Consider the following 57,671-nt stretch of genomic DNA (forward strand, 5'->3'; position numbering starts at 1 on the left):
CCCAGGGGTCTGGCCCCTATAATTAATTTATTGTAGTAGCTTGTACATTTGTGAGAACACATCTATTTCTGTTAGTAAGATTTATAGTTAAAGTCCCATCGATTCTAAGATTTCTTAACTCATAGGTATTTGTATCACTAGCACCATTACCAATTGTTATATTACCTCTTATTGTACTTCCATTACCCTCTATTAAAATATGATCATTATCAAAGGAGTTACCTCTTGATATTGTTATATTTTGAGGTAAAACAATGTTTAATGCACTATCAAATTTAATATATCTAACCTCATCATCATTTATTGCATCTGCTAAAACATTTAAAACATCAGATGCTGTACTACCTCTTATTATACGATAATCACGTGTATTAGAATATGCAACCTTGATCAAATTAAGCTCCTTACTAAAGTTTGTTAATGCATAATTTAAAGTTTTGATGTCTTTCATAAGATCATATAAAGTAACTTTTTTATCTGAACGAAAACCTGATGATGTTGAACTTATATAGTCGCTTATAATAAAGTCCTTTGTCTTATCGCTTCCAATTCTAGGTACTATAGTTCTTTTGTCTACTAACTTCCCATTTGCATCATAGGCCTTAATATTTACTTTGTATGTTGTTGAAGTGTCAATATTTAAGCCAGCCTGCCCTAAAGTAAATCCCTTAAGATCACTTCTACGCTCTAAAATTCTACTTGGCATAATAATTCTATCCCTTGAATCCGTTATATCAATTATAACTTTTTTAACATCTTCAAGTGTAAGTATATCAATATTTGTAAGTTTTGGTGCAGTATTCCTTTTGGTTGAATCTGCAACTCCATTATATTTATGGATTGTTTCTATTTTAGTTATATATCTTTTAGGAATAAATATATTTACATCCCTTGGTGCATTGTATTTAAAAATATTATCATTTAGATCAGATGCACTTCGTTTTATAAAGACATCTTCAAACCCATCAGCAAATTCGCTTGATGAAAATGCAATTTTAAAGTTAGAAAGTTGTGTGTATCTATCAAATACTATAACTCCCGGTAATATAGTTATTTCATAATCAATAATATCTGGATCCAAGTCACCTACAACAATTTCAACTTCATTATTATCTATTGAAGTTACTTCAGACATTTCAACAATTCTAGGCGTTCTCATCAGCATAGCATTGTTTGCCGCTGTAATTCTCACTCTGCTTGCAATTTGATTCTGATTAATTGAATCTACATATATTCCCTCATCAAATTTAATCCTTATAATGTTACTATTGTCTTTCCTCTCTAATGTATATGTATAAGGCACTGCCGCCTTAGCTTCTGATGAAAAAAGAATAGATTGTACCATTACAAAGGATAATATTAGTACTAAATTTAATACAAATTTTCCTAATGTACCTTTATAATCTTGCTTTAACATTATTTTATCTCCCCCTTATTTTATGTTAGTTAATGGTTTTATCTTTTGTATCAAGTAAATTTTTATCATATCCATAGGCACTTATCTTAGCTACTTCTCCCTTTTTAAATGCCATGGTTGTAGTATAAATTCCGTCTCCTTCATAATCCATTTTTGCACTATTTAGATATACATTAAATACCTGTGATGATGCTTTAACCTTTACTTTGTAAATTCCCAAATATGAATGATATTCCATATTAACATCATATATATGTTTTCCGCTAGTACCTTTATCTTCATCTCTATCTCTATCGCTCTCTTCAACTTCAACTTTAACTACAGGCTTTAAATTAGAATTTTTAATTTTACCTGTAACTGTTTTTGTTCCAGTAGTACTTGTACTAACAGAACTCCATGTTACATCTGCATACCCAGTACTACCATCTGAATATACTACTTTAACTTGTTTTGGTAAATCAACCTTTTCCCCTTTGTTTACAGTTATAGTATCAATATCGTGAATTTCACGTATTTCTAAAGCTTTTTTTACATTAAAAGATTTCTTTACAGCTGATTTAATATTTTTATTTTTTGTTTTATTCTTAATTTCATTTGTAACAATTACTGTGTATTTTTCTCCAGCAATTAAATCTGCCTTTGGCTTAATAATTACAGTACTAGCATCTGGATATGAATATGTACAAGAAATCTTTTCATTAGTGCTTTGTCGTATAACATATAATGTGTTGCTATTTATTGAACTTTTATAATATTCCCCCTTAAACTTAACTGTCCATTCAGTTTTATTAGTATCTACGTTTCCTTGTGAAAATGTTTTAGATTCTCCAGCTAATACTGTGATATTTACTAAAAGTATAAAGCATATACTGAGCATTAGCGTATTAATATAACCTTTACTTTGAAATTTTCCTTTAATACCCATTTTATCACGCACCTCCCATTTAGATTATTTTACCATAATTACGAATCTTTGTACAGATTTCGACTCTTAACTAATAATTGTTATTACTTTACAAATTAATGCGACAAAATGAGCTACTTTAAATGGATAAAAAGAAACAAGGACACCTTAAGTGTCCTTGCAGAAAAGATATGTATTTAATTTTTTTCAGTTAGCGATATGCCCTAACTATTTTATGATATTTGAAATGTAAAATCCGCTCATTTATTTACATGGGAGAAGGATAACCTTCAGATTATCCCTCTCTTACTTATAATTTACTTCTCGATTCATGACCTTTAAGGTCTAACGTGGTTGATTAGAAATCTACTTTTACTGAAGTAGCAGCAACTACGTCTCCATCAGTATCAAGAACTTTGAACATTACAGTACCATCGTCTCCTGAAACTACTTTTATACCATCTTTTAAGTTAGTATATGAATTATCGAAATCACCTACTGCTGAAATTGTAAATGTTCCAATTTCAGTATCAGTTCCATCATTGTACTCTCCATTTGCATTCTTATCGATGTATAATCTTCCGTTATCTAAGTCTAGACGGATTGATTGAGAAACTGATTTGTTCATTGTGATACCACTAATTTTTGGATCAAGATCTCCTGAGTCAGTTTTATTCAATGCTGTGCTGTACTTAAGTGTTGTAGAATAAGTAGGCTTAGCTATTGATTTAAAGCTTACTGATTTAATAGAATTTCCTTCATCAACTACAGTGATTTTCTTAGTGTAAGTTAATCCAGTATCAGGATCTGTAACTTTAATTGTTGCAGTACCTGCTTTGTTTCCTTTAATAATTATCTTATCTCCATCAACTTGCACTCCGTTTGTACCAAAGTTTTTATCTAAAACGTCAGCTCTGGATTGAGCTACAGTTATTTCATCTTTTACATTAGCAGCACCTAGTAATACACCATCAGAAGTGAATTGGTTTAACTGGTAAACTACATAGTTATCATCTGATACATCAATAGTTGTATCTTCAGAGAATGCTCCCTTATCTGTTCCTGATACAATACTTGCAGCATCATCATCGCTTACAGGTTTGTATAAATCTAATGTTGATTTAGAAATGTCACCATTTTCTAATACAGTTAAAGTTAATGAAGAGCTACCTATTCTATAAGAGTAAGTATCAGAATCATAGAAGCTTAAAGTAGTAGAACCTGTGTCTTTAGGAAGACCTAATGTAAGTTCTGTTCCAGATTCACTTGCATCAGTAGCTTTTGAAGTAAGTTTAGTATCAAATATGTCTGAGTTTGAGCTCTTAACATAGATATCTGCGCTTATTGGGTCACCATATTGGTCAAGTGCTACTAATTCTACTTTTACTTCTTTGTTTTCAGCAACTTTAAGTGAGGTAATTGCTGTATCTGTATTGTGTTTTTCAACAACTACTTTCTTTAATTCACGTTCATCTTTTACTACATTAATAGAAACTGTTTTTGTAACATTTCCATAAGTAATAGTTAATGTTGCTGTACCAGGAGCCATAGCCTGTAATTCACCCTTATCAGTTGTGTATACAACAGCTGCATTTGATGACTTAACTGTGAAGTTTCCTTTGTCAATTGTTTCTTTGTTACCATCAACGCTAACTTTAATCTTCTTTATGTTAGCTTCTTCACCTGTAACTAACTTTGTACTATTTAGTTCAAAGACATCAGCTTCAGAGTAACCATCTTTATATTTCTGTTTAGTACTCTCTAGTACAACATCTGTAATAGAGCTTGCAACTACATCTAAGTTCTTAATTGTTATTTTCTGTAAACCTGAAACAATTACATCTGAACCCTTTGTTAATGTAACTTGAATGTAAGCATCTCTACTTGTTGCAGTTGCATTATTTTTAGTTATATAATCATTTAAGTTATCTTTTAATTTACCAGTAGTAGTATCTTCAAATATATCAGCAGTTACGTTTTTTCCACTAGTTTTTGCAGTTACTGCTGAGAATTCAAGATCATAACCAGCTGATTGAAGATCAGCTACAGATGTTTCATTACCATTTACTGTAACTTTAACGTATTGTTTTGATGTATCATTATCATAAGTAGCTTCTTTTACTGCAACTGTATCAGCTGATATTCCAAAAGTAACTTTATATTCTTTAGAATTTACTTTTACAGTTACTTGCTCATCAGAAGCTAATGCATCTCCTAATACAACAGTTGCTGTTGTTCCAGCTGCATTTACTGTTAATGAATCTACTTTATGATCTGATACAGTAACATCTTCAGCTTTTAATCCAGCTAAGTTTTTACCACTTATTTCGATTTTAGTACTGCCAACAGCTTTTACTGAGTCAACAGTTAACTCTTTACCATTAACTGCATCTTTTAAGTCATTAAATATAGCCTCTGAAACTGATCCTGTTCCACCAATTACAGTAACTTTAGTGTTTGCATTCTTATTATCAGCAACATATTTGTTAGCATTGCTTATAGCTGTTGTGCTAGCTCCTGCTCCAGTTAATACAACTGGTGCTGATGCTTTTGCTGCTGCTGCGGATGCAACTAATGCGTCTGCAAATTGGCTAGCTGTTGCTCCACCTGCTGCTACATATATATTATCTAATTTCAAGTCACCTTTGAAGTGATCTAATACTGCTAAGTTAGTTTCAAATCTGTTAGCACCTTCAGCTACTCTTGTAGCTTTAACTGTGCTTAAAACAGATGCTGGTAAAACGCCTGATCCACCAACTGCTACTACATCAAGTCCTGCAGCTACAGTTTTAACTGGTGCTGGAACTTCGTTTTTGTTTCCAAATAATACTGGCATTCCTTTAGCTGCTGCTATAGATGCTACTGATAAAGCATCAGCATATCCTTCAGCACTTACAAGAACTCCACCTTTAGCGCCAGTTTTAGCTAAAACTTCTTTAGCTACATTTGCGTTAGTTTCGTATCTTGAAGCTCCACCTATTCTTTCTACTGTGTAGTTAGCTTTTAAAGCTGTTTCCATAGCTGGAGTAACTGCTCCTGTTCCACCAACGATAACTACTTTTTTAGCTCCTAATGTAGCTAATGTAGCTTTTAATTCAGCTGTTGGTACATCTACTTTGTTAGTTAATAATATTGGAGCGTTTAATGCTTTAGCAAGTGGTGTTGCACTTACTGCATCTGCATATCCATATCCATTAACTAAAACTACTGTATCAGCAGTTCCAAATACCTGTTTTGCAACTTCCATTGCTGTAGTTTCTCTGTTAGCTCCTGGTACTCTTGTAACCTCAGCAGCCGCTTGTACATTTGTTGCAGTAACTGTTGAAGTTAATACTAAGCTAAGTACTGTAGCACTAGCTAGTGCTCTGTTTCTCTTTTTCATTAAAGATAACCTCCTCAAATTAAGTAAAATTGTTTATATGTTAAAATATATTTAAATATTTTACTAACTAATGTAATCAATGGAAAATTCAAAGGTTAATTATTCCAATTAACTTAAGGTTTATTATAACATAGTTTATTTTGTATTTCTATACCCATAATTCATTTTTTTTAATAAGCAATCATTTTTTTATCTTTTCATAATATATATACGTAATTTTGACTGCATTAGTTTGGGATATATTACTTTTTTATAAAACATTTCATTTTTTTCTATTATTAACCTTGGTTTCTATTATACAATAGTATTTCCTTTTTTTCTATACAATTTATTTTGTAATTTATGTTAAAATAGTCCATATATATTTCATTAAATTTACTTATAACCTATATTATTCTACATATTATTTAAAAATCCTTTTAAGTTTTTAAGAAATTTTAAATATTAAATATTTTTATACTCATAAGTCCCTATTATCAAAGCTTTAAATAATATTAAAACCATTCAATTTTAAGCTGATTTTATCCTAATATTTGTAAATATAATATAGCATTTTTACGGACTATTGAAATGCATCTAATATAAATATTGCAATTATTAATAAATGATTAATTATTTATTAAATATTAATTAATAATTCAATAATTATTGCTGAAAATTAGCAATTTAATTTTTTCTACTATCATCCCTATAAGTAATGTACCGCAAATACAAATTATAGTAGATGATATTAGAAAGAAAATACTTCCTAGTGGCATATTGGCTTCCTTCGCCCATTTCATATAATAGTAAAGTATTGAAGGATGTGCCAAATACATTACGTAGGATTTATCGGATATAGATTTGAAAAACTTAAATAGTAAATTATTCCTATAATTTAGCGAAAATATAAGTATAATAGCACTTAATGAATATGCTATTATAGAAGGTCTTAAAAAAGTTGTATAGTAATCTGTTGTTTTACCTTCTAGTAATCCATGTATGGATTCCATTATTATAAAGAAAGTACATACTACAAATAATAAGCTCATAAATATTTTATGTCTTTTAAGCTTACCTATATATGTATATAAATATTGACTTGCATATATTCCAAGCGAAAAATAAAATATCCAAAATAATATATTTCTTTTTGAATAAAAATCTAAAGTTAAATCTGGAATATTATAATAGTGACCTGTAGTTAGAATTCCTGCTGTTATTAAGAAGGAAATCAAAAGTCCTGTTTTTTTCTTCATCACTGTATAAAGTATCGGAAATAATATATAAAGCTTTACTATCATAGGAACAAAATAGAAATGATAGTATGCTCTATCTCCGCTTAATATAAGTGAAGGCCATGTGCTAAAGTTCTTATTATTACTTATTATATATAAGTAAATAAAGCACCATATTAAATATTCTGGTATTACAGATGAAAGTCTCTTAAATTCAAACTTAAAGTAATTGGTATTCTTTTTATAGCTAAGTGCCAATCCAACTCCTGATATAAATACAAATGCAGGTACAGAAAATCTAGCGAGCTGATTTATTATTAAAGTAATATAATAAAGTTCACTGCCTTTATCCTTAATTCCAGACAAAGTAAAAGCTGAGGTATGAATCACAATTACCGCTATAGCCGCAAGTGCTCTGCATACATCCATTTCTAAAATTCTCTTTTTATTACCTTTTATATTATCAGCATCTTTACTAATATATGTACTTTCTTCATATGTGTTCATCTTTTGAGTCACCGTCCCCTAATATTAAATTTTAAATATCAATTATCACAAATCATTATTAATTATCAATTATTGGCAATTGCTTGTCAACTATTTCTAACATTGGAAATCTTGGGGACGGTTAACAACTCTATTTAACTTTTGAGAAGGCTTGGCAATCATTATATAAATAATAACTTTTATTGATATATTAATTATTAATTATTTATTAACTATTTATTAAATTTCCTTATCTATGGATTACATGTAAATTATGTATATAGATATTTTAATATTTTATTGTCACAGTTTGGTTACAGCCTTAATACACTTTCACTTTAGGGAGGGTTAACAACTTTCAGCTAAAGATAACTTTTGACTATCATGTATATAATTTATATGATTAAATAGTTGTTAACCGTCCCCATTATCCTCTTTAATTATATAAAATTTGGCAATATATTCTCTTAAGTTGAAAATATATTGGTTTTTTATTATAATTAAAGCTACGTAGCTAATTTATTATAAAGGAGAAATAAAATATGGGGTTATATAGTAAGTGGAAAGATCTAGTTGTATACTTTGTTCAAACTCAGGGGGAAGATGCCTTTTGGGATGAATATGTAAATATTGAGGAAGGTATAATTAGAAAGATTCTTATTAATCATAAAAATGTTTTTAAGGGAAAAGTTGCGGATTTATCCAAAGAATTTAATACATCTCCTGCATTATTCATTGGAGTAGTTGATGGATTAAATACAGCCTTAAAAAATCCTCTGAACTTAGAAGACATAGAAGAGGATGCAGAAATATCACTTGATATAGACTTTGAAAAATTATACATAAATATATCAGAAGCTGAAGCAGAAGAATTATCAAGTCTTCCTGAGTGGAATGTAATTTTACCTAAGGAAAAGCTTGCAGAGCTTAAACTTAAGTACAGTCCATCTAAAACACTAGTTACTCCTGAAAAGGTAGGAAGAAATGAAGCTTGCCCATGTGGTAGTGGCAAAAAATATAAGAACTGCTGCGGAAAATAAAAAACCAGCCCTAGGGCTGGCCTTTTTTTACCTTTTTATAAAATAGATAGTATTCTTAATTATCTTTATATCCTTAGCTAAAATATATATCTGAAAACTCTATATTTATCTTTTCTCCCTTGTTTGTACCTGAAGATATATTCACATTTTCGTTCTCCTCCTGGGAAAGTACTTTTACAGGAAGTTTAATAAAGAATTTAGATCCATATCCCCAGTTGCTTTCAACCCATATCTTCCCTCTATGAAGCTCTACTAAGGACTTTATTAAAGATAATCCTATTCCACTGCCTTCATTGTTTCTTGATAGAGATTTATCAACTTGAACAAATCTATCAAATATTGACTCCAATTTATCCTTTGGTATACCTATGCCGTTGTCCTCTACAGATATCAGTATATTTGTATCTTGATCTTCAAAATTTACTTTTATTTCTCCACCTTTAGGAGTAAATTTTAGAGAATTGGAAAGCAAATTGAGTATTATTCTCTCAATTTTATCCTCATCACAAGCCATTATCTTTTCCTCTACATTTGTATCAAATACGAGATTTATATCTTTATTCTTTGCATATTCCGTTACGGACAATGCTATATCCTCAACAAGGCTTACTATGTTACAGTTCTTGGGGAAAACTTGGAAATATCCTGCATCAATTTTTGTTATATCTATTAAATTATTTACAAGCCTTATAAGCCTGTAAGAATTTTGCTTAATCAAATTTTTATATCTAAAAAGTTTTTGTAAGTTTTCACTTTTGTTAGTTTTACTCATATCCTCTAGTATTATATTTGCTACTTGAAGAGAAGTGAGTATTATATTTAAAGGGGTTCTCAGTTCATGAGATAAGTTTGCAAAGAAGTCTGTTCTTAGCTTTTCATATGCCATGGCTTCATTTAGCTGACGAGTTTTTTCAGCCACAGTTGTACGCAGCCTTTCCTTTGTCTTTCTGTCTGAAATATCCTGAGATACTATAAGCATTTGATCCTTTCCATTATAAGGGCACTTAGCCCCAATGCCTTCTAAATATATATATTTTTTATCCTTTGCTCTAAGAAATCTACATTGACTAAAGGGCTTTTCGTTACTTAGTATCACATCATCGTAATCTCTTTCAAATTGATACTGCTGCTGCTTTGTAAATCTTAAGAAGTCATTTACTTTGTTTCCTATTACTTGGTGAGACTCTTGTACTCCTAATAGCTTGGCTCCTGCTTGATTACAATACAAATATCTTTCTTTATCTCTTATGTACACCCCTATAGGCAATAATTCTACAAGCCTTTTGTATTGTTCTTCACTTTCTCTTAGTGCTTCTTTTACTTGTCTCATTCTCTCTTGTTCTTCTAATAGTTGATTATTATTTTGCTGAAGCTCTGCTTTACGCTCTTTTAGTTCTTCTTGAAGCTGCCTATTACAGACTTCTACCTGCTTTCTCAATTCAATCTCTTTAATCTTACTTAATCCCATTTCTGCAAATACTTTTGCAAGGCTTTTATAATAACAAATTATATCTTCAAGTCTTTCCTTTTCTACTATCGGTACACTCTTTATACTTTCTAAGTAAGCTTTTTCATCTATCCCAAATTTTTGGGCTTGAATTTCAAAGATCTCTAAATTGGGCTCTTTTATAAAAAATTGACCAATAATAAAGTTTGCGATAATCTCTCCATCTATCTCGATAGGAATAAATGCGCTCATAAGCCCATTTCTACACTGAGTAAGGGTATAGTCTTCTCCTCTTTCTACTTCTTTATTTTTTATGAACCCTTCAATGCAGTGCTGCCTAGAATCAGATATTTTCCTATGAAATTTTTCACACGCCATCTGCCATCTTGTATTTATGAGCATTTTCCCTTCTAAATTTAGCACTCCGTGGGGCAGCTTTGTAATATTATAAAATTTGTCCATTAATTTTTGAAGCTTTTGCATATCAACTAATTCTTCAAGTTTATATTTAGCCATGTTATGACCTCCAAGTGTTTTCTCATAAGTACTCTCTTTGTCAGTTTTCTGTTATTAGCTTCAGTTTTAATCTATGATTTTAAGCGTTACTTTAAATGTTTAATAATATTTTTAACTTAATACTCCAATAGTTTATCTCAATTAGGAATAATTCAATACAAACAAGTTATTATATTTAATTATTATCTATATTTATTATTTGTTCACAATAATTTAACAATTTACTTGCTATTCATATGATATATTCTACAAAAATGGAAAAAATCCTTGATTTTTAACTAAAATATTATTCTTTATTTTTACTTTTTAACCTTTTTTTCTATAACAAGTAACCTTGGTGGATAGTTTATTTGATTTGCAAATTCCAGTTGTGCCACATTATACTCCCTTTGATTTAATGTCTTTGTATATTTTTCTAAAGCTTCCTTTTCAGCTTTTCCATTTTCATGTCCATGATATATTACAAGTATCACCACTCCGTTAGGTACTAAAATTTTCAATGACTTTTTTACTGCCTCAATTGTGGTGTGTGCTTTTGTGGTAATGCTATGAGAAGAAGAAGGTAGATATCCTAAGTTAAACATAACTATTTTTACTCCACCCTCTACATATTTGTCTATATTTTCATGTCCATCTAATATTAAATTCACTTTAGCCTTAACATTATTCTTTTCCAGCTTTTCCTTTGTGGCCTGTATAGCTTCACTTTGTATATCAAAGGAATATACTTCTCCTCTTTCCCCTACAAGGCTTGCTAGAAACAAGGTATCACTGCCTTTTCCCATGGTTGCATCTACCACCTTGTCTCCCTCTTCAATCTTTATCTTACATATTTCTTTTGCTATATTCATAGAATTTGTAAAAAATTCACTCATAATGTCCTCCGCTTTTGTTTAAATAATATATAATACTTAACAATTAATAATTATTTATTATCTAATGTAATGATTTCATCTAAATTATATCCCCTTTTTCTTAAATAATCCAATTGCATATTTAACTTCTGCTCATTTTCCAAATATATATTTAATGCTTTGAAATTTCCTTTTAATTCATATTCACCTAGACATGCAGGTATAAATATCGTTTGCCCCTTAGTAAATGTTTCTTCAGTTTTATTGGTTGTTAACCCTCCATTATTTTCAAGAGTTAATGTCTTTTCACCCTGTGGAGATGACTTTCCCTGTGATTTATCGTAAATTATAGTACCTTCACCTTCAATAAAAGTATATATATGAAATTTTTCTCCTTTTGTGCTTTCTTTAAATCCACAGGATGTTTCATAAAGCTTTACACAAAAATGTTTATTTAAAGAAATGTATGTTATAGTAGTATTTTTATATCCGCTTACCTCTTGATTTGATTTGCTTTTAATGGAATTAACTGCAGACAGACTATTAATTTCATTTTCACTTAATCTTATTCCTTTGTACTTTTCTTTAAAGGTCGGCTTATTGCTTAATTTATTCCTTGTCTTACTAAAATTTATAACTTCAAGTGCCTTGTTTAAATTAAGCTCTCTTTTATTTCCGTTAATATCTCTTCTATTATAGTCGTATATTCTATAAGTTACATTTGAGCTTTGCTGAACTTCTGCAATTAGTAGTCCTTCTCCAATGGCATGTACCGTTCCTGAAGGTATATTTATTATATCCCCTTTAGTCACTTCTATATAATTTAAGCAATCCTCTACTTTTTCCTCATCACAAGCTCTCTTAAATTTTTCTTTGTCTATACCATGCTTTAATCCACATATAAGCCTTGATCTAGGCTTTGCGGCAATTATATACCATATTTCATTTTTACCTAAGGAATTATTTTCACATTTTTTTGCATATTCATCATCAGGATGGACTTGAACAGAAAGCTTGTCATTTGCATCAATAAATTTTATAAGTATAGGAAATTTATCTTTATATATTTTATATATATCCTCTCCTAGAATTTCTTTACCTTTTTCTTTTATAACTTCATATAGTGTTTTTCCGCTAAACTCTCCATTATCTATGACACTAAGGCCATTCTCATGACAAGAAGCCTCCCAGCTTTCAGAAACCTTTCCTTCAGGCAAAATTTTACCTAATAATTCTAAATTTCTCCCGCCCCAAATATAATTCTTGTAAACCTCCCTAAATTTAAAGGGGTAATACATATATTTAATCCCTCCGCTTAGTCATATCACTAAAACATATGAGGAATTCATAATGTATATTCCACCCAAGTCAGGTAAGCTGGGTAACAAAAATGGGACGATTAACCGTCCCTTGAACCTTTAACTCTTAAGCATATAGGCCTATCCCCTACGCCCTATAATTTCCTCTTCATCTCTTATTTCAATCTCTGTTCCTTCTGGAGCCTTTATTTTAAATAAATGTCCATTTTCAACTTTGTATATTTCGCTGCCATTTTTTACTTTAAAGTTATTGTAGCCTAGACTTTTTATTCTATTATATTCTTCTTCAATGTTATCTACTAAAAAGCACATGTGTACTATTCCCTCATTTAAGGAGCTCCACTTGTTTAGCTCATCTCCCTTTTTAGCAGTTTGAAGTTCAATCATGAATGAGCCAAGCCTCATCCAAGTATTGAAGTCCCTAGTATGGAAATTAGGCGTCTCTTGAATTATTTCAAAACCTAGTATTTCAGTATAAAATTTTAATGATTCCTTATAATTTTCCGTTTGAATACATACATGATGTATAGATTTTATGCTCATTTTATTTCTCCTTACTTGCTTCCCTATTTTTTATTCTAAATACTGCATAAATTATGGGGACGGTTAACAACAATGCTATCCCTGTTTTTATAAAGCTAGAGTCTTTAATTTTATTATTTTCATTTAACTGCTGCTCTTCAGGTGTAACTATGTTATTTAAAGCCTCCAATGATTTAGGATAAATTTTTATTTCTTGTCCATTTGGACGGCGAACATATGCATCATCATTAATAAAAAAGAAATCATCTTCCTTTCCTCTCGAATTAATGTACCATTCTACAGCCGCCACCTCACTTTCTCCATATGTATATCTCATTTCCTTAGTTATAAGCTTCAGTGTTTTAAAATCTCCTGAGGTTGCCTTAAACATCCCCCATACCTTTTTATATATACTGCCTTCTTTCTTAATTGACATTACAGCAAAATCTGAGATCTCAGGTTGCAGCTCCTCGCCTGTGCCCCAACCATACTGAAAATCTCTTAGAGGAATGACTTCTTCTTTTACCTTTCCACTGATGACTTTACAGACTTTTACTGTAAATATTCCATCCTCCTTACTCATTAGCTGCCCAATAATCAATGCGTCTTGATCTTGCCTAAATTCTTTTACTTCATCTGCATGTAACATCCTAGTTAGAGCATCTGCTGCTTTAACTGTTGATGGTGCAATTAATAAAGCAACTGCAAGGAAAATTAAACCTATTTTCTTCATGCTTTGATTTCTCCTTTTACATATATAATTATCCATTGCTATTATATGATTACTTAGAACTCTATTATATGTTGTTAAATAATATACTTCTATAGAACTTCCAATTCTCCTTTATTTAAAAAGATAGGAATGGTTAACAACAATTTGATTAAGGTAATTGCTGTTAACCGTCCCTATCTTTAAAGTTTCTCGTTGCTTCCCATAACTTCACCAAATTGATATTGCTCTCCCATTTTATTATCTTCCTCTGTAAATGGAAAAGGTTCACTGCCTACATCTGAACCTTGTGTTATATGTTGAGGCGTACTGTTTAAGTTATCTTCAACTTTTCTTATGGTATAAGCCTTATGGTTAGGATTATTATTCCTCATGTTTCTCACCTCTCTTAGAGAATTTATAAAACCATTATCTACTTAGTTATTATTTCGTTATCAAAAAAATTTATGTGAAAATAAAGAGACGGTTAACAGCTATTAATAATAAATAGTTGCTAACCGTCTCCTTTTTCCCACATTTCAAGTGGCAAGTTTGATTTGTCACTTGCAATGTGGGTGGCACTTTTTATGCTGATTCTTCATCTTTAGACTCGTCCATATTAAAATCTACTTCCATGATGTCAATAACCTTTGTATTGTGTTTTCTTTTATATCCAAAGAATAAGCCTAAGAATATAGGTAGTCCTATATAAGATGCAATTATACCATTCCAATCTATTTGTTCACCTTGCAAATAGGTTATACCTTGTCCCAAAATAACTATTATACATAAGGCTACTGCTATTATCGGTCCTATTGGAAATAATTTCGCCTTGTATTTTAGCTTATTTAAATCTTGACCTTGAGCAACATATGCTTTACGGAAACGATAATGACATATTGCTATACCAAGCCATGCAATGAATCCCGCAAGACCTGAAGCTGCTACTAACCATACATAAACTGTACTTTCCGCATAAAGTCCTGTTAAGAAGCACGCTGATGCTACTAAAGTTGTAAGTAACAGTGCGTTCACAGGAACTCCTCTAGAGTTAATCTTTCCAAGCCACTTAGGTGCCTTTCCTTCCTTAGCCATTGCATATAACATTCTGCTTGAAGCATACATTCCTGAGTTACCACAAGATAATACTGAAGTTAAAATAACCGCATTCATTAAGGAAGCTGCTGCTGCAATACCTGCTTTTTCAAATATCATTGTAAAAGGACTTGTCTGAACACTTGCATCTGTGTACGGAATTAATAAACCTACCACAAATATTGTTCCTAAGTAAAATATTATAATTCTCCAAAATATTGTATTTATCGCCTTTGGTATATTCTTTTCTGGATCTTCACTTTCCCCTGCTGCAATACCTACAAGCTCCGTTCCTTGAAATGAAAATCCTGCAATTAAAAATATCATAAATATAGACTTAGCTCCACCAACAAAAGGTGCATCTTTAACTATAAAATTCTTAAATCCTACCGGCTCTCCACCAAATATTCCCAAAATAGTTGCAGTACCTATAATTATAAATACAATAACTGTAAACACTTTAATTCCTGCAAACCAATACTCTGATTCTCCATAAGCCTTTGCAGATAATAAATTAAGAGATACTATTAATGTAAGAAATAATACACTCCATATAATCGCTGGTACGTCTGGAAACCAAAATTTCATTATAAGCGCACCTGCAACCATTTCTGCTGCAACAGTTATAGCCCAGTTATACCAATAGTTCCATCCTAAAGCAAAACCTAAAGCTGGATCTACAAACTTAGATGCATAAGTTTCAAATGATCCCGCTACAGGCATAAATGTAGCCATTTCTCCAAGACTTGTTATTAAAAAATAAACCATAATCCCAATTGCTCCATAAGCAATTAATGCTCCACCAGGTCCTGCTTCATGTATAGTTTCTCCTAAGGCCAAAAAAATTCCTGTTCCAATAGCCCCACCCATTGCAATCATATTCAAATGCCTTGCTTTTAAGCTTCTCTTAAGTTCTCCTGAATTGCCGCTTTGCTCTGTATTATAATTCATATTTTCCTCCTTATTAAGCTAGGTATTAAATAATTCCACATCTAATCATTTAATATGCCAATTTTGTTACTACATAAACTTTGAAAAACAAAAATACCCTAAGCTTACACTCAGGGTATTAAAATATGCATTTTAAATGCATATTGAAGTCCTCACTGAATGATAGCTCTTCACAAACAATTAGTTTGTGACAGTCTTGCACATATTTTATGCAAAACCAGCTATACAGCATTAAAGCATCTGCTGTATGCTTCGGCAAAATTTCCTTTCAAACCACTTCATTGTGCTTATCTCTGTAGTCTTACTATTAAATGTTGCTCCTCTATCCTAATTCATTTACTTATTTATTATTTTCACATTTATACATTATACGACAAAATTTTAAACTAGTAAATAGGTTTATAATGGGAAAGCTTAATGCCACCCACATGGCAAGTTAGTGTAACTTGCTATGTGGGTGGCACTTTCTCTAGCCTCCTAGAGTTACGTCCTGTTTATCGTACCACTCTAAGGCCTCTGAAAACTGATTAGGCCTAAAATCTGGCCAGTAGTCATCTATTACATAAAAGTCTGAATATACAGATTGAACTGGGAGTAATCCACTTAATCTTCTTCTTCCTCCCCAACGTATAATAAGGTCTATTCTTGATACATCATGAGACTTTATGTTATTTATGATGTTCTTTTTGGAAGCATCCGCTGTCTTTAACTCATTTAAGTCCCATTGCCAGCCATAATTTATTAAGAAATTAACCCTAATTCCTCCCTTACCAAAGGTTCTTCTAGTGGTAAAGGATTCTAATTCTTTTGGAAATGCTGGGGAATCTGTATTTCCAACAACTAATATCTCCGCATCTTCTTTAGTAATTAGGTTTACGGATTCAATACAGGCATCAGTAAAGGCCTTCTTTTGTTCACTTGGTCTTTTTGTATTATCTATGGTAAATCCATAGTATGTGATTTCCTTGATTCCAGCTTGCTGACATAATTTAAAGCTAGCCAGCCCTGGGTTAATTCCTATTTCATATCCCTTATCCTTAGTCATTCCGTTAGCAACTGCCCATCTTCTATTGCCATCAGGAATTATTCCAATATGGTTTGGTAATCTCATTTTATTGTCACCCCGAATTCTTATTGTAATTTTAACGTTTAGTATATTGCAATGTTAAATTTGTATAATATCTCTATTATATATGAAAATATTATTAACCTCCATATTTTGTATAGATTATGTGTTATTATTTATTTTAACCTATTTTCAAAAAACAAAACTGGTTAAGGCAATTTAATAACGCCTTAACCAGCTTTAATGCTCTTCTATACTAGCTTCTTATTCACAGTTTAAATAAGAAATCTTTCTTTCCTTAAATATCTTAATTAATTTTATACCTTTTATTATTCATAACTTTTCTCCTTTAAACTATCCCCTAAGGGGTGAGTTCACCTATGTGTTAATTATTACTTTTTAGGTAATACTGTATTTAATGCAATAATTATTTGAAAACAAGGAGGCTTTTAAATGAAAATTAAATTAATCTCATTAATATTATTTATGTTCTCTACGCTATCTTTTGGATGTGCTAGGCAAATTAATCCTACTCCAGTGCCGGGCACAACCAAAAGCCAAACTAACAGTCAAGCTCAAAATCAAACTCAACTTCAAACACAGCCCCAAAATAAAACCCCAAATCAAGGAAAGAAGCTAGATGTTGTAACAACCGCATCTGTAGTAGATAATGCAGCTGCTTTTGAAAAGGCAATTAGCGCCAAGGGTACCTGGATCATTGCTACAACAAAAAACTTAACTATTAATAAAGACTTAGTACTTGAGGGTGAATTTAAAAATGGTAAGAAAGATAAAGATGGTAAAGATATTATTCAACGTAAAATAGCTCTTTACACCCAGGATGAAAAGCGTAATGTAACTGATAGGTTTACTTTAACTGCCCCAAAATTAACCATCAATAGCCCAAAGGCTAGTATCCAACATGGAACTTTTAAAGGGGATCTTTATGTTTCCACTAAGGACTTCCAATTAATAGATACTACAATTGATGGAAATGTATATTTCACTAATAATGATGCTAAATCAACATTTAAAATGGATAATTTAAGCAAGATAACCGGAAAACAAGAGCTAAAGAAATAACTTAGACCACAAAAGTTATAAAGTCAAAGGGATGGTTAACAATTATTGGTATCAACTGTTGCCCATCCCCTGTTTTCTTGCCACTTGCCACGTGGGTGGCACTTTAATATATATCAGAAAACTCCATTTCCAGCTTTTCTTTATATTTTGACTCAGCAAGTTCTTCGCTTATTATATTATTTTCTAATTCTTCAGCACTTATTGTTTTCACAGGAAGAGTTATAATAAACTCACTGCCCTTACCCAGTTCACTTTTGACATGAATGCTGCCGCCCTGTATTTCAACAAGGGATTTTACAAGCGTAAGACCTATTCCACTTCCTTCTTTTTTTCTAGTTATAGACTTATCAACTTGAGCAAATCTTTTAAAAACAAAATTCAACTTATCTTCTGGAATACCTATTCCTGTATCTCTTACGGATATTTCTATAAAATCTTCTCTATCATAAATATTAACAAATATACTTCCTTCTGCATCTGTAAACTTCACTGCATTAGACAAAAGGTTTAATATAATTCTTTCAATTTTTTCTTCATCAAATGCAATTATCTTCTCCTCTATTTCTGTATCAAAGATTATATTTATCCCCTTTGATTTTACAAAATCCGCAACTGATTGAACCAGCTCCTCAACCACATATACTATATTATCATTAGCTAAATTAAGGTTTAAATATCCCCCATTTATTTTTGTGGTATCAATTATGTTATTAATTAATCTAAGAAGCCTTAATGAATTTTGACTCATTATAGTAAAATAATATTTAATTCTATCATCACCTAAGTTTTTTGATTCATCTAGAGATCTTAATAACTGTACTGTACTACTTATAACATTTAGAGGAGTTTTAAGTTCATGGGACATATTTGCAAAAAATTCCGTTTTTATCTTGTCATATTCCATGAGCTCTTCTACTTTTTTAGTGCTTTCATCATTTTTAAAATTAAGTGTTTCAATTTTCTCATTTGCTATTGTTACCTGCCTTGCAAGTATTAATGCCTCCTCCACTGAGTCCTTTAATGTTATCAAAGTGTTTACTCTCGATAACAGCTCATATTTATTAAAAGGCTTTCTAAGGTAATCATTTGCACCATTTTCAAAGGATATCACTAAATTTTCCGGTCTATTATCTGCGGTCATAATAAGTATAGGCAACTCAAAAATCGAATATTTTTCCCTAATTATACTGCATATTTCATAACCTAATAAATCAGGAATCATCATATCAATAATAACTAAATCTAAATCTTTATTTTTCTCTATAATTTCTAAGGCTTGTTTTCCCGTTGAAGCCTTTAATATATATTGACTAAGATGTGAAAGATATCCTTCTAGTACCCTTTGATTTACATACTCATCATCTACTATAAGTATTTTATAATTTTTGCTAACTTTAATACTTAAATTTCTATCTAATTTACTAGCTTCATTATTCAATATAAGATTTGAAGTATCATAATTTACTTTGAGTAATGTATGCTCCGTGTACTCATGAGTATTCTCCACTTCTCTAACTTCCTCTATAGAACTCAGTGGTAAGGTAAATGTAAACTTAGTACCTTGCTGAGTAGAAGAATCAACCCTTATATCTCCACCATGAAGCCTAACTAATTTTTTCGTTATATAAAGTCCTAATCCCGTACCTCCATACCTTTCAGAAACACCCTCACCTTGTTCATATATATTAAAAATTGTATTAATTTTTTCTTCCGGTATTCCAATTCCACTATCTTCTATGGACACTTCCATATAATTTTCTTTTACATCATAAGATACGACTATCTTTCCCTCTTGTGTAAATTTAATCGCATTACCAATTAAATTATAAAAAATCTGCTGTATTCTGTCTTGATCTCCGTTAACATAAGGAGCTTCTTTATCTACCAAATTAACTAATTCTATAGATTTGCTACTTATGGATGGTTCGCATAATTTTATTACCATTTCTATTAATTTATTAATTCTCATTGGCTTTTTGTATAGTGTTACTTCGTTATTTTTAAGTTTAGAAAATACTATAATATCGTTAACTAAGTTGGATAATCTTATTGCACTTGATTTAATTAAAAACAAATTATACCTTTCATCCTCATCCATATGAGTTTTAGCTTTAGTAGCAAGATTTTCAGACAACCCAATTATTCCATTTAGCGGCGTTTTAAGTTCATGTGAGGTTATGGCTAAAAAATCATCCTTTAAATTATTTAAGGATTTAAGCTTTTCACCCATGTCTTCAGATCTTGAAAGAGCTCTGGCTTGCCTTTCTGCCAAAACATAATAATTAGCTACTATAAATATAAACACTCCTAAGGATGCAAATGAATTGGTTATAATTATGCTATACTCATATAAAATATCATTTATTCTTGTTATAAATAGTGCAAAGAGACCTACTACAGTAATATAGTCATTTGTTTCAGCTTTAATATATACTTTAGATATTTTTATCATCATATAAAGTATCAGTGATAAAGCTAAAACTTCGAAAGGAACTATTAATTGAATATAATACTTTGTTGGAGTTATAAGTACTAGAAAAAAATACAAAAAGGCTGAGAAATTTGAAATTTGTACAACTTTTTTTGAAAGTATTCCACCATAATTCTTGTTAATAAATAATACAATGAAGGGCATATATAAATAAAAGGTCCAAACCATTATCTTTACTGCAATTATATAACTAAAGTCAGGAAATAAAGAAATAATAAATCTTTCCCCTAAAAATATAGTTCTAACAGCAATTAAAATACAAGCTATTGCAAAATATAAAGGTGCCTTATTCTTTTTCCTTTTAGAAAACACTGCTAAATTATAAATTGCAGCCATGACGCTACTTCCAAAAAGGAATAAGTCAAGTGCTTGCTTTTTTCTCTCATAACTATCTACTTTTGAAGCTTCTCCCATTAATATAGTATCAATAAACCCAAATTTGGAGTAAAAGTTACTAACTTGAAGAGTTAAATATACTTCACCATTTTCTGTGTAAAAAGATCCTGTCTTAGGCAATAATTGTGGTTTCATTTCATTTTTATTTTTGCCTACTTCTCCCACAGATACTAATTGACGATTATTTGCCCAAAGTTTATATGCGTTTTGAATATAGTCAATTTTAACTGAGTACAGATAATCATCGCTATTCATAAGAATTTTCAATCTATAAGTTCCATATCCAGCTCCACCCAAATCACCTGGAATAGAGCTATAAGTCTTTTTAAAATATGTATTATTAAAGTCTTCTGGTGCTAAAAATTGGTTTTTATAAAACTCCCACTCACCATTTAACTTTATCATCCCATCCTTACTAAAGTCCCAATTTCTTAAGTCTATTACGCCCTCTTTAGCAACAGGATTTGGCTTATTGGTATCACTGACATTTAAACTATTATTAATTATATATATAAATATTCCTAGGGTAATTAAAAGTAAACTAAACAATTTTATTTTTGATATTTTAATATTTTTCATAAAACTCCTTCACCTTTAACCCTTTCTATATTAATAATAACAAAGGTGCTGCCTGCGTGGCAAGAGGCATGTTTTCCTGGTTTTAACAATAAAAAAATGTCTCTAAGTAAAACTAAATAACTTTTCATGAAAAATATCAAAAATACGTGTTTTTTTCATAATCTAGCTAATAATATATTTATATTAAAAATAATTAATGGCAGGGAGGATTTTAAATGAAAGTCAAAGTTTTATTATCAATATTGGTTCTATCGTTTACGCTGTCTGTTGGATGTACTAAAGCAACTAAGCCTACTCCAGCGCCAAGTACAACACAAAATCAAAATCAAGGAAGCAAGCCAGATGGTGTAACAACAGCATCAGTAGTTGATAATGCAGCTGCTTTTGAAAAAGCAATTGGCACTAATGGTACATGGATCATTGCTATAACAAAAGATTTAACTATTAATAAAGACTTAGTACTTGAAGGTGAATATAAAAATGGTAAGAAAGATAAAGATGGCAAGGATATTATTCAGCGTAAAGTAGCTCTTTACACTCAGGATGAAAAGCGTAATATAACTGGTAGATTTACTTTAACTGCACCAAAATTCACTATTAACAGCCCAAAAGCTAGCATTCAGCACGGAACTTTCAAAGGTGATCTATATGTTTCAGCTAAGGACTTTCAATTAATAGATGCTAAAGTTGATGGAAATGTATACTTTACTAATGATGAAGCTAAATCAACATTTAAAATGGATGACAAGAGCAGTGTAACCGGGAAAAAGGAAGTAAAAAAATAATACATATTATAAAAAAAGTTAACCAATTGGTTAACTTTTTTATATTGTCATCATTTAAATGATAAGTGACAAACTACGTTAACTTGTCACAGGTCACAGGTCGCACTAACTCATTAATGCAATTATAGTTATTAAATTAAAAGTTATATGCAGTATATTTGTAACACGTATTCCACTGGTTTTAGGTCTAGAAACCGTCTTATAAGCCTTAATAGCTATCGGTAAGGTCGCATAAACTAGTAGAGTTAATACAGGTAAATCCTTTGTAATAACTAATATAGTTGTAATTAAATATGCCGCAACTATTAATGAAACATAAATTGCTTTACCAGCCTTAATACCCAGAATAACTGTAAGTGTCTTTATGCCAAGATTTCTATCTCTTTCATAATCTCTTATCTCGTTTGACATCATTAGTAATGGAATCATCAGCCCTGCTGGCAATGCAAGTATTACAGGAGTGATAGAATATTCACTTGTAAATACAACATAAGAGCCCAGCACCATTAAAGGTCCCATAAGTACAAATGATAATATAGCTCCTAGTCCCCTTTTTTTATATACAAAAGGCTCACCAGTATAAGCATAGGAGCCGACAATACCAGCTATTCCAATATAAATCAACTTTGGAGTGCTTAAATACATAAGTATTAATCCTATGAGTCCAGTTCCTGCTAAACATAACATGCTAAATGCAAATACTAAAAGATCAAAGGCAGTTCTCTCATACTTTAAAAATTTATAGGTTTTTTCTCCTGGTCTATGGTATTTAAAAGATCCCTCATAAAAATCATTTATTAAATTTGCACAGCCTTGTACAAGCATCCCACCTATAGTAACTAATGCTATTTTAAACACATCTAATGTTAAGTTCCCTGTAAACAGCTTTCCTTCTCTATGAGCCATCAAAATGCCTAAAGTTGTTGAGGCCACAGCAAGTGTAAGGGATAAAGGCCTTAGTGCAATCCATAAATCTTTAATCAGTTTTATAATATAATCCTTTGTATATTTCATAGTCACATCTCCCAAAAGTTTGTACAAGCTTAACAATACATATTTAATTATACATTAGCTTTTTAGAAACTCAACCATAGAATCTGGAAATATTTGATTTATTAATTTTAAAGTAATACAATTGTAATAGTGCCACGCACATGGCAAGTGACAGGTAACGCGACTTGCCACTTGCCATGTGGGTGGCACTATAAAAAAACAGATGGGGGATTTTAAAATGAAAAACATTAAGAAGTTATCAGCAGTACTATTAGCTGCTATGATGGTATTTACAGTTGGATGCAGTTCAAAGAGTACTGCTGGCGAGGTTTCTAAGAAAGATTTAAAATTAAAGATTGGAGTTATGCCTGCAGTAGATTCTGCACCTATATTTCTTGCAGATAAAAAGGGATATTTTAAAGAACTTGGCTTAGATGTAGATGTACAGGTTTATACAAATGCAATGAACAGACAAAGTGCTCTTCAAAGTGGTGAGTTAGATGGAGCCATGACAGATGTTATAGCTTTAGTAAATAACGTTCAAAATGGCTTTGATATAAAGGTAACAACAAGCACAGATGCATCCTTTCCTTTCTTAATTAAAAAAGGATTTGAAGAAAAGAAAGATATTAAAGTTGGAATGATGGAGGTAAGCGTATCTAACTATTTATCCGATAGAAGCTTAGGAGATAAATACAATGTTGAAAAGGTTTATATAAATGAAATTCCTGCTAGACTTGAAATGATTAGCAAGGGAAACTTAGATATGGCTGTTATACCAGAGCCAATGGCTTCTCAAGGTGAATTAAAAGGACTTGGTAAAAAAATGATTCAAAATAATGATGAGTTCTCACCAGATGTAATGGTATTTACAGGAAAAGCTATAAAAGAAAATGAGAAAGCAGTTAAGCTATTCCATGATGCTTATAACAAAGCTGCTCTCGAAATAAATAAAAATGATACTGAAGCAAGAGAAGTATTAATAGAAAACTTAAAATTAAAACCAGAGATTAAAGATAAAATAATTTTACCAAAATACAATAAGGCAAGAGTACCTAGTAAAGAATATCTTGAAAGCATTATGGATTGGAACGAAAAAGTATTAAAGAAAAAAATAAATTTAAAATATGAGGACTTAGTTGAAGGGAAATTCGTAAAATAATGATTGAAGTTAAAAACATAGAGGTATGTTATGGTGAAGAGAAAGCTTTAGATAAGCTTTCTCTAAGCATTGATAAAAATACTACTTGTGCTGTAATTGGTGCTTCAGGCTGCGGTAAGACTACACTTTTATATACCTTAGCAGGAATTATAAAGCCAGCTTCAGGAAATATATTTATTGATGGAGAAGAGCTAAATGGCATAAGAAAAGGTACAGGCTTAATCCTTCAAGATTATGGACTTCTTCCTTGGAAAACTGTTTGGGATAACATTGCATTTTCTTTAAAATCTAGAGGTTTTAAAAAAGATGAAATAGATGATAAAGTTTCCACTACACTAAAAAGCCTAGGCATGGAGGAATATTCAGAAAAACTTCCTGGAGAGCTTAGCGGTGGACAAAAACAAAGAGTTGCGATTGGAAGAACCTTAGCCCTAGAGCCTGACTTGCTTCTTATGGATGAGGCATCTTCCGCCTTAGATGCTATAACAAAGGAACATATTCAAAATCTCATATTAAATATATATAAGGAAAGTCAAATCACTTTGGTAATGGTAACTCATAATATTGAAGAAGCTGTGTTTCTTGGACAAAAAATTATAGTTATGGATGATGGGAAAATTAAACATATACTAGATAATCCATACTTTGGAGATGAAAATTTAAGAAATAACTTAGACTTTTATAAAGTATGTCTTGAGGTAAGGAAGTGGTTAAATGAAGAAGCTTAAAGCATTCATATTCAATAAAACCTTATATGGGATATTTATAGTAGTATTGTTTTGGTACATACTTCATTTAACTGTTAGCTCTTCGGCAATACCCTCTCCCTATAAAACACTTTTAAACTTTATCGAGATTTTTCCAAGCACATTAAGCCTTCATTTACTAGTCAGCCTAGCTAGAATAACTGCAGCAATTTTAATTTCATTAGTATTTGGAAGTTTAATTGGTCTTTGGATTGGCATGAGTAAAAGGGCTGATGAACTTATAACACCTATAGTATACATACTATATCCACTGCCTAAAATAGCCTTTCTGCCAATATTAATGATTTTATTTGGGCTTGGTAATACTCCTAAAATCGTACTTATAGTGATAATAATTATTTTCCAAATTATTGTAGCTGCAAGGGATGGAGTTCGCGAAATACCAAAGGAACTTTTTTATTCTGTAACCTCTCTTGGTCTAAATAAAGTTGAAATTTATAGGCACTTAATAATTCCAGCAGTATTGCCTAAGATAATAACTGCTTTAAGGATTAGTGTTGGTGTAAGTATATCTGTGCTGTTCTTTGGTGAAAATTTTGCAACAACCTATGGTATTGGTTATTTTATAATGAATAGCTGGCTTATGGTAAACTATGTTGAGATGTTCAGCGGAATACTAGCCTTGAGTATAATGGGATTTTTAATATTTAAGCTTATAGATATGCTAGAAAATAAGCTCTGCGGATGGATCAAAATATAGGCACTACTCATGTAAAGAAGGGACGATTAACAACTAACTAATTGTTAACCGTCCCCTATGTTTATCTATTCCTTAAAGATTTAAGGCTATGTCCTTTGGATGTTGAAACTGTTCTTCCTATAGATCTTATCTTGCCTGAAATACAGTTAAAACAATGTCCTGGCGTATCATTTATGCATATTTTACCTGGATAAAGAGCATACATCTTTCTGTAATCTCCCTCAGTTATATTAGGCATAACAACATTAGCACCCCTTTGAAGAGCAATTATTCTTCCATTCTTGTTTAAGGACTCCATAGCTGTTGTAGCAGGTATATTTATATCTGGCAACATGAGCCTTGTTAATGCCATAACCTTTAAGCTCATTGTAAACTCCCTGCCCTTTGCATCCTTTAAAGGGGTATCCTCATTAGGAATAAATGGTCCCAGTCCTATCATATCTGCATCTATTTCTTTAAAAAATAATATATCATCTGCCAAAGATTCTATAGTTTGGTTAGGTAGCCCTACTAAGTTACCGGTTCCAACTTGGTATCCTAGTGATTTCAAATTTCTGATACATCTTTTTCTATTTTCGTGACTCATGGCTGGATCTAACTCTTCATATAATTTTTTATCTGTAGTTTCTATTCTAATTAAATACCTATCTGCACCAGCTTCTTTATAAGCCTTATACTCTTCCAAGGTTTTTTCACCTAAACTTAAAGTGACCGCTATGTCCATCTTCTTTAAATTAGATATTATAGACGTAAGCATGTCCACTGTATAATAATCATCTTCCCCAGACTGCATAACAATGCTTTTATATCCATATCCAACTGCTTTTTTTCCTAAATCTATTATTTCATCAGGCGTCAACCTATATCTTTCAACATTTTTATTAGATGATCTTAATCCACAATATAAGCAGTTACGTTTACATGTATTTGAAAACTCTATAATTCCTCTTAAATGAACCTGGTCTCCTACATATTTTTTTCTAACTCTATCAGCTGCATTAAAAAGTTCTTCATCTATGCTATCATCTTTAAGCAAAATAACTAGTTCTTCTTTGCTTAAATCATGAGTTTCTTCAGCTTTTTTAATTAACTCTAAGTTTTTATTATCTATTGTTGACATTATTAATTCCTCCTTTGAAGAATAACCTTCATTCGCGGCACTATTATTCTGATTTTATACTAGGTGCTACCCTTATGGCAAGTGGTAAGTTACACTATTTTATCTTAATGAATAGCTAAAAACATTACACCTTATTGGAATATAACATAGATGATACTAATGTGTACCTTCTACCACTTCTATATTATGATTTTCAAAAATTTGTTTTATTTCTTGGGCTCTATTAGCCTTGCACTTTTTAACAATACAAACTGCTAAATGAACTCTTTTAACTCCTGCTTCCTGAAGTTTTTTTGCAGTCTTTAACAAATTTTCATCAGATTTTTTTGAACAAGCGTCACATGTAGCAAATGCCATCATTTCCAAATCTTCATTTTTTTCATAAATACTAAAAGCCTTATCTCTATTATTATAAGCTTTAAAACACCCCATAGTTGAACATGTACCATTTGTATTTTCACATGTTATAATAGCTATTTTCATACCTTATTCTCCTCTTTTTTCACTATTGTAAAATCATAAACCAAATAGCCCTTCAACAATTAGTTAAAGGGCTATTTATTCAAAATGCATATAAGTCATTTTAATTTTGCTCCCTCTATCACTCGTAGAGTTTTTTGGCAACCTAAAATAGGCAGGTATTCTGACTCAAGCGTCAACATTTTTTCAGCCTTCCCAGAACTACCCAGTGGCATATTGAAAAAACTATTCTTTTACAGCGGCGAGACCGTGTGGGACTTTCACCCAACTTCTCTTTTAATCAATAGATAATCTATCTATAGAACCTATTTTAAAACTATTAAATTAGTAAACTTATTGTACTATAAATGCTACTTATATGACAAGTGTTAAGTCATGCCATATTAACTTATACAAGAAATTTTTATTTATAATAAGATAATGGAGCTATTTTATCAACGGGATTTGTCTAAATGCCTCCTGTATAATTAGGTGGCACTATTCATTAATCATCTATTATACTCAAAAACTTCTTTAGACGATCATTGCTTGTATTTTCAAAAACATGCTCTGGTGTACCCATCTCAATAATTGATCCATTCTCCATGAATACCACCTTATGAGCTGCATCTCTTGCAAAGCTCATTTTATGGGTTACTACTACCATTGTCATTCCCTCTTTAGAAAGCTCTTTCATTACCTTTGTAACCTCAGCTGCCAGTTCTGGATCTAATGCAGACGTAGGCTCATCAAATAATAAAACTTCAGGTTCCATTGCCATAGCACGGGCAATAGCTACTCTTTGTTGTTGACCTCCTGAAAGTTCACAGGGATACTGCTCTTTTTTCTCTAAAAGCCCAACCTTTTGTAAAAGCTTAAGACCTTTTTCACGGGCTTCTTCCTTTGAGCGCTTTAATACTGTTACCTGTCCCTCCATTATATTCTCTATAACTGTCATATGAGGGAAAAGATAAAAGCCTTGAAACACCATTCCAGTTTGTCTTCTCAGCGCTTGTACTTCACTAGTAGAAACCTTTTTATTTCCACTAAACATTATCTCACTTTCCCCAATGGTTATAGAACCCTCGTTTGGAGTCTCCAATAAATTTATACATCTTAAAAGAGTTGTTTTTCCTGAGCCCGATGGCCCAATAATAACCGCTGTCTCCCCTTTGTTAACCTGTAAATCTATACCTTTTAAAATCTCATTATTACCAAAACTTTTGTGTAAATTTTTTATACTTATCATAAAATCCCTCCTTTATCTAGTTGTATATCTTCCAAGCCTTTTTTCTAACCTATTCTGAAACACTGATAGTACACTACAGAACATAAGATAGATAAATGCTGTTTCAATATATAACCAAAGAGGTTCATAAGTTGCTGCTGTAATTCTCTGAGCTATCATAAACATTTCAGTAACGGTTATAGTTGCAGCAAGTGATGTATCTTTAACAAGACTTATAAAAGAATTAGCTAGTGGGGGTATAGAAACTCTAGTAGCCTGAGGAATAATTACTCTTCTTAGTGCTTGTTTATATGTCATACCTATAGAGTATGCGGCCTCCCACTGGCCTTGAGGTATGGATATAATAGCAGCTCTTATGACCTCAGAATTGTACGCACCTACACTTAAGGTAAAGCCAATTATACCAGCAGTCAATGCGTTTAATGTTACCCCTGCAGCTGGAAGCCCATAGAATATTATAAATAATTGAACTATCAGTGGTGTTCCTCTTATTATCCAAACATAAAACTTAGCTAATGACACTAATGGCTTAAAATTTGATATTCTAGCTAAAGCTGTAAGTAAGGCAAGGATTAAACCAAGAGAAAAGGATATAATAGCAAGTGGAACTGTAAATTCCAATCCTGCCTTTAATATAGGTAAAAATGAGCTCATTAATATATCTATTATTCTTGATGCTCTTTCATCAAAATTCATTTTGTCACCTCATTATTTTGATACGTCAGTACCAAACCACTTATTAGAAATTTTTAAATAAGTACCATCTGCCTTCATGTCTGCAAGTGCCTTATTTACCGCATCTACTAATTCCTTATTTCCTTTTCTAAATAATACGGCACTCTGCTCAGCATTGTTGTAATCAGCTACTGACTTTATCGGTGCATCTGGCTTTTGCTTTTTCAAATCTAAGAAAGATAAACTATCATTAATAGTAGCATCCACTCTCTTTGAAGTTAAAAGGTCAATGGCTTGATTAAAACCATCAATTTGAACGATTTCTGCTCCATAACTTTTTGCAATCTTACCAAGATTACTTGTTAAAGATTGAGCAGATTTTTTACCTTTTAAGTCTTCAAATTTTTTAATATCCTGATTATCACTTCTTACAATAAGTACAGCTCTTGATGTTATATACGGAGTTGAAAAATCATATTTTTTTTGTCTCTCAGGATTTATTGAAACTTCATTTAATACTGCATCAAATCTTTTTGCATCAAGCCCTGCAAACATACCATCCCATTTTGTTTCAACGAATTCTGCTTTTACACCAAGACGTTTTGCTATTTCATTTGCTATCTCCACATCAAAGCCTGTTAAAGTTCCATTGCTATCATGGAAAGTAAATGGAGCATATGTTCCTTCAGTACCTATACGAATTTTACCATCGCTCTTTATTGTTTCTAATAAATTCTTAGATGCAGCTTCTTTGCCTGCATTATTATCTTTTGTTGAACATCCTGTAATACCTATAATTAAAGTTAAAGCTAGAACAGCATTAATAAATATATTTCTTTTTTTCATTTTTACTTCCTCCAATTTTTATAATATCTTTATAGAAACTTTATTTATATTATCTTGTATTTCTCAGCAAATTATCACTCCATAAATCCCCCCTTATTTCGAATGTTTCTATTTGTAAATATTTAAATATGCTAGTATATTTTGAAAACAAAAAACTTCTACCTCTACAACATAGAGGCAGAAGTTATCTTCCACGGTCCCACTCTAATTATCATGAATATAAGCAATTCATAACTCTCATAATTCAGGTACAAACATACCTTAACGCTTTAACGAGCGTACTCGCTGTCATCTACTTATTTTCGAGACAGTGCTCAAAGATGCATTCACATAGATTACACTTAAAACCCCTTTCAGCCTAGAGGATTTTTCTCTGTAAGCTTAGTCTATACTACTAATTCTTATCATAGCATTATTATTTTCATCTGTATATTATAATAGTATTCTTATAGGAATACTATTATAATACTCGACTTTTATTGTCAAGATTTTTTATAAATTTGTTTAATAGTAATTCTTACTATTTGTGATTATAATTACAAATTTCGCCTTATAATTAAACTACTATAGTTACCTCTGTTCCATCTCCAGCTTTTACTTCTACCATCTTTAATCCCTTATAAGCTTTTAACACAGTAAAGCCTTTTCTAAGTTCTCTAAGGTCGATATTTTCAATATATTTTCTTTGCTCTTCATGAATATATCGCTTTGCAATTGATAATCCAAAGTTACCAAAACCAAGAGCCACTTTTATAAGTCCTATTGGTGCTGGTATTTTAAAGCTTCTTCCATTGTTAAGCTTTATATAAATCCTCAATCTTATTCTCTCCTTCATTTAACGTACAAATTAAATTGAGCATGTTTATTTCATATTTAAGCCAATCATTTAAGAGAATCTTTACTCAATACAAACTTCAACTATATCTCCATTGCTGCTTTTTACATCCACTATTTTCCCTTCAAGTCCTGAATCAATGGCTTCCATGATCATTTTTATATCTATTCCCTCTTGTTCTGAAACACCTGGTATTTTAATATTATTAACAGCATTTCCTATAGCTTTTAAAAACTTAACTGGTATATTTACATTTACCGTATCATTTGTAGCTGATAATACTCTAACTTTAAGCATTTTATCTAAATTTTGTGATACAGTGAGCTGCTGCACACTAGCAAATTTATCAAGCGCCTCAATAAGTTCTATAGCCTTGTCTGAATCGATTTTTCCTTCTTCAACCATTTTTAGAATTCTTTTAACTTCTTCTTTCATTTTATAATCCATCCCTTCAAATTTTAATTTCCCTTCATCATATTAACGGCTTGCTCAGCTGATATTTCACCCTTTTCAAGCATATCAAGTATTTCCTTGTTATCTACTGTAGGCTTTTTTACTATGGTATAACCAAGAGCTGAAACAACTTCATCTAGCTTAGCCCTTACAGTGGGATAAGATATCCCAAGTTCCTTCTCAACATCCTTAATATTCCCTCTACACTTTAAAAAAACTTCCATAAAATTAAGATATTCTTCTCCCAAATACTCAAACTTAGAAAATTCAAAGTCATTTTCTATAACAGTTCCGCATTTATCACATCTAAGCTTAATAGCTTTTAATTTTCCATTACATATAGGACATTTGCTTATCACTCTATAAGCCATAATCATCCTCTCCTTTTCTACATCTTCATTATAATACCACTCTTTAAATAAATCAATTGAAAAATTAAATTATTTAATATACAACTTAATTATTTTTGAAATAATGAATTTTAAAATTGATTTTTTAAATATAATCTTTGACAATTTAAATTCTAATTATTCACAACAAAAAGGCATCTTCCATAGAAGATGCCAAAAGCTTTAATTATTGGAACTAAATATTTTCTACAAACTGAATCTTTAATCCGTTTGGATCTGTTACATAGAAGAACTTAACATGTGGATTAGGTTGATGTGGTCCACTAAGAATATCTACGCCTTTCTCTTTAACAAATATCATCATTTTGTCAACAGATTCTACTTCAAATCCCCAAGAAATATCTTTCCCAACATTAACTTCTTTATTATTTTCATTGCATATTAGCTCAATCTTTGTTTCTCCATCCTCTAAAAATGCAATTTCAGTTCCTGGTCCAGCTTTAAATCTTTTATCCACTGTAAGTCCAACTATTTCTTGATAAAATTTTAAAGACTCCTCCATATTGTTAACCATTAATGTACTCCAACAAAATTTCATAGTTTATTTTCCTCCTTAAATAAATATTATTTTTATCCATGTATTCTAAGCTAGCTTTTCAATAATCATATCATTACGTATAGGGGTCAAGAACATCTGCTTTGCCTTTTCCTTATCCTTAGTTTGTCCAAGTACCCACATTAACTTTGTAACTATTGCCTCTGTTGACATATCATAGGCAGGAATCACTGGATATTTTAAAGCTTTTTGTCCAACTTCATATTTACTTAAATCAGTGCCCTCTAAAAGTACCTGAGTTTTTATAACTACAATCTTTCCTGCCTGATCCAGCATTTTCAACTTGGCCAAAAAATTCTTTTTATCTTCAAAAGGAATTCCTCCACTACCATAACTTTCTATAATTATGCCCAGATATTTATCGCTTAAGTAATCAAGTATGTCAGGATCCGTTGCAGGAGTAAGCTTTAATAAGAAAATATTAGTACATAGAGATTTATAAAAAGTAAGCTCCTGTTCTTTTTTATAAATAGAAACCTGACCATTATATTTAATTTCATTATCTTCAATGCTAGCTAAATAAGGATAATTAATACTTTCAAAAGCATTATAGCTTTTGGTTCTTAATTTTTCCGCTCTAGATCCACATATCACCTTACCATCAAAGACAATAAATACTCCACCTACCCCATTGCATGCAAATTGAATAGCATTTACTAAATTTCTTTTTGCATCTGTTTCTTTAAATATAATAGGCTTTTGAGCTCCTGTAATAACAATTGGCTTATTAGAATTTTGTATAATATAAAAAAGCGCTGCAGAAGTATATGCCATAGTATCCGTTCCATGAGTTATAACAAATCCATCATAGCTTTGATAGTTTTTCTCAATATATTCAGCTATGTTTATCCAATATTCTGGGTGCATATTGGTACTATCAATGTTTAATATTTGAACAGCATCAATTTGGCAAATATCTTGTACTTCCTTTGTATAACTTAAAAGACTTTCTCCCGTTAGAGCTGGGGTAAGTCCATCACTTCCTTCAGCACAAGCAATAGTTCCTCCTGTGGATAATAATAATATTTTTTTCATATAATTTTCTCCTTATATAATAATTCCTTCTGCTAATTTAAATTATAAAAATATACACTGAACTTATATATACTTATATAATAAATAATTATAACCTGCATAGAAAGTAGTAAATATAAAAAACATAAAAATAATTAATTAAATAAAGTATATTTAATTAATTATTTAACAGCACTAATCAATCTATCTTCCATCTAATATAATATTTTCGGAAATAAAGTTACATTCTTAGTTATGTAATAGGAAAATGGCTTTTCATAATGCATACATATACATTGTGAGACAGCCCTTTTTCAAAACATTTTTCTTGTTTGATGAACTACTTCTTTAATTTTCACAATTAGAGATTGGTTTTCCAGCTTCAATCATCACTTTACTGCCTAGCATGAAGAAACTCATAACAAACAGTACAAGTCCACTTCCTATAAGTAACCATTCTATTTTAATGAAGTCAGATATCGGTCCGAACACAAGCATTCCTAGCGGCATCATAATACTTGATATCATACCTAAAACGCCGAATACCCTGCCCAAAAACTCCTCCTCTACTTTCTCCTGTAATAAAACTGTTGCCGGTGTATTAAAAATTGGCATCGCAAGGCCAACTAATCCTATGAAAATCAGATAAATCCAAAAAACAGAGATAGCTCCAAGTGCAAATGTACCTGCTCCAATAATAAGATTTGATAGCACCATTGTGTGAACCTTGTTTTTGAAGCCTCCCCAAGAAGCCATAACGATACCGCCCACCATCATGCCAACAGAAAAGGTCATTTCAACTGCCGTTAGACGCCAAACATCATGCCCAAAACTACGTGTGACCTGTAGAGGCGTTAGAAATGCAACGGGTGCAGCAAATAAAAAGAAAATCCCACAAAACAAAAAGAACTTCTTAACATATTCATGATTTTTTATATAGTTGAATCCTTCATGCATATCGCTGAGATAGCTGGTTGTTTGCTTTTCCAATGCCTTTGCATGAACTGGGACATTCAAAAATAAGAGTAATGTTATAACTGCTATGGCTGCTGTAATAACATCTATAAAAAATATTGTTTCAATGGTAGCCACAGTTAACAGTGCGCCGCTAAGCATTGGTGAGGCCAGCATAACTAATGATTGTATACTGCTGTTTGTTCCATTCACCTTGGTAAGCTTATCCTCAGGCACAAGCTGCGGAATCAATGCTCCTATGGCTGGCGTCTGAACCCCTGCCCCAAGAGCTCGTATAGCAGATGCTACAAAAAGCAACCATAGTGAATTGTATCCCATAAAGAATAGTATGGCTAAAATAAGCGTTGCTATTGCAATCATAGAATCTGATAAAATAATCAGCATCTTTCGATTATAGCGGTCAGCCCAAACCCCTGCAAATGGAGAAAGAAAAAAGGTAGGTAGAAAACCACAAATAATTGATATGGTCATCATTACACCAGATTGTGTTTTTAATGTAATATACCATCCAATTGCATATTGAACTAACGTAGATCCAAAAAGAGATATGGTCTGACTCGTCAAAAATAATACTATATTTTTCTTCCAATTTTTATCCATATATAAAATATACACTCCTATCATTTTTATAATACGTAAAACATTAATTTTAAATTTTTTGAAATATCAGCATAATCAGTTTCAGCAAATAGCTTCCTCTAAGCTTTAGGACAAAACAAAAGACCTTTCCCAACTGCAAAGTTTTGAAAGGTCATGATATCACGCTATGAATGTTTCTGCATAATTCAATTATTTTATACAAAAATAATTGAACAAGTGTAACATAAATATAAGGTAATATTATAATCTCATAATCCCATCCAAAGCTTTTCAGTAGTTTACCGCAACTTTAATAAACATATCTTATAAAAAGATGCCTTCATTTCTGCCCACACTACTTTTAATACTTAAATTTGGATAAGATTACATTCTCATTTTAAACAATCACCTCATATTTTTATTTTAAAAATTCCTTTAAATTATAGCTTGCAAAATAACTAATGTCAAGAATTTTTGGTATGCTTTCCCATAAATGATAGACATAAGTATTTGCAATTGGAGGAATAACAAAGGATAAAGTAAAAGCTGTTATACATGCAGGGGCAGCTGGAATGTGCATAATGTCCGAGGCTATGACTTGTTTAAGCCCAGTTGAGCTGAGTGACAGTTTTAGGATATAGCTATATGTTAAAAACAGCACTTTTGAATTTGGTTAAAAAGGCCGCCTTTTTAGCAGACGGTCTTTTTCATTAAATTGTAAGTATACCTATACTTGTGATCCAAAAATAGCTACATACTGATAATCCAAAACAAACCTGTTATCTTTCCATTTCAATGTATTCAAAACATAACCTAAAGAATCTGCATTATATCTACCAGCTATTCTTTGATATGCCAATAGCTCATATGTTCCATTTGCATCAAAATCCACAGGATATAAACCGCTTAAAGGATTTACAAATCCGCTAATTGGCTGCTTTAAAATTCCGTTCTTATCATATATTTCATTTAAATAATCTGCCCCCTTATAAGTTATGTCTATAATATATCTTTCATTATTTTTCTTACTGATAAATTCGACTTTGTAGTTATCTTTATAAGTAACCTCGTAATTGTATTCCTCATTATATACATTAAAGTCAAACAGTAATTTTGCTACATTGTCAATAAAGGAATAAATATAGTAATACATTATTCCACCACTGCCACCTGTATTAATACCTATTAGGATATCATCTACACCATCCCCTGTAAAATCTCCTAAAAATAACGTAGGATTATATCCTGCATTATCACTAAGGGGTATACCCTTAAATCTACCCGTCATTCCGTCCTGTATTATAAGGGTGATATTTTGAATGAATGGACTATCTGGTGTCTTTGTGCCAGTTAAGTATACATTATCAGGTATCCTATCACCATTTACATCTCCTCTTGCATAAGCAACAATTCTTGGATATATCATATTTCTAAAATAACAATTATACATGATAACTCCTTTTCACTATAAACTTTGGTAATATCTTATGTGCTTAACAACAGCTATGTTACAAATTTTAATTTTTATCCTAAATAAAAAGCTATTTTTAATATAAAAGTTGTTACCCGTCCCCTGTCCTTGTAACAACTTTTACCTTTAAGAATACAATATAATTGGTAACAATTTAACCCCTAGCAAAATCCAAGGAGGTTTTCAATGTATAATCCATTTTTTTATTGTGATAATTGTAGTGAGCAAAATATTTGTCCATTTTTAAATGACCAAATGAGAAGCTTTGATAGCTTTGAAGACTTTGATGAATTTGAAAATTTTAATCCTTTTTATGCAGAAGATTACTTCGATAATTTTAGAGCTCCTCAGGAGGAAGTAAATAGAATATTATCACTACTTAATACTCAGAGGCCTGAACTTAATAAAAATTTTCAACCGATAATCGATAATTACTTTAAAAATGCTATATCCTATACAATAGACAACGCCTCAAGACATACTGGAGATATTAATCAAAGAACAAATGCTATATTTAACGACTTCAGAAGAGATTATGATTGGATGTTCTCTGCTCTTCGTGCTGCTGGTATCCCTAATAACATAATAAATTCAACTATTAGAGATATAATAGAATTTGTTTTAAGAAATATTGGCAGACCTCCCTCACCAGGCCCTGGACCTGGGCCTGGACCTGCCCCTGGACCTGGTGATAGGTGGAGTCAATGGGAAGACCTTGGAGGAGTTTTAAAGTCCGCTCCTGGTGTTTCCTCATGGGGACCTAATAGACTTGATACCTTCGCAACTGGAGATGATAATGCTTTATATCATAAATGGTGGGATGGTTCTCGCTGGAATGATTGGGAAAGGCTTGGCGGAATATTAACTTCAGCTCCTGGTGCGGTTTCCTGGGGCCCAAATAGAATTGATGTATTTGCTTCAGGTACAAATTATGCTATGTGGCATATATTCTGGGATGGTTCCCGCTGGAGCAGTTGGGAAGATCTTGGTGGAGTTTTGACCTCTTCCCCTGCTGCTTCTTCTTGGGCACCAAACAGAATAGATACCTTTGTAAGAGGTAGTAATAATGCTTTATACCATAAATGGTGGGATGGTTCCCGTTGGAGTGATTGGGAAAATCTTGGTGGAACATTAACTTCTGCTCCCACTGCAGTTTCTTGGGGTCCAAATAGAATTGATGTATTTGCCCGCGGTGAGCGTAACCGCTTGTATCATAAATGGTGGGATGGTTCTCGCTGGAGTAATTGGGAGGACCTTGGTGGAAACTTAACTTCAGCTCCTGCAGTATCCTCTAGAGCAGCCAATAGACTTGAAGTATTTGCTAGAGGACAAAATAACCAATTAATGACAATGTCTTGGAATGGCTCTCGCTGGAGCAACTGGAGTAATCTTGGGGGTACCATAACCTCGGATCCAGCTGCAGTATCTTGGGGACCAAATAGAACTGACGTATTTGCCAGAGGTACAAACAATGCTATGTGGCATATTTGGAGAGATTAGTTAAATAAAAAGAAAAAGCCGGTCTAGGTGATATCTAAGCACCTCGGCCGGCAATTTATCTTTATCGGATTTCACATTGAAGCATTAGACTTGCCACTTGCCATGTGGGTGGCACTCTTGTAGCCCATAACTACTATCCAAACGTAGGCTAGAGTCTTTGGTATCATCAATATCCCAATCCATCTGATTGTAGTAGCCCAAATCACAACAGGAATATAAAAAGCAAAAGATAGCATAATTGCAAGCCACATAAACTTAAAATTGGTATCATTATGTTTTTTAGCTTCAACATAAAAAATGCAAATTATAATAATTCCCATTATGGCAAATGGAATATTTCTGTATATTCCCCATGAAACTGGAGCGTAATAGTTTAGCCAGTCATTTTGAGGGAACAAGCATAATGCTATTCTTACAATTCCTAAAGCATAAATTGAAAATGTAAGCTTTTTGTATCCTTCAATATTATAACGCTGTCTCCATATGTGGTACAAAATCACATAAAATATGGTCATGGTAATAGATGTTACTAATTTGCCAAATCCAAGTGCAGCAGCATTGGCTTCAAGTCCAATTGTTAAAAGCGCATAGGATCTAGGTATTAAATGGAAGGCATCCCCTGATCCTAATAAAATTGCCATCCAACCAAAAAGTTTGTACTGCTTATTGTCACCACTGTTTCTTACCATTTTTAATCCCAGTGTAATAACGCCAAATAAATAAGCTACATCAAATAAAGTTTCCATAATTGCCTGCATATTAATCACTCCTTATTGCCATATATGAACATAGTTCATTCTTATTTATATTAAAAATCATACCTAAGTATGACCTTTAATCACATAATATTCTTTTTAAAATCATAGTTAAAAAACTAATATCTTCTTCATCTTTTTTAAGCATTATAAGCATATTTTCAAATATAAATTCTGCCATTCTTTCCTTTGAAACAATCTCATTCCAAGGGTACTGCCTTAAGCAATTATCCATATCCATCAAGATTATAATCCTTAAGTATATTTTTTTAAAGTATTCGTTTTGCTTTTGCTTGCCAAACAATTTTTCCTGTGATTTTAAAAGAGAAAGTTGTTCCAACCAATTTTCCTTGAATTTATGAAGATAAACATATAATAAGTCATATATTATCTCCAAGTTTTCATAGAAATCATTGTGTTCAAGACTTTTCCAATCAACATTTGAGAAGCCTCCTTCCCAAAAATCCTCAATGACAGCTACCAGTAACTCTCCCTTTGAAGGAAAGTAATTATATACCGTACCTATAGCAATACCACTTTGTTTTGCAACAGAACGTATATCCATCTTTGTGATGCCTTGACTTGCAGCAATATCCTTAGCTGCTGATAAAATAATATCCTTATAGTTTTTATTATGATTTTTCATGCCTTTATATCACCACCTGAACATTGTTCATCTTGATTATATACTAAGGATATATACTTGTCAACTACTGCACTTACCTAATTGCTCTGCATGAAATTCACGAGGATTAAATGTATCCTCTAGCTAATATAATTTTTCAGAAAAATGATATATCAGTCTGTTTTAGCTTCCATGATATACATTATTCACCACAACTATAATAAATTCTTTCTCTAATTTAAAGGTAGAAACACTGAAAAAACAGAACCTTGTCCTACTTTTGATTTTACTTTAATATAGCCATTTTGCTTAGAAATAATTTGTCTTGTAAGATATAGTCCTAGCCCTATTCCTTCCTCATCTTTACTACCCTCTCCCCTATAAAATCTCTTAAATATGTTATTAATTTCTTTTTCATTTATACCTATTCCATTATCAGCAATATCTATTCTTACAAACATCTCATATTGTATTATTTCGATGGCAATACTCCCACCAAAGTTTGTATATTTTACAGCATTATCAATAATATTAAAAATTGCTTCTACTGTCCAATTTTTATCAATGTTTAAAGCAACATCTTGTACAGCATTAAACTTAATTTCTATATCTTTAACTTTAGATTTTTGGTATGTCTGCTTGATTGCAGTTAAACAAACATCATTTAAACTAGTTTGTCTTGGAATTAGTTTAATTACTCCACCTTCAAGACGGGACATTTTAATCATACTCTCCATTAAGAAGCTAAGTTTCTCAATTTGACTTTGCATGTTTTTGCTAAATTCAGTGTATTCATCTTTTGAAATTGAACTATCCTGTAAAAGTTCATAATATAATTTTAAATTTGACAAGGGAGTTTTTAGTTGATGTGAGATATCCGAAATGAGCAGCTTTATTTCATCCCGCTCCTTTTTTATTCTTGTGTTTTGTACTTTTAATATATTTGTTAGCTTGATCACCTGGGATTGCAACTTTCCTAACATATCATCATTTAAAACTGAAAATACTTCCTCGTCATTCATATCTATAATGGAGGCAATAAGCCTTGAAAGTTGACTTAACATATATTCCATGTGCTTTCTTAGAGCGTATATTAATATTCCTGATAAGGCTGCCATTATACTGCAAAATATCACAATTGCCATCAGCAAAGCAGTGTTATTGTAGGTAATCCATATATAATATCCAAAGGCAGTACCGCAGATTGCAATTGCGGTAAAGTACATAGCTATTTTAAAATTAATATTCACTCCATCTCACCCCATGTATATCCAATTCCAAATACTGTAATTATATACTTTGGATTTCTAGAATCACCCTCAATCTTTTGCCTCAATCTACGAATATTTACGCTTAACGTGTTTTCGTCAACAAAGTTGCCATCAACGTCCCACAATCTTTCTAATATAACCTGTCTTGATATAACCTGTCCTTTGTTTTTGGTAAGCAGCTCCACTAGCTTATATTCCTTTGTAGTTAGCTTGATAACTTCTTCTGCTTTTTTTAAAATCATCATATCATAATCAATGGTTATATCTTTATACATAAATATGTTCTTCTCTTTTATATTCGTTCTTTTTAGTACAGCAATAATCCTCTGTTTTAAAATTTCTATAGAAAATGGCTTTGTGATATAATCATCACATCCTGTTTGAAAGCCCTGAATAATATCTTGTTCGGTATCATTAGCTGTTATAAAAATTATAGGTGATTCGGAATTTTTTCGGATTTCCTCACAGAGTTTTAATCCATTTTCATGTGGCAAATTGATATCAAGCAGTATCAAATCAATACTGTTATTCGAAAAAGCAATGAGGCCTTCATCATAATTGAAAGTGCTTATGACATTATAAGCACTCTTTCCTAAGGCATATGAAATACCTTTATTTAAGAGTTTGTCGTCCTCCACTATTAATATATTAATCAAAAAATCACCACCATATCATGTACATATTATACCAACTAATTAAGGATACATAAATGCTATGTATCCTTGATTTAGTAATTTATTCTACTTCTCTTAATCTTTCAACAATGCTTTGTTTATTTACACTTATATATGAAATAAAGGGCACAAATACTGATATTAAAATTAAAATTGGTGCTGTAATTAAAATAGGAGATATTATAAACTTGTAGTTATAAAACCATAAACTGCTTGCAATAGGCTTGATAACAATTAATGACACCAAGCTGCCTAAAATTACTGAAAGAACTATTGTGGCTAGTGCATAACCACCCCCCTCCAATATTAGCATTTTGTTAAGTTGCTTATTTGTCATACCGATACTTTGTAGCATAGCAAATTCTCTTCGTCTTGAGATAATACTTGTTAACATGGCATTTATAAAGTTAAGTATTCCAATTATCCCAATAATAAAGCTAAGAGTACCACCTACCAATAAGAACGTATTTTGTAAGCCCTTAAATTCATCTATAAACTTTTGCTTTGATTCATAATCCATTTGAGGTTCAATTTTTTTCGTATAATCCTGTAAGAAGCGTTCTGTTTGTTCTATATATTTATCTTCTACATTAAACACATAGGTCATTGTTAAAGGATTTTTTATTTCACCTATAAATTTCTTCGATGGAAGATACATTATACAGTTGCTACCCCCAAATGAGTATCTTACAGACATATTATATTTATCCTCTGCTTTTGCCATAACTTCATATTCTTTTGTAATATTATTTCCCAAGGCTACAGTTACCTTATCTCCTATATTAAATTTGCTTGTTTCATATTTTATCTTACCGTTGTCATCAGATTTTACACCCTCTATAATATAGTTACCTGTTTTAAATTTTTCTAAGTCAAATTCCCCTTCAAATATATTTAACTGTGATAGTGGAAAGTCATCTAATCCGTATAGTTGTGCCGTTGTTTCTTTATCACCAATCCTTGTCCTAGTCTCTTTTACGTTATAATAAATTCTTCCGCTATTTTCTATGCCCTCAAGTCTAGAGATTTTATTAATCATCTCCTCTGATATGACATCATCCTCAGATTCAAAAGACTTGATTACATTAAAGTAGTTTGCATTACCTGCCATAAAATCGGTTATTACATATCTTTCTAAAAATTTATTCATATCAAAACCATTAGTAAGTGTGAATACTGAATTGAGAAGAATTAAGCTTAAAGATATCGAAATAATAACCACAGCAGTTTTTCCCTTGTTTCTTAAAATGTTGAATAAAGCCATATTGTGCACTTTTCCACCATTAAAAGAATTTTTATGTGTTTTACCTTTATCAGCAACATCAATATACTTTGTAGCTTCCACAGGAGAAACCCTTGATGCAATTTTACCAGGCTTTCTACAGCTAATAAATACGGTAATAAGTGAAAAAATGGTAGCTCCAATAAAAATAACAGGACTAAAAGATGTATAACTTACTTTAAAACTAGAGGTGCTCATAATAGTTGGTAAAAGTATATTTCCAATTCCATATCCAGCCACAAGGCCAATTGGTATCCCAGCAATTGATAGCATTAGCGCCTGCTTTCTAATTAGCCTTTTAATTTGCTTTGGAGTCATTCCAATGGTTTTAAGCAAGCCATAAAAACGTACATCTCTTATTACAGATATTTGAAATATATTATAAATAATTAAATATCCAGTGAAAATAATTAAAAGAGTTGCAGCTAAAATTGCTATTATAGTGGAAACATCCATTCCAAAGTTTGTAGACATATATGCCCAGTTTACTCCTGTTGCTATAAAATTTGGCGAATTTCTATCACTGCTGTAACCACTACTTTTAAGAACTGCATCCATATTTTCTTCTATATTTAAACTATTTCTAAATAGCACATCTGCATAGATAAGTCCTGTCTCATCATCTTTATCAATATTTACATTCTTAAGATTCTTGTCTATAAATTCATTTGATACAAGAACCATGCTTCCGGGGCCAACCTCATCACTTTCCCAAAATCCAGATAAAACAAATTCTGTAGATAGCTTCTCTTTGCCAATGTAATATTCAATTGTAATCCTTTTTCCTGTTTCATGTGGTACCTCTAATAAATCTAGGACAGCCGTACTCGTTGCTACTTCGTTTTCTTTTTCAGGCATTTCCCCTTTTGTTGGATAGGAAAACCACATTTTTGCTTGGGTATCAGTAGCATATCTAACTTCAGTATGATGCTTTATAAATTCTTTGTTTTCGCCCATACTTACCATAATTGAATAGCCTAATTCCTTTATAAGAGGATTATCTTTTATATTGTTAAGTTCCTCTCTGGTTAGCTTTTTAAATGTTCCATGAGCATATCCCCCTGCTTGCCTCATACTTTGCTGCTCCATTGACTCCACCATACCCATGCCTATGGTAAATAATGCTGTAAATAAAATTGTTGTCAGCGCTATTGCAATAATTGCAAAGATATTTCTTAATTTATTCCCCTTTATACTTTTTCTTGTTAGTTTATTTATTATGGCTTTATTATTATTCTCAAATTTCATATACATGTACCTCCGATGATCTTACCATCTTCAATACGAATTATTCTGTCTGCTAACTGAGCAATTTCTTCATTGTGAGTTATCATAACTATCGTTTGGTTAAATTTCTTGCTTGTCATTTTTAAAAGTCCAATAACTTCCATACCTGTCTTACTGTCAAGGTTTCCTGTAGGTTCATCTGCAAGTATGATTGCTGGTTTTGCTGCTAATGCCCTTGCTATTGCCACACGCTGCTGTTGTCCTCCTGAAAGATTATTTGGCATATTATTTAGCTTGCTCCCAAGCCCTAAAGTATTTATAATCTCTTCCAGAAAAGTCTTGTCAATCACTCCACCATCAAGCTCTATTGGTAAAGTAATATTTTCATACACGTTCAATATAGGTACAAGATTATAGTTTTGAAACACAAATCCAATATTTCTGCGTCGAAATACAGTGAGCTGTTCATCATTCATTGAAAATATATTTTTACCACTTACCTCTACACTTCCACTTGTTGCTCGATCAAGTCCACCAAGCATGTGCAGAAGTGTACTTTTGCCGCTTCCTGATGTCCCTACAATGGATACAAACTCTCCCTCATTTATTTCAACACTTACATCGTCAAGTGCTTTAACTATATTAGGTTCTTTGCCATAATATTTTTTAAGCTGTTCTGTTTTTAATATACTCATATAAATCATCTCCAAAAAAATTAGATTGCAGCTTTATACTACAATCTAAATTATAAATTATACTTCTTACAATCCTATGACAATATTACAGTTATCTTTGTTCCAACCCCTAAAGTGCTTTCTACACTTATTCTTCCTCCATGGATTTCAATTATTTGCTTGGCTATATTCATTCCAAGTCCTGAACCTTTATGACTTTCCCCTGTGTTTGTGCCTCTATAATATCTTTCAAAGAGATTATCTAAATCTTTCTTTGAAATGCCCTTTCCGTTATCCTCTATTTCAACATAAATTTTGTCCCTTTTATCTATATTAATAATAATCTCAGCATCCTCACCATTATGAACTATAGCATTGTAAATAAGGTTGGTAAAAGCCCTTTGCAGTAAAGATTTATCAAAGGAAAAAATAATCTGTTCCTTGGTTGAATTAAACTGTATTTCTCTTTCCTGATAATGAGGATTATTTAATACATCAATAGTGATATCTCTCAGAACTTCTATAAGATCCTGATCTTTACTGTTTATTGGTATCAAGCCTCTTTTTAAAACTTGAGTTAGCTTTAAATCCTCCAATAACTTCTCCATGTATTGAGCTTTCTCTTGAATTATATGAGAATATTTTTTTATTTCCTCCGCTGTTAAAACATATTCTTCATCAGCTATTAATTCTCCATAACCTTTAATGGAAGCTAGAGGAGTTTTTAAATCATGGGACAAATTATGAATCCATTCTTCCCTCATTTTCTCTATATTCTGCCGTTCAACCTCATTACTCTTTAGTGTACTAGATAAGTTATTAAGACTACTATAAACCTCTTTGTACAAGCCTTTTTCAGCATACTTTTTATCATATTTGCCCTTTGATAATTGCCCTATGCCTTTAATGATATGTATAAGAGGATTCGCAATATTCCTGCCAAAAATATATCCAGTAATTATAAATACCACAATTGGAATTATTAATAGATAAATCAATACTTTAAATATATTAGTTCTTAATTTTTCTGGTGAAAACTCAATCATATATTTAGATACCTTCTCTATAGGAAATCCTATAATATAGCTCCATCTATAATTATTTATTTTAGCTGTACCAGAATAAATTGTATAATCATCTATAACCCCAGAATAAATATTATAATAAACCATTTGGCTAGGGGCGTAATTATCTAAGGCTTTCTTTGGCTTCTTCCAATGATAAACTTCATACCCTTCTTCATCTAAAATCTGAATCCAAGCATTTCGCAGATTAAGTTCTTCAATTCCATCTTCAGTTAGTGTAGGCTTACCATCCTTTTGTACAATATATTGATGAAAATCCAAAGAAAAATTTTTGATATTATTCCATTTTTCATCATCATTATGATTTTCAACCAAAAATTTATATTGCACAAACATGCTGATATTTAAAATAATAATTACAGATAATACAATAATTAATAAAAAACGCAGTAAAATTTTCCGTTTCATTTTATTTATCCTCTATAATCAGCTTGTAACCTAAGCCCTTTACAGTAATAATATGCTTAGGATTAGCTGAATCATCCTCTATTTTTTGACGAAGATGTCTAATGTGAACCATTAAAGTATTATCGTAACCTTCAAAATCATCTCCCCACACTTTTTGAAATATTTTATTTTTACTTAAAATCTGATTAGGATTTTGGGCTAAATACAAAAGAAGGCTATACTCCTTAGCTGTTAAAGTTATAGCTATACCTGACTTTTTAACTTCCCCTTTCTTCCCATTGATTTCAATATCTCCAAAGCTTATTACATTTTTCTCCTTAACCTGATCCTTTATAGCCATATATTCACTTCTTCTAAAATGAGCTTTAATACGAAAGGCTACTTCCTTTGGACTAAAAGGTTTAGTAATATAGTCATCTCCACCAATTCCTAATCCTAAGAGTTTATCTACATCCTCAGTCCTAGCTGATAAAAAAATGATAGGTACTAAGGTGATTTGTCTTAATATTCTACAGACCTCAAAACCGTCAATGTCAGGCATCATAATATCTAAAATTATAATATCAGGCTTTATTTCTTTACATATTTTAATAGCATCATGACCACAAGTAGCTTTATAAATTTTTTCGAAGCTTTCTTTTAAAAGAACAGCCTCTAACAAATTCAAAATATCAACTTCATCATCTACTAACAGTATTTTCTTATCGTTCATACTTGTCGTATATATATCCATCAAAGCTTTCACCTCCCACTACAGCCCATTATACAATAACTGTCAATAATTTTCCTGTATTTTTTAAGAAAGCTACATATTTAAGCAACATCTCTCTTTTTAAATCTACCATATCCAAAACTAAATACTGCAATTAGCAATATAAAACTAATGATGTATACTATATTTCCCTTACTAAAAGTATCCATATCTCCTCCTAAACCTGCCATAATAGGATAAGTCCAAGGGTAAAATATCCACAACTTAGAGTTAGCCACTAGCATAGCTGGTATACTTAATCCAATTCCAACTCCTAAGGGAAGAGCCATATGAGAAAATCTAATGCTTAAAACATAGAGAATAGCCATGATAGGTAGTGCTGATACATAAATCACCATAGGTTGTATAAGAACTGTATTATAGGGTATATGTCCCTTAACTCCCATAATTCCTCCGGCTATTAGCATACTTATAATCAATACTATTATGTTGATAAAAATAAGTCCACAGCCGATAATAAACTTTATTCCATATATCTTTTCTTTTTTTACTGGCAAGCTTAGATAATGCTTCCAGCTATTATTGGCATTTTCGATTCTCGCCATTAAAGTCATAACTATACTTATTAAAATTGGGAAAAGAACGCTTACGTAAAGAATCATGCTTTGATTATAAAGCTGGTCCCAAACATTTTGTCCCTTCCCTGTAAATAAGTCATAATATCGAATTAAATTTGAAGCTCCTTGAACTACCATAAATATAGGTGCTAAAATAACAATACTCAATATCTTAGAATTCTTTAATTTTAAAATTTCTATCTCAAATATATCCTTCATATGACTCACTCCTAACATATTTCTTTTCTGTTAAAGAAAAAGATTCCTATTACTAAAAAAGCTATTCCAAGGCTAAGACCATATTGCAGCGTAATATTATTATTTATAGTAGGATCTGGAAGAGAATAAATTATATGTGCATATGGAATTAATTTAGATAAGCTTTCTGATTGTGCAAAGAATATGGAAGATGCTACCCCTACAGATCCTATAGCTAAGGGTATATTGGTATTACTTATCTCAGCACTTATAAAACATTGAACGCTAATTAAGCTAGTGATGGCAGCTATCTGATAAAGTGTATATTTTAAAATTAATACTAAGTCCACAGCTTCATGAAATCCTAATAACTTACCCACAATTACTAAAAGAATTCCATTAAAAAGTATCATTATAATACTTAATATATATACTATAGTCCACTTGGCTAAGTATACTTTGTTTCTCGAAACTGGAAGTGCTAATGCACTTTTCCAACTATTAGACTTATATTCTATATAATGTACCATGGAAGCAAAAATCGTAACAACTAAAGAAAAAAGTAAAAACCATATAAAGTGATGTTGGCCTAGTAACACATTCCAAGAGCTTGCACCCTTATTAACTTCCAAAGTCATAAGATAATCATAACGGATAAAAAGGTTGAAAAATGTAAGACCTGCTGCTAAAATAGGTGTCAAAAGAGCTATGGTCCAGATAAAGCTTTTTCTTTGCTTTAAAAATTCCCCTTTTAATAATTGGTAAAATTCCCTCATTACTCTATGCCCCCTGTTAACTCCAAGAATATTTCTTCTAAGTTTTTTTCACTTTCACTTAAATGAGAAACCCCATATCCAGATAATACTAGTGTCTTATTTAATTCTTCAATATTTATGTTTTTCCTAGGTATATAAAGTTTCTCTTCCCTATTGTCAACAATGAAACCTTGTCTTTTTAAGAACTCTTCTGCTTCTTTAAGTGGTTTTGCTTTAATGCCAATTTCTCGGCTTCCTTTTGCTTTTAATTCTTCTAAAGTTCCTTGAAATAATAAACTTCCCTTTTGTATAATTCCTACGTGGTCTGCTATTAATTCAATTTCACTTAATATATGGCTGCTGATTAATACAGTAACTCCCATGACCTGTGGAAGACTAATTATTAAATTTCTGATTTCCCTTACCCCTGCAGGATCAAGTCCATTGGTAGGTTCGTCTAATATTAAAAGCTCCCTATCTCCTATTAAAGCTTGAGCAATGCCCAGTCTTTGCTTCATACCAAGAGAAAAGTTTTTTACTCTTTTATTGCTCCATTTAGATAAGTTCACTATTTCCAAAGCTTTATCTATTTCCTTTTTATCTACTTGTAGAACTTTTCTTGTTATTTCTAAGTTCTCATAAGCTGTTAAATTTTCATAATAGGAAGGTGATTCTACCATCGCACCCACCTTTCTTAATATTTCCATACGATGATTTTTTATATCCTTATTGAATATATGCACTGTACCCTTTGTAGGTCTCATTAAATCTAAAAGCATACGTATAGTAGTGGACTTTCCAGCACCATTGGGACCTAAAAACCCATATAAAGCACCCTTAGGTACTTTAAGATTTACATCCTTTACTGCTGTAAACTTATTAAATTCTTTTGTTAAACCCTTTGTTTCGATAACTAATTCACCCATTTTAATACCTCCTAAGATTAATTACTTCTGACTGCTTATAATTATATAAATGTCAAATTAACCCTAAATTTAGATATCCTTAATTTTGCCTTAATTTTTAAAATTTCATATGAGTGAATTTTATCATTTCCCTATGCAGCTCTTTATAATTAGCAATTAAATAGAGGACTACTAAATAGCAGTCCTCTATTTTATATATTATAATTTAAATCTGCTTACTAAATTCTGTAGCTCTACTCCCAGATTAGTTAAGTCCTCTGCCGCATTAGATACGGATTCCATTGAAGCCGTTTGTTCTTCAGCCGCTGCTGCTACTTCTTCAGAGTTAGAGGCTGTCTCTTCTGCTGCTACGGAAATACTCTCAATTAAATGTACCACTTTATCAGAACCCTGTGCCATTTCTTTAGCTGCTATTGCTACACTTTGTATCTCATTTACCATAGAATCAATTTCTTTAACAATAATATTAAAGGAAGATCCTGTAACATTTACAGCTTCTACACCACCATTTACTTCTGCAGTACTTCGTTCCATTATATTTATTGCTGTTTTAGTTTCTAGCTGAATATTTTCAACTAATGAAGCTATTTGTTTAGCAGATCCACCAGATTGTTCAGCCAATTTACGAACCTCTTCTGCTACTACAGCAAATCCCCTGCCATGTTCCCCTGCTCTTGCTGCTTCAATTGCAGCATTTAAAGCTAAGAGATTAGTCTGATCAGCAATATTTTTTATTACTTCTACTATTTGATCAATCTCTTCAGATTTCTTTCCTAATCTAGTAACAGCTTGAACAGTTTCAACGGAAACTTTTTGCACCTGTTTAATTTTATTAATTGCATCTTCAACCTGTACTAAACCATCACTTGCTGCCTCTGATGCTCTAATACTACTTTTACTAACAATATCAATATTACCAGCTACCTGCTGAGTGCTTGCAGATAATTCCTCCATTATTGTGCTAGTTTCTTCAACAGCAATAGATTGATTTGAAGCTCCTGATGCCAATTGTGTTATAGTATCAGCAACCTGTCTACTACTAGCAGTAGTTTCTTCTGAAGAAGACAATAACTCCTCACTGGCAGCACCTAAGTTTGAAGATGTATCTGTTATTTTATCAATCATGGTACGTAAATCATCACTCATTTTATTAAAGATTTGAGCTAAATCTCCTATTTCATCATTAGTTTTCACTTCAACCTTCTGAGTCAAATCACCATCAGCTATGGCCTTTGTCCCCTCTGATATAGCTTTTATTGGCTTTGTAATGACTCTGGAGATTATTATTGCAATTAATAAACCAATTATTAATGTCAATAGGCTACTTATCATTATAAAAGTACGAGCATTTTTTGAAGCTATAACCGCTTTATCAGAATTTTCATAGATCATTTTCATTCTAAAATCCATTAGCTTTTGTTGAACTTCAAAATTTTTATTTGCTAATGGCAATACATCACTTTTCATTAAGGTAAGTGCTTCTTCATTTTTTTTAGCTTTTATTAGTGGTATTACCTTCCCCTCTACTATTTGAGAGTACGCGTCATCTAATTTTTTTACTTCTTCAGCTATTTTTTTGCCTTCTTCAGTATAGGCTTCGTCATAAAGCTCCTTTTCTAATTTGGCATTACTTTGCGCCATCTCACTATACTTATTAACATAACTTTCATCATTAGTAAGTATATATCCTCTTACATAGGATGTTTGCTGAGAAAAATCAAATCGAATTTCATTGGATTTATTAATTAATACAATATCCTTTTGAACTAGTTGTGTTATAGCTTTATCTATATTTAATAACTTAACGTATGAGAATATACCTATTATAACAGTTAATATTATAATTACAGCAAATCCTAAAACTATTTTTGTACCTATTTTAAATTTCATATATATCCCCCTAATTCATTATAACCAAATTATTTACTTATTTATATATTATTCTACCATATTATTCTACAAAAATAAATAAATTCCTTATTTTTTTTATGAGACTTATACAAAAAAGTAATATATTACTTTAAAACTTTTTTAACTACACTATTTTGCAATATATAAAATAAGATACCCTTCATTAAATTATGAAGAATATCTTTTGATATCATTTAACAATATTTATAAATCAATTTTGAAAAGTCTTACCACATCTTCAGCTTTTATCATATCCATCTCGTCTAGCTTATCTATATACTTAAAAATACTTTTACTTATTTCTATTTTAAAATTACCATCTTTAATAATTTCAATAAATTCTTTTACTTTATAGGTTTCAACCTTACAATCGAAAATAGACAGAACTTTATAATACAACAGATTTAACCCTACATGGTGAGTTTTTTCCCATTCCTCATATGTGCTTACCTTTTCACATGTTAAATCTATAAAAGAAGTTATTACTTCATTTAGCTCCTCAATTTTATTATCATATATAAACTCTATAGAATCTACAGTTTCAAAACAATGTGCTATTGTTAGCATAATATAGTTTTTTACACTTTTAAGCTCTTCTTCATTTAAAATTGATTCTAATCTAGAAAAACTATTATTTTCATAAAATCTATTTCTTACAAATTTTATAAATGTCTCAAAATCCTCAGCATTATTTCCAAGCTCTATTTCAAATAATATTCTAAAAAACAAATTCCATTGGAATTCACTATTTATTGAGTTTAAAATAATATGTCCGATTTTCTTGGAGAAATCATCTTCAAAATGTACATCCCTTTCAAATTCTATCTCACTATTAAAATTCACATCATTTTTGCTAATACTATTTAATCTATCTATTGTTTTTAGTAATATTTTGTTATATTCATCCAAATTTTCAGCATTTCTAGTTCTAAAAATATATTTCATTATGGTCTCACAAGATTTTTTAAAGTCAACTCCAAAGCCAATACTATTTTGCATTTTTGTTGAAAATATATCATAAATAATTTTCGAAAGAAATACTTCTAATTGAGCCTTTCTCATCATAGGATCTATACTATTTTTACTATTAAACTGATTATAAATCATAAGAAGCTGATTATCTATCATTGCAAGGTTTTTCTTAACGGATCCCATAAGTTCCTTTAAAAAGCCATCTGCTATTCTATAGTTATTATTTTTATATATTATTTTATGCTCCAGTTCACCCCAAAATATATTAACTAATGATTTAATTTGGAGTTCAAATTTGATTATTCTATGATTTACTTCATAAACCCCATCTATTCTAAAGATTTCAAATCCATTTTTTTGTTCCTGTGGTTGTTTACTAGCTAACTCTAATCTAATATTTTTATTTAAAGCATTATAATAATATCCATCAACATTTCTCTTGTTAAATAGCCTTTTTAGTATTTTATATATTTCCATTTCATCTTCAATAAATCTACATTCTACTCTAACTCCAATCAAATCAGAAAGATTTAAAATAACCTCCTCACTTGACTTATACTTTTTATAATAATTATTTCTTATTATTTTTTCCCTCAAGCTAGAAGAAGACTTTACTCTTGAATTGACATTTATATCTCCATCATTCTTATTTTCTAATAATTTTTCAAAATATATTTCTAATTCCTTAGATTCATTTTGTAATTCATCATTTATTTCTTCTAAGCATCCTATAACTTCTTCAATGAAATTAAACATCTTTAGTTCCATAATTCCCCTCCTAGTTTTAATTATTATCAACTCATTTATAATAATATCATTTTAACCTACATTTTCACACATATATTTACTCATATCTATATTTTTCTACATATTTAACTTAATTTTTTATGCTTATAAAGCAATACTTTATTACTATTTATTCCTATTCAGATAGCTAGAGTCAAAAATTTGCTAGCTAATATACTTAATTCTACGCAAATGTTAGCCTCCTCAAATAAAAATTGCCCCAAACCCAAGTCTGAGAGAACATAAATTTCACTTCAATATTTGCTTAAAAACCTTAAAGGTCTTTATTTAAAATGGTGCAATGTCTCATCAGATTCCCCGGCCTCAATTTAGTACTAATAGAACAGTTCTAATCATATTTTATAAAAGAAAAGAATATGAAGGAGTGTAAAGTTATTTGTTAAAAAAAGTTAAAGTTAGTTTACGGCCTATTGTTAGTAATGTAAATATGCCTACTGTTTTGAAAACAGCTATACTTCCGGGTGACTCAATGGAAAGATTATTTATTGCAACCCAGGTGGGGGAAATCTTTTACATTGGAGACGGAGCTTTAAAAACTTTTTTAGATATTCGCCCGCGAATCTTAAAACTAGGTTTTGCTGGTGGTAAATATGATGAACGAGGATTGCTAGGGCTAGCGTTTCATCCCGAATTTCATTATAACGGTCTATTTTATCTTCATTATTCAGTAGCTGGAACACAAGGTCCAGGTGCTCTTCCTAGTTCAGAAGTTTCAAGACAACTTCCTGAATTTTTTAAGCCTAATCCGTGTGACCCCAGAACCTTAACCCTAAAGTGGATGAATAGAGAAATTAAATATGATCATATTGATACAGTTGAAGAATGGATTTTACAATCGAATGGTCAACCTCAAAAACGAAGGACATTACTTAATTTAAGAAGACCATTTTTTAATCATAATGGTATCAATAGCTTAAACTTTTCACCTGAAACAGGAAAACTTGCTTTAACAACCGGAGATGGTGGATCAGGCTATGATCCATTTAATTCAAGCCAGGATGATATGGAAATCGCTGGTAAGATAATTGAAATTGATGTAGCTAAGAATACATTTATCAATAATCCACTCGTAGTCACACGTTTTAATGAACTTCCCGCACCTATTCAGGAAACGCTTACTGTAATTGCCAAAGGGGTTCGCAATGTAACTGGAATTTCATATCAAAGGTTTTATAACCAGTATATCAAATATGTAGGAATTGTCGGACAGGATCTGGTAGAGTCAATTTTTTCATTCGTTCATTATAAACCAATACCGGTTACTCAGCTTATTCAAGCTTCTTTAATGAAATCTGAACCTTACCAAGAAGGATTTATTAACTTTGGCTGGCGAGGGTGGGAAGGTGCTTTTCCTACTTCGATTATAAGGGACTGCTCTGCAAATCCAACTTTGGATGAGAAAACAATTGCTTATTACAATGATGCAGTAAAAACTTCAGTGCAGCGTATTCCACCTCTAACTAGTTATTTTCATAAAGATCCTAGGCCGGATAAGTTTGGAGGAACTGCACTTACGGGAGTCCAGTCATATATGGGGAATGGAATTCCCGATTTAACTGGAAGCGTTGTGTTTACCGATTTTGCCCGGGATGAAGAATCTCAACCTCCGATTAGAGGGGTTTTAGCTTATACCAGGGTAAGAAGAGATTGTAAACTGAATGATTTTAGTGTTATTGAAACCGATTATAATTTTGAATCTCAATCAGCTTATTATACTAGTTTGGGAACGAATCTGGATCAAACCAGACTATATTTAGGGGTTTATGGCTCTATGAATGTGACTGATTTTAACCAAGGTACTGTTTTTGAAATTGTTCCATGATTCATAACTATAAAATTCGACTTAATACCAGATAAATCCCTTTCTTGGATTTATTGAATCGAAATATAAAACAAGAGAGAGCAATCATGCTCCCTCGTTTGTTTATTTTTCCGGGAATTTAAAAGCCGAACACCTTGATTTCATTCCAAATATTTGTATTTCTCTTACAATAGAACGGATAATATGTTGCTTGTCTGGGGAAACATAAGAGACAAAAAGAAAAAAGGGCCGAAGCCCAAAACCCAAGTCTGAGTGAACATAAACTTCACTTCAATATTTGCTTAAAAACCTTAAAAGTCTTTATTTTAATAGGAACATCTTACTCTGTTACCCTCCGTAAGATGGGCTTTCACACTAAGTTCAGCTATCTCTTCACTAAGTGTTCAATGCCTATTTCCGTTCTATCAACACCACGCACTCCACATGTGTCGGAACTACTATGGGAAGGCAAAGATTGAACCTCGTTCTTATTATTGGAACACAATTCAGCAGTTCTATGTTTGTCCCTTGCATTTTTCCTTTTCGACTTAAATCGGCTGCCATCTACATTATTTTTCAATCCCGTTTTATATACAAAGGTAAGTTGGGCTGGGTCTTTGTTTCCATCTTCATCATAACCGCCTACGATAACTTTTTCAACAATACTTTCAAAAACATAGCGGTCAAATTCGGATAAGACTTCGTTCTGCTCCAAAGTCTTTTTAAAATCCCGTAAACGTCGTTTTATATCCTTTTCGTTCGCAGCTGTTTCCTGTAATTTTTCCCGTTCCTTTAGTAATTGTTCCTGCTTCTCTGTAAAAGTAGAATACTTTGCTTCATAAGAAGCCTTATCAATGGTATCTTCAAGCCGCATATCAACCAGTTTGCTTTTCTTTCCTTCGATTGATTCAATCTCTTTATCCAGTTTGGAAAGCTGCTTATTTACGGTGCTGCTGCTTAGTGTATCGTCCATTCTTTGTAAAAATTAATCTAATATATCTTTGTTATCATCACACAACAAGCGATAACTCTCAAGAAAAACTTCCTCTATAGCTTGTTCGGGAATCCCTTTGCTGTCAGGACAGTATTTCTTTCCCTTTTTTGTGGCAGCTACACATTGCCATAGAATTGGTCTTCTTCTCCCATATTATCCAATCGTCGTTTGGAAATCGGGTCAACTGTAAAGGTCTTACCCAGCAATAAATCACCTTTATATTTCTCGTTTTTTATAATACCAAGAATAGTAGAAGGTGCCCAAGTAGAGCTGCCCTATAACGGAGCCGCCAGCCCCCTGAATGTAGCGATTGAAAATGTAGCGTACAATTTCAGCTTCTTTTTCATTGACTGTGATAGTCTTATCTTCTTTATGATAGTCATATCCAAGACAGCCTTGAAAACCTACCAACTCTCCACGTTTCATCTTCATTTTCAATCCTTTTTTCACATTGGCAGAAATATTTTCTACTTCCTGCTGTGCGGCAGAGCTAAGTACCATTTACAAATTTTAATACCGCACAAAAATTAGCTTTTGCCTTAATAGACTTATACTAACTTTTTAAGGTTTTCCAGAAAGCTTCTTAAATGAAGCCACATATAAAACCATTCCTACCAGAGTAAATAGCAACCTACTCATTATAAAATTTAAAGACAAACTAAAAACAGGTTCACCGAGACTATCAACGGATAGAACTGTAGGTATATAAGTCACATACCCTTTGGCGAAAATATCAATAAAAGGTGTGCTATTAAAACTTATCAATGACAAAATCAAAACAATTGGAATCCAAGCATAAAGCAAAGTTTGACTTTTGCTGCCTAAAAACATACTCGTTCCAAAAACAAACACAAAAGTGGGAAGTAGTATTATTAAGATCGGTAATAAAAAGTTTTGAAAATTTATAAATTTAAAAGTTGTCTTGTAAAACGCCAAACTTATCAAAATACAACATATCGCAATAATTAAGTAAGAAATAAACAGAGCTAAACTTTTTGTAGCCAAATACTTTTTCTGTGGTAAAGACGTACATGAAGTAATTTCTCTTACTCTTTGTTCGTTTCTAGAAAAAAGTCCTGTGCAAGAAAGCATTAGAATTATTAACATAATCGTATTTATGTCACACAAAAACTTGCAATAACTCCACTTAGAAAAAGGTGCCGTACCAGAAACACCTTGTATTATTTCTGTATAGAGGTCAATCACTGAAAAGAAAAGTGCAATTATGAAAGTTATCACAAACATTTTTGAAAAAATTATTCTTTTTAGTTCGTATTTAAGAATTTTTATATCCATTGACGGCTACCTCCTTGTAACACCAGTAATATTTAAAAACTCAGAAAAAGATAGTTTTTTATCTTTTTTGTCATAATATTCTTTGTAAATAACTTTCATGGAATTAAAATAATTGTCTTCACCAATGTGATTATAAACATTGTAAACTGCGAGTGGTCCCAAAGCATAAATTTTATTACTTCTTAAAAATAATGAGACGTTGTACTTTGGAATCATTGATAATTTGTTCATGTATTCAGGATTTCTTCGATAAAAGTTTCGATTCAATTCATTTGCTCCTTCTTTCCATTTTTTCAGCATTAAATTTTCTGCATAATCTTTTCCAAATTTGTTTTTCAAGAATAAATAAGTGCTAAAATCCGCAAAAGCTTCATTTGACCATTCATCGTGATTTTTATCTATTTGATTATCGCTGTTTTCGTTAGATGCATCTATTCCACCGCCCCACCATTGATGAGCAATTTCATGTGTCAACAAAGCAAAAGTGTCAGAAGAAGAGGCTTGCGATGAATCCACGTTGGATTTTTTCGTTAAACAATCTTCGGAAATATAAGAAATATTTCCTGTTTGAATTCCACTTCCGCCATGTACTCCTGATGTTACAACTACTTTAAGACTATCTCTGCCTAGCGGCCCAAATTTTTCCGAAAAGAACGAG

At 31.5% G+C, this 57,671-nt stretch carries 52 protein-coding genes, 2 riboswitches and 1 other annotated feature (1 of these 55 running past the window's edge); of the genes, 8 read left to right on the plus strand and 44 right to left on the minus strand.

The genetic code is table 11. The features are described from left to right. Positions 1–22 precede the first annotated feature (22 nt). From CRN98_RS13370 to CRN98_RS13385, 4 genes are all read right to left on the minus strand, one after another. The gene (locus CRN98_RS13370) at positions 23–1,417 is read right to left on the minus strand and encodes a hypothetical protein (RefSeq protein ID WP_097027932.1); all 1,395 of its coding nucleotides are present in this window, start codon (positions 1,415–1,417) and stop codon (positions 23–25) included. Positions 1,418–1,442: 25 nt separating this feature from the next. Next, entirely contained in the window at positions 1,443–2,342 is a 900-nt protein-coding gene (locus tag CRN98_RS13375) for an Ig-like domain-containing protein (RefSeq protein WP_097027933.1), read from the minus strand. Positions 2,343–2,679: 337 nt separating this feature from the next. Beyond that, the gene (locus CRN98_RS18200; protein ID WP_097027934.1) at positions 2,680–5,703 is read right to left on the minus strand and encodes a cell wall-binding repeat-containing protein; all 3,024 of its coding nucleotides are present in this window, start codon (positions 5,701–5,703) and stop codon (positions 2,680–2,682) included. Between the two features lie 638 nt (positions 5,704–6,341). Beyond that, the gene (locus CRN98_RS13385; protein ID WP_097027935.1) at positions 6,342–7,427 is read right to left on the minus strand and encodes an acyltransferase; all 1,086 of its coding nucleotides are present in this window, start codon (positions 7,425–7,427) and stop codon (positions 6,342–6,344) included. Between the two features lie 521 nt (positions 7,428–7,948). Here CRN98_RS13385 and CRN98_RS13390 point away from each other — a divergent pair. Beyond that, positions 7,949–8,446 carry an SEC-C metal-binding domain-containing protein gene (locus tag CRN98_RS13390; RefSeq protein WP_097027936.1) on the plus strand — a complete coding sequence of 166 codons (498 nt, stop codon included), beginning with the start codon at positions 7,949–7,951 and terminating at the stop codon, positions 8,444–8,446. 73 nt (positions 8,447–8,519) lie between these two features. Here the strand turns inward: CRN98_RS13390 and CRN98_RS13395 are convergent, their stop codons facing one another. From CRN98_RS13395 to CRN98_RS13430, 8 genes are all read right to left on the minus strand, one after another. Next, positions 8,520–10,409 (minus strand): PocR ligand-binding domain-containing protein, encoded by a 1,890-nt coding sequence (locus CRN98_RS13395; RefSeq protein ID WP_179632151.1) that lies wholly within the window; start codon positions 10,407–10,409, stop codon positions 8,520–8,522. 299 nt (positions 10,410–10,708) lie between these two features. Next, complete coding sequence (mnmM, locus tag CRN98_RS13400; protein WP_097027937.1) at positions 10,709–11,284, minus strand: tRNA 5-(aminomethyl)-2-thiouridylate-methyltransferase MnmM; 576 nt, start codon at positions 11,282–11,284, stop codon at positions 10,709–10,711. A gap of 50 nt (positions 11,285–11,334) precedes the next feature. Beyond that, positions 11,335–12,561, minus strand: a complete 1,227-nt coding sequence (locus CRN98_RS13405; protein WP_097027938.1) for a type I phosphomannose isomerase catalytic subunit — start codon at positions 12,559–12,561, stop codon at positions 11,335–11,337. Between the two features lie 141 nt (positions 12,562–12,702). Further along, entirely contained in the window at positions 12,703–13,125 is a 423-nt protein-coding gene (locus CRN98_RS13410; protein ID WP_097027939.1) for a VOC family protein, read from the minus strand. Position 13,126: 1 nt separating this feature from the next. Further along, positions 13,127–13,837, minus strand: a complete 711-nt coding sequence (locus tag CRN98_RS13415; RefSeq protein WP_097027940.1) for a hypothetical protein — start codon at positions 13,835–13,837, stop codon at positions 13,127–13,129. Positions 13,838–14,016: 179 nt separating this feature from the next. Next, the gene (locus CRN98_RS13420) at positions 14,017–14,208 is read right to left on the minus strand and encodes a hypothetical protein (protein WP_097027941.1); all 192 of its coding nucleotides are present in this window, start codon (positions 14,206–14,208) and stop codon (positions 14,017–14,019) included. A gap of 190 nt (positions 14,209–14,398) precedes the next feature. Next, on the minus strand, positions 14,399–15,859 hold the full coding sequence (locus tag CRN98_RS13425) for an amino acid permease (RefSeq protein WP_097027942.1): 1,461 nt from the start codon (positions 15,857–15,859) through the stop codon (positions 14,399–14,401). 155 nt (positions 15,860–16,014) lie between these two features. Further along, positions 16,015–16,192, minus strand: a riboswitch (Lysine riboswitch). 136 nt (positions 16,193–16,328) lie between these two features. Continuing rightward, positions 16,329–16,970, minus strand: coding sequence for an undecaprenyl diphosphate synthase family protein (locus CRN98_RS13430; RefSeq protein ID WP_097027943.1), 642 nt, complete (start codon positions 16,968–16,970; stop codon positions 16,329–16,331). 408 nt (positions 16,971–17,378) lie between these two features. On the opposite strand from CRN98_RS13430, the gene CRN98_RS13435 reads away from it, so the two are divergent. After that, positions 17,379–18,008: a hypothetical protein gene (locus CRN98_RS13435; protein ID WP_097027944.1), complete on the plus strand. Its 630-nt coding sequence runs from the start codon at positions 17,379–17,381 to the stop codon at positions 18,006–18,008. A 103-nt stretch (positions 18,009–18,111) separates the two neighbouring features. Here the strand turns inward: CRN98_RS13435 and CRN98_RS13440 are convergent, their stop codons facing one another. Further along, positions 18,112–21,474: an ATP-binding protein gene (locus tag CRN98_RS13440; protein WP_097027945.1), complete on the minus strand. Its 3,363-nt coding sequence runs from the start codon at positions 21,472–21,474 to the stop codon at positions 18,112–18,114. Positions 21,475–21,689: 215 nt separating this feature from the next. On the opposite strand from CRN98_RS13440, the gene CRN98_RS13445 reads away from it, so the two are divergent. Further along, positions 21,690–22,259: a hypothetical protein gene (locus tag CRN98_RS13445; protein ID WP_097027946.1), complete on the plus strand. Its 570-nt coding sequence runs from the start codon at positions 21,690–21,692 to the stop codon at positions 22,257–22,259. 105 nt (positions 22,260–22,364) lie between these two features. Here CRN98_RS13445 and CRN98_RS13450 read toward each other — a convergent pair whose 3' ends face one another. Beyond that, positions 22,365–23,273 carry a prenyltransferase gene (locus CRN98_RS13450; protein WP_097027947.1) on the minus strand — a complete coding sequence of 303 codons (909 nt, stop codon included), beginning with the start codon at positions 23,271–23,273 and terminating at the stop codon, positions 22,365–22,367. A gap of 217 nt (positions 23,274–23,490) precedes the next feature. Here CRN98_RS13450 and CRN98_RS13455 point away from each other — a divergent pair, with 217 nt between their 5' ends. Genes CRN98_RS13455 through CRN98_RS13465 form a run of 3 tightly spaced genes read left to right on the plus strand, consistent with a single transcriptional unit; the run spans position 23,491 to position 25,881 of the window. Next, positions 23,491–24,414 carry an ABC transporter substrate-binding protein gene (locus tag CRN98_RS13455; protein ID WP_097027948.1) on the plus strand — a complete coding sequence of 308 codons (924 nt, stop codon included), beginning with the start codon at positions 23,491–23,493 and terminating at the stop codon, positions 24,412–24,414. Next, a complete protein-coding gene (locus CRN98_RS13460) occupies positions 24,414–25,142 on the plus strand; it encodes an ABC transporter ATP-binding protein (RefSeq protein ID WP_097027949.1) in 729 nt (242 codons plus the stop codon). The genes CRN98_RS13455 and CRN98_RS13460 overlap by 1 nt, the downstream gene beginning before the upstream one ends. Next, positions 25,129–25,881 carry an ABC transporter permease gene (locus tag CRN98_RS13465; RefSeq protein WP_097027950.1) on the plus strand — a complete coding sequence of 251 codons (753 nt, stop codon included), beginning with the start codon at positions 25,129–25,131 and terminating at the stop codon, positions 25,879–25,881. The genes CRN98_RS13460 and CRN98_RS13465 overlap by 14 nt, the downstream gene beginning before the upstream one ends. A gap of 61 nt (positions 25,882–25,942) precedes the next feature. On the opposite strand, the gene hydE is transcribed toward CRN98_RS13465, so the two are convergent. The 12 genes from hydE to CRN98_RS13525 all read right to left on the minus strand — a co-directional run bounded on the left by hydE (position 25,943) and on the right by CRN98_RS13525 (position 36,502). Next, a complete protein-coding gene (gene hydE, locus CRN98_RS13470) occupies positions 25,943–27,001 on the minus strand; it encodes a [FeFe] hydrogenase H-cluster radical SAM maturase HydE (protein WP_097027951.1) in 1,059 nt (352 codons plus the stop codon). Positions 27,002–27,157: 156 nt separating this feature from the next. Next, positions 27,158–27,484 (minus strand): CGGC domain-containing protein, encoded by a 327-nt coding sequence (locus tag CRN98_RS13475; protein ID WP_097027952.1) that lies wholly within the window; start codon positions 27,482–27,484, stop codon positions 27,158–27,160. A 133-nt stretch (positions 27,485–27,617) separates the two neighbouring features. Then, positions 27,618–27,805, minus strand: a riboswitch (cobalamin riboswitch). 160 nt (positions 27,806–27,965) lie between these two features. Next, a complete protein-coding gene (locus CRN98_RS13480; RefSeq protein ID WP_097027953.1) occupies positions 27,966–28,709 on the minus strand; it encodes an amino acid ABC transporter ATP-binding protein in 744 nt (247 codons plus the stop codon). A gap of 12 nt (positions 28,710–28,721) precedes the next feature. Continuing rightward, positions 28,722–29,405, minus strand: a complete 684-nt coding sequence (locus CRN98_RS13485) for an amino acid ABC transporter permease (RefSeq protein WP_097027954.1) — start codon at positions 29,403–29,405, stop codon at positions 28,722–28,724. Positions 29,406–29,417: 12 nt separating this feature from the next. After that, positions 29,418–30,230: an amino acid ABC transporter substrate-binding protein gene (locus tag CRN98_RS13490; RefSeq protein WP_097027955.1), complete on the minus strand. Its 813-nt coding sequence runs from the start codon at positions 30,228–30,230 to the stop codon at positions 29,418–29,420. Positions 30,231–30,400: 170 nt separating this feature from the next. Continuing rightward, positions 30,401–30,647 (minus strand) — a binding site (T-box leader). Between the two features lie 139 nt (positions 30,648–30,786). Beyond that, positions 30,787–31,047, minus strand: coding sequence for a hypothetical protein (locus tag CRN98_RS13495; RefSeq protein WP_097027956.1), 261 nt, complete (start codon positions 31,045–31,047; stop codon positions 30,787–30,789). Between the two features lie 81 nt (positions 31,048–31,128). Beyond that, positions 31,129–31,512: an SHOCT-like domain-containing protein gene (locus tag CRN98_RS13500; RefSeq protein WP_341455813.1), complete on the minus strand. Its 384-nt coding sequence runs from the start codon at positions 31,510–31,512 to the stop codon at positions 31,129–31,131. An 11-nt stretch (positions 31,513–31,523) separates the two neighbouring features. Then, a complete protein-coding gene (locus CRN98_RS13505) occupies positions 31,524–31,889 on the minus strand; it encodes a DUF2089 domain-containing protein (protein WP_097027958.1) in 366 nt (121 codons plus the stop codon). A gap of 214 nt (positions 31,890–32,103) precedes the next feature. After that, positions 32,104–32,466 (minus strand): VOC family protein, encoded by a 363-nt coding sequence (locus CRN98_RS13510; protein ID WP_097027959.1) that lies wholly within the window; start codon positions 32,464–32,466, stop codon positions 32,104–32,106. A gap of 45 nt (positions 32,467–32,511) precedes the next feature. Beyond that, the gene (locus tag CRN98_RS13515; protein ID WP_097027960.1) at positions 32,512–33,519 is read right to left on the minus strand and encodes an asparaginase; all 1,008 of its coding nucleotides are present in this window, start codon (positions 33,517–33,519) and stop codon (positions 32,512–32,514) included. Positions 33,520–33,846: 327 nt separating this feature from the next. Continuing rightward, entirely contained in the window at positions 33,847–35,073 is a 1,227-nt protein-coding gene (locus CRN98_RS13520; RefSeq protein WP_097027961.1) for an MFS transporter, read from the minus strand. A gap of 706 nt (positions 35,074–35,779) precedes the next feature. Then, positions 35,780–36,502: a spore coat protein gene (locus tag CRN98_RS13525; RefSeq protein ID WP_097027962.1), complete on the minus strand. Its 723-nt coding sequence runs from the start codon at positions 36,500–36,502 to the stop codon at positions 35,780–35,782. A 651-nt stretch (positions 36,503–37,153) separates the two neighbouring features. Here CRN98_RS13525 and CRN98_RS13530 point away from each other — a divergent pair. Beyond that, a complete protein-coding gene (locus CRN98_RS13530) occupies positions 37,154–38,023 on the plus strand; it encodes a PLL family lectin (protein WP_479723517.1) in 870 nt (289 codons plus the stop codon). Positions 38,024–38,094: 71 nt separating this feature from the next. Here the strand turns inward: CRN98_RS13530 and CRN98_RS13535 are convergent, their stop codons facing one another. The 13 genes from CRN98_RS13535 to CRN98_RS13595 all read right to left on the minus strand — a co-directional run bounded on the left by CRN98_RS13535 (position 38,095) and on the right by CRN98_RS13595 (position 52,883). Beyond that, positions 38,095–38,781: a hypothetical protein gene (locus CRN98_RS13535; protein ID WP_097027964.1), complete on the minus strand. Its 687-nt coding sequence runs from the start codon at positions 38,779–38,781 to the stop codon at positions 38,095–38,097. A gap of 76 nt (positions 38,782–38,857) precedes the next feature. Further along, entirely contained in the window at positions 38,858–39,424 is a 567-nt protein-coding gene (locus tag CRN98_RS13540) for a TetR/AcrR family transcriptional regulator (protein ID WP_097027965.1), read from the minus strand. Between the two features lie 212 nt (positions 39,425–39,636). Further along, entirely contained in the window at positions 39,637–40,653 is a 1,017-nt protein-coding gene (locus CRN98_RS13545; protein WP_242960960.1) for a sensor histidine kinase, read from the minus strand. Further along, positions 40,650–41,330 carry a response regulator transcription factor gene (locus tag CRN98_RS13550; RefSeq protein ID WP_097027966.1) on the minus strand — a complete coding sequence of 227 codons (681 nt, stop codon included), beginning with the start codon at positions 41,328–41,330 and terminating at the stop codon, positions 40,650–40,652. Before CRN98_RS13550 ends, CRN98_RS13545 begins: the two co-directional genes overlap by 4 nt. Positions 41,331–41,409: 79 nt before the next feature. Next, positions 41,410–43,878, minus strand: coding sequence for an ABC transporter permease (locus tag CRN98_RS13555; RefSeq protein WP_097027967.1), 2,469 nt, complete (start codon positions 43,876–43,878; stop codon positions 41,410–41,412). Next, positions 43,875–44,552, minus strand: coding sequence for an ABC transporter ATP-binding protein (locus CRN98_RS13560; protein ID WP_097027968.1), 678 nt, complete (start codon positions 44,550–44,552; stop codon positions 43,875–43,877). The genes CRN98_RS13555 and CRN98_RS13560 overlap by 4 nt, the downstream gene beginning before the upstream one ends. A 74-nt stretch (positions 44,553–44,626) precedes the next feature. After that, the gene (locus tag CRN98_RS13565; protein ID WP_097027969.1) at positions 44,627–46,024 is read right to left on the minus strand and encodes a sensor histidine kinase; all 1,398 of its coding nucleotides are present in this window, start codon (positions 46,022–46,024) and stop codon (positions 44,627–44,629) included. A gap of 1 nt (position 46,025) precedes the next feature. Then, on the minus strand, positions 46,026–46,757 hold the full coding sequence (locus CRN98_RS13570; RefSeq protein ID WP_097027970.1) for a response regulator transcription factor: 732 nt from the start codon (positions 46,755–46,757) through the stop codon (positions 46,026–46,028). Positions 46,758–46,837: 80 nt separating this feature from the next. After that, the gene (locus CRN98_RS13575) at positions 46,838–47,572 is read right to left on the minus strand and encodes an ABC transporter permease (RefSeq protein ID WP_179632153.1); all 735 of its coding nucleotides are present in this window, start codon (positions 47,570–47,572) and stop codon (positions 46,838–46,840) included. Between the two features lie 11 nt (positions 47,573–47,583). Next, entirely contained in the window at positions 47,584–48,327 is a 744-nt protein-coding gene (locus CRN98_RS13580; protein ID WP_097027972.1) for an ABC transporter permease, read from the minus strand. Further along, the gene (locus CRN98_RS13585; protein ID WP_097027973.1) at positions 48,327–49,232 is read right to left on the minus strand and encodes an ABC transporter ATP-binding protein; all 906 of its coding nucleotides are present in this window, start codon (positions 49,230–49,232) and stop codon (positions 48,327–48,329) included. Before CRN98_RS13585 ends, CRN98_RS13580 begins: the two co-directional genes overlap by 1 nt. 198 nt (positions 49,233–49,430) lie before the next feature. Continuing rightward, positions 49,431–51,122: a methyl-accepting chemotaxis protein gene (locus CRN98_RS13590; RefSeq protein ID WP_097027974.1), complete on the minus strand. Its 1,692-nt coding sequence runs from the start codon at positions 51,120–51,122 to the stop codon at positions 49,431–49,433. Positions 51,123–51,347: 225 nt separating this feature from the next. Then, positions 51,348–52,883 carry a GTP pyrophosphokinase gene (locus CRN98_RS13595; RefSeq protein WP_097027975.1) on the minus strand — a complete coding sequence of 512 codons (1,536 nt, stop codon included), beginning with the start codon at positions 52,881–52,883 and terminating at the stop codon, positions 51,348–51,350. A gap of 466 nt (positions 52,884–53,349) precedes the next feature. Here CRN98_RS13595 and CRN98_RS13600 point away from each other — a divergent pair, with 466 nt between their 5' ends. Then, complete coding sequence (locus CRN98_RS13600) at positions 53,350–54,744, plus strand: PQQ-dependent sugar dehydrogenase (protein ID WP_097027983.1); 1,395 nt, start codon at positions 53,350–53,352, stop codon at positions 54,742–54,744. Between the two features lie 364 nt (positions 54,745–55,108). Here CRN98_RS13600 and CRN98_RS18230 read toward each other — a convergent pair whose 3' ends face one another. The 5 genes from CRN98_RS18230 to CRN98_RS13615 all read right to left on the minus strand — a co-directional run. After that, entirely contained in the window at positions 55,109–55,696 is a 588-nt protein-coding gene (locus CRN98_RS18230; protein WP_179632155.1) for a recombinase, read from the minus strand. A 137-nt stretch (positions 55,697–55,833) separates the two neighbouring features. Beyond that, complete coding sequence (locus CRN98_RS18235) at positions 55,834–55,965, minus strand: hypothetical protein (protein WP_341455815.1); 132 nt, start codon at positions 55,963–55,965, stop codon at positions 55,834–55,836. Further along, on the minus strand, positions 55,934–56,218 hold the full coding sequence (locus tag CRN98_RS18240) for a recombinase family protein (RefSeq protein WP_179632157.1): 285 nt from the start codon (positions 56,216–56,218) through the stop codon (positions 55,934–55,936). Before CRN98_RS18240 ends, CRN98_RS18235 begins: the two co-directional genes overlap by 32 nt. A gap of 60 nt (positions 56,219–56,278) precedes the next feature. Then, entirely contained in the window at positions 56,279–57,013 is a 735-nt protein-coding gene (locus tag CRN98_RS13610) for a hypothetical protein (RefSeq protein ID WP_097027976.1), read from the minus strand. Between the two features lie 6 nt (positions 57,014–57,019). Beyond that, positions 57,020–57,671: the final stretch of a hypothetical protein gene (locus CRN98_RS13615; RefSeq protein WP_097027977.1), read on the minus strand. 1,583 nt of this gene lie beyond the right edge of the window; only the last 652 of its 2,235 coding nucleotides appear in the window; its start codon lies off the right edge, out of view; it ends in the stop codon at positions 57,020–57,022.

The organism is Clostridium peptidivorans, from assembly GCF_900205925.1.
In the GTDB taxonomy this organism is placed as follows: domain Bacteria; phylum Bacillota; class Clostridia; order Clostridiales; family Clostridiaceae; genus Clostridium_AK; species Clostridium_AK peptidivorans.

Excerpts from the sequence above, each read along its gene's own strand:
- CRN98_RS13370 (WP_097027932.1), bottom strand. The coding sequence starts at position 1,417 with ATGTTAAAGCAAGATTATAAAGGTACATTAGGAAAATTTGTATTAAAT.
- CRN98_RS13375 (WP_097027933.1), bottom strand. The coding sequence starts at position 2,342 with ATGGGTATTAAAGGAAAATTTCAAAGTAAAGGTTATATTAATACGCTA.
- CRN98_RS18200 (WP_097027934.1), bottom strand. The coding sequence starts at position 5,703 with ATGAAAAAGAGAAACAGAGCACTAGCTAGTGCTACAGTACTTAGCTTA.
- CRN98_RS13385 (WP_097027935.1), bottom strand. The coding sequence starts at position 7,427 with ATGAACACATATGAAGAAAGTACATATATTAGTAAAGATGCTGATAAT.
- CRN98_RS13390 (WP_097027936.1), top strand. The coding sequence starts at position 7,949 with ATGGGGTTATATAGTAAGTGGAAAGATCTAGTTGTATACTTTGTTCAA.
- CRN98_RS13395 (WP_179632151.1), bottom strand. The coding sequence starts at position 10,409 with ATGGCTAAATATAAACTTGAAGAATTAGTTGATATGCAAAAGCTTCAA.
- mnmM (WP_097027937.1), bottom strand. The coding sequence starts at position 11,284 with ATGAGTGAATTTTTTACAAATTCTATGAATATAGCAAAAGAAATATGT.
- CRN98_RS13405 (WP_097027938.1), bottom strand. The coding sequence starts at position 12,561 with ATGTATTACCCCTTTAAATTTAGGGAGGTTTACAAGAATTATATTTGG.
- CRN98_RS13410 (WP_097027939.1), bottom strand. The coding sequence starts at position 13,125 with ATGAGCATAAAATCTATACATCATGTATGTATTCAAACGGAAAATTAT.
- CRN98_RS13415 (WP_097027940.1), bottom strand. The coding sequence starts at position 13,837 with ATGAAGAAAATAGGTTTAATTTTCCTTGCAGTTGCTTTATTAATTGCA.
- CRN98_RS13420 (WP_097027941.1), bottom strand. The coding sequence starts at position 14,208 with ATGAGGAATAATAATCCTAACCATAAGGCTTATACCATAAGAAAAGTT.
- CRN98_RS13425 (WP_097027942.1), bottom strand. The coding sequence starts at position 15,859 with ATGAATTATAATACAGAGCAAAGCGGCAATTCAGGAGAACTTAAGAGA.
- CRN98_RS13430 (WP_097027943.1), bottom strand. The coding sequence starts at position 16,970 with ATGAGATTACCAAACCATATTGGAATAATTCCTGATGGCAATAGAAGA.
- CRN98_RS13435 (WP_097027944.1), top strand. The coding sequence starts at position 17,379 with ATGAAAATTAAATTAATCTCATTAATATTATTTATGTTCTCTACGCTA.
- CRN98_RS13440 (WP_097027945.1), bottom strand. The coding sequence starts at position 21,474 with ATGAAAAATATTAAAATATCAAAAATAAAATTGTTTAGTTTACTTTTA.
- CRN98_RS13445 (WP_097027946.1), top strand. The coding sequence starts at position 21,690 with ATGAAAGTCAAAGTTTTATTATCAATATTGGTTCTATCGTTTACGCTG.
- CRN98_RS13450 (WP_097027947.1), bottom strand. The coding sequence starts at position 23,273 with ATGAAATATACAAAGGATTATATTATAAAACTGATTAAAGATTTATGG.
- CRN98_RS13455 (WP_097027948.1), top strand. The coding sequence starts at position 23,491 with ATGAAAAACATTAAGAAGTTATCAGCAGTACTATTAGCTGCTATGATG.
- CRN98_RS13460 (WP_097027949.1), top strand. The coding sequence starts at position 24,414 with ATGATTGAAGTTAAAAACATAGAGGTATGTTATGGTGAAGAGAAAGCT.
- CRN98_RS13465 (WP_097027950.1), top strand. The coding sequence starts at position 25,129 with ATGAAGAAGCTTAAAGCATTCATATTCAATAAAACCTTATATGGGATA.
- hydE (WP_097027951.1), bottom strand. The coding sequence starts at position 27,001 with ATGTCAACAATAGATAATAAAAACTTAGAGTTAATTAAAAAAGCTGAA.
- CRN98_RS13475 (WP_097027952.1), bottom strand. The coding sequence starts at position 27,484 with ATGAAAATAGCTATTATAACATGTGAAAATACAAATGGTACATGTTCA.
- CRN98_RS13480 (WP_097027953.1), bottom strand. The coding sequence starts at position 28,709 with ATGATAAGTATAAAAAATTTACACAAAAGTTTTGGTAATAATGAGATT.
- CRN98_RS13485 (WP_097027954.1), bottom strand. The coding sequence starts at position 29,405 with ATGAATTTTGATGAAAGAGCATCAAGAATAATAGATATATTAATGAGC.
- CRN98_RS13490 (WP_097027955.1), bottom strand. The coding sequence starts at position 30,230 with ATGAAAAAAAGAAATATATTTATTAATGCTGTTCTAGCTTTAACTTTA.
- CRN98_RS13500 (WP_341455813.1), bottom strand. The coding sequence starts at position 31,512 with ATGGATTATAAAATGAAAGAAGAAGTTAAAAGAATTCTAAAAATGGTT.
- CRN98_RS13505 (WP_097027958.1), bottom strand. The coding sequence starts at position 31,889 with ATGGCTTATAGAGTGATAAGCAAATGTCCTATATGTAATGGAAAATTA.
- CRN98_RS13510 (WP_097027959.1), bottom strand. The coding sequence starts at position 32,466 with ATGAAATTTTGTTGGAGTACATTAATGGTTAACAATATGGAGGAGTCT.
- CRN98_RS13515 (WP_097027960.1), bottom strand. The coding sequence starts at position 33,519 with ATGAAAAAAATATTATTATTATCCACAGGAGGAACTATTGCTTGTGCT.
- CRN98_RS13520 (WP_097027961.1), bottom strand. The coding sequence starts at position 35,073 with ATGGATAAAAATTGGAAGAAAAATATAGTATTATTTTTGACGAGTCAG.
- CRN98_RS13525 (WP_097027962.1), bottom strand. The coding sequence starts at position 36,502 with ATGTATAATTGTTATTTTAGAAATATGATATATCCAAGAATTGTTGCT.
- CRN98_RS13535 (WP_097027964.1), bottom strand. The coding sequence starts at position 38,781 with ATGCAGGCAATTATGGAAACTTTATTTGATGTAGCTTATTTATTTGGC.
- CRN98_RS13540 (WP_097027965.1), bottom strand. The coding sequence starts at position 39,424 with ATGAAAAATCATAATAAAAACTATAAGGATATTATTTTATCAGCAGCT.
- CRN98_RS13555 (WP_097027967.1), bottom strand. The coding sequence starts at position 43,878 with ATGAAATTTGAGAATAATAATAAAGCCATAATAAATAAACTAACAAGA.
- CRN98_RS13560 (WP_097027968.1), bottom strand. The coding sequence starts at position 44,552 with ATGAGTATATTAAAAACAGAACAGCTTAAAAAATATTATGGCAAAGAA.
- CRN98_RS13565 (WP_097027969.1), bottom strand. The coding sequence starts at position 46,024 with ATGAAACGGAAAATTTTACTGCGTTTTTTATTAATTATTGTATTATCT.
- CRN98_RS13570 (WP_097027970.1), bottom strand. The coding sequence starts at position 46,757 with ATGGATATATATACGACAAGTATGAACGATAAGAAAATACTGTTAGTA.
- CRN98_RS13575 (WP_179632153.1), bottom strand. The coding sequence starts at position 47,572 with ATGAAGGATATATTTGAGATAGAAATTTTAAAATTAAAGAATTCTAAG.
- CRN98_RS13580 (WP_097027972.1), bottom strand. The coding sequence starts at position 48,327 with ATGAGGGAATTTTACCAATTATTAAAAGGGGAATTTTTAAAGCAAAGA.
- CRN98_RS13585 (WP_097027973.1), bottom strand. The coding sequence starts at position 49,232 with ATGGGTGAATTAGTTATCGAAACAAAGGGTTTAACAAAAGAATTTAAT.
- CRN98_RS13590 (WP_097027974.1), bottom strand. The coding sequence starts at position 51,122 with ATGAAATTTAAAATAGGTACAAAAATAGTTTTAGGATTTGCTGTAATT.
- CRN98_RS13595 (WP_097027975.1), bottom strand. The coding sequence starts at position 52,883 with ATGGAACTAAAGATGTTTAATTTCATTGAAGAAGTTATAGGATGCTTA.
- CRN98_RS13600 (WP_097027983.1), top strand. The coding sequence starts at position 53,350 with ATGCCTACTGTTTTGAAAACAGCTATACTTCCGGGTGACTCAATGGAA.
- CRN98_RS18230 (WP_179632155.1), bottom strand. The coding sequence starts at position 55,696 with ATGGACGATACACTAAGCAGCAGCACCGTAAATAAGCAGCTTTCCAAA.
- CRN98_RS18240 (WP_179632157.1), bottom strand. The coding sequence starts at position 56,218 with ATGGTACTTAGCTCTGCCGCACAGCAGGAAGTAGAAAATATTTCTGCC.
- CRN98_RS13610 (WP_097027976.1), bottom strand. The coding sequence starts at position 57,013 with ATGGATATAAAAATTCTTAAATACGAACTAAAAAGAATAATTTTTTCA.